Genomic DNA, 40,923 nt, shown 5'->3' on the forward strand with positions numbered 1-40,923 from the left:
TCGGCCCTTGGTAAGGCCTTCGACTTTGCCCGATTTGACAATGCCACCATGAGCTTCGGCTGTGGCATAGCTGCCAAAGAGTTCGGTTGTTTTTTCAACACCGGTAAAGTTGCCATGGCCTTTGATTTTGCTTTTTCCAAAAGTAATGCCGCCCCCATGGGCGCGAATAATCACAGGGAAGTTTTCACCATTATCGCAGCTAATATTGCCCGTTCCTTTGCCCGACTTATAGATGGCTGACCATGAATTAATGTTAAATGCCAATTTACATTGAATTTCAGCTTTTACCTGAATGCTAACGGTGAATGTCCCAACAAAAAACAGAATCAGTGATAATTTTTTCATAAAAGTTCCTCCAGTAAGTTTAAAGAAACACCCTAATCCAAAAAATTCAACCCTAAAAATAATTTTCTAAAATATTCAGAACCACGTCTTTTTAAAAAGTAGGTAGGGCCTATCCTTGTTTGCAAACGCGCACCGTTCGCCCTACCGTCCGCCATCTGTCATTGCGAGCCCAGCAGGGTCCTTCGGCAAGCCTCAGGATAAACTCAGCAATCTCTTCTGTTTAAGCGATGGGATTGCCACGCTCGCCAACGTGGCTCGCTCGCAATGACAACATTTGTATTGCCTTCGTGCGGGCTCTCTCCTGGTGCCCTTAAACAAACTTAGGACGTGCGGTCAAAAAAGAAACCTCTTTTTGATCAAGGGGGATTTTTTTTCTTGACCGGCTTTTTCATAGATGCGCAATGTTTGCCAACAAGGATAGGCCCTACCTACTTTTTAAAAAGACTTCTCCGTAAATATTTGCAGAGATATAAAAAGTTATTTTGAGTTGGGCTAAGGGGTCTATCGAGAACCTGTAGCAGGAGTAAAGCCGTAGGAGGTCAAAAAAATCCTATTATTTTTTTGAATTAGAGGATGACAGAGGAATACTCTAATTCAATAAAAATAAAGGATTTTTTTGGCCGAGTAGGCTTTACGGGTGCGGGTTCTCGATAGACCCCTTAGCCCAACTCAAAATAACTTTTTAGGTGCGGTGATTTGTAAATTAGCTGGCCATTACCATTAAACTTTTAATGACAAGGGCTGTAGCTAGTACGCTAAAGCCTATGATCGTGATGCGTTCAAATTCTTTGGTGTAGGTCTTCCATAAATAAAAGAGGCAAGGGTAGACTAACAATTCCATGGCAAAGGAAGTGAAAATCCCACCTACCATGGGGGCCGCAATGCGCTTAGTGACATCGGCACCCGTTTCGTGAGAGCCTGCCCACATGATGGGTAGTAAACCCATGAACGTTGTACCTACGGTCATGAGTTTGGGGCGAATTCTTTTCACCGCTCCATCGTGAATGATCTTTTTTAATTCGAGTGAGTTTGGGTTTTTGCCGGTTGAAATAAATTTTTTGTAAGCCAGATCTAGGTAGAGCAACATAACGGTTCCGGTTTCGGCATCAACACCGCCTAGGGCGATGATCCCCACCCATACTGCGATACTCAACTTGTAACCCAATAGCCACAAGAGCCCAAAGGCACCCACTAACGAAAAGGGGATAGCCAGCAACACAATACAGGTTTTGATCAGCGAATGATTGCTGGTATAAAGCAATAGAAAGATAATCAGCAGGGTCAGCGGGATGACCATCCAGAGGCGACGTTCAGCGCGTTTCAAATGTTCAAATTGTCCACTAATTTTATAGGTGTAACCTTCGGGTAATAAAGAAGAATTTCTCAAGAAATCATCTAGCTTTTCAGCATAGGCACTCATGTCAACTTCTTCGTCTAAGTCCACAAATACCCACGATGATAAAAGGCCATTTTCGTTACGGATCATGGCCGGGCCCTGCACGATGTTGACATCGGCCACTTCGCTTAAAGGGATGTGAGAGCCATTGCTCGACGTAATCAACGCATTTTTAATTTGTTCAAAGCTCGAACGAAAGTGGGGTTGGTAACGCAAACTTACGGAATAGCGTTCGCGCTTTTCGATGGTGGTGGTGAGAGGTTCGGCACCTAAGACCCCTTCGATCAGAGAGTTGGCCTCTTCTATTGACCCAATCCCATAGGCGCCGAGCCGGTCGCGTTTGAGTTTGATATCAATGTAAAAACCGCCCAGGCTTCGTTCTGCGATGGCAGAGCGGGTGATGGGTTTAAATTCTGGGTTACTGAGTAAAACCCGTTCAATCTCAACGGCGATTTTTTCTAATTCGTTGAGTTCATCCCCATAAATTTTGATTCCAATCGGGGTGCGGATTCCGGTGGTGAGCATATCAATGCGCGTTTTAATGGGAAAAACCCAAGCATTGCTAGTACCGGGGAGTTGGATGGTGTTTTGTAAAGCTTTTACCAATTCTTGCCAATTGCGTGGTTTCATTTCAGGCCAGAAGGGGCGTAAGAAAATTTTCACTCCGTTGGGGGCAAAGTTTGAATACCAACGTTCATGATAAACTTCGGGCCAATCTTCTTGAGGGTGCAATTGAATAACCGTTTCGACCATCGACAAAGGTGCCGGGTCTGTTGGAGTCTCCGCACGGCCAGCCTTTCCAAAGATGGTAGCCACTTCTTTAAATTGTAAAATGAGCTTATCTTGTTGTTGCAGCCACTCTTTGGCCTTTTCAATGGAAATGCCGGGCAGAGTGGTGGGCATGTAAAGCAGGTCGCCTTCGTTAAGTGAAGGCATGAATTCTTTTTTAAGGCCGGGGAATATTTTGTTGAATAAAGGTAAGGGAATGCCTGCATAAAAAGGGATGATGGTTAAGATGATGAGCAAACTTGCAATGGCGATTTTAAAAGGTCTTTTCAAAACCCAATCTAGGGCGGGGGTGTAAATTTTAAAAAGTCGTGCGCTGATGGGGTGATTTTCTTCCGAAGTAATGGTGCCTGTCCAAAAAAAGTTGACAATTTTACTTGCCCTAGGATTTTTTAATTTAAGGGGTTTGGGCAGGTTGAGGAAAAAACGTACCAAGGCAGGGGCCAAGGTGGCCGCTAACACAGCACCGAAAAATAAAGAAAAGGTTTTGGTAAGGGCTAGGGGTTTAAAGAGTTTGCCCTCTTGCCCCTCCAAGACAAAGATGGGTAAAAACGAAACCGCCATAACCAACAAGGCAAAGAAAATCGGGGTGCCCACTTCTTTGACGGCTTGCAGAAGGGCGTCGAGGAGGTTACCTTTTTCACCTTGTTCGCGCCAATGCTCAAGGGCCTTGTGGGCGTTTTCAATCACCACAATCGCCGAGTCAACCAGAGCACCAATGGCAATGGCAATCCCGCCTAAAGACATAATGTTGGAATTGATCCCCCAGTAATACATCGGGATGAACGAAAAAAGCACGGAGATGGGTAAAATAAAAATGGGAATGAGCGAAGAACGAAAATGCCAAAGGAACACTAGAATAACGAGTGCCACCACAATCATTTCATCCCAAAGTTCAGTCTTTAGAGTACGAATCGAATTGCCAATCACCTTCGAGCGATCGTAGGTGATGACAATCTTGCTGCCCTTGGGCAGGCTAGGTTCTACGCTTTTTAAGGTGTCTTTGATTTTTTGAATGAGGGAATAGGCATCGTTTCCATAGCGCATCACCACAATGGCGCTTACGGCCTCGCCTCTGCCATTAAGATCAATGGCACCGCGGCGAATATCAGGAACCTTCACCACCTTGCCGATGTGCTTGATAAGCACGGCATCGCCCGTGGGGTTACTTTTAAGGGGGATATTTTCAATATCTTCGATATTTTTAATATAACCTAAACCACGGATAAAATATTCGCGTTCGCTTAATTCTAAAGTTCTGCCCCCCACATCGCGGTTACTAGCGCGAACCTTATCCATAACTTCATCTAAGTTTAACTTATATTGAGCCAGCGCCATGGGGTTGACTTGAATCTGATATTCTTTAACATACCCGCCAACACTTGCTACTTCTGCAACTCCGGGGATGGCTTTGAGCAAATAACGCAGTTTCCAATCTTGAAAAGAACGCAAATCTTCAATGGAATTTTGCCCCGATTCATCAACGAGCGAATATTGAAAGATCCAGCCCACACCGGTGGCATCAGGGCCCAGGATGGGATTGACGCCTTCGGGTAGTCGATCAGTAATTTGGGTGAGATATTCTAAAACTCGCGATCTAGCCCAATAAATGTCGGTGCCATCGTCAAAAATGACGTAAACAAAACTCATGCCAAACATCGATAGCCCACGGGTTACTTTGACCTTGGGGGCTGACATAAGAGAAGAAACAACCGGGTAGGTGATTTGGTCTTCGATGAGATCGGGCGAGCGGCCCTTCCATTCGGTAAAGATAATCACTTGTGGTTCAGATAAATCCGGGATGGCATCCAAAGGGACTTTGCTAATCGCAAAGATGGCCCAAATAATGCAAAGTGCGACGATGAAAAATATGGTGCCAGGTCTTTTAAAACTAAAATCAATTAATTTTGAAATGAGCATATTTGTCTGTCATTGCGAGGAGTGTAACGACGAAGCAATCTCTTTCTTAGTGTGAGATCGCCACGCCCGTTGGGCTCGCGATGACAGTGTCTTTAATGTTGATGCGAGCTGCCGGTTCCCATTTTAATCTTGCTTTCGGAATCGATTAAAAAGGTTCCGTTGGTGACAATTATTTCGCCAGGTTCTAACCCTGAGATGATTTCGTAAAAACCATTAGCCTCTTGCCCCACTTCAACTTTTTTGGTGATGTAGTGATTCTCGTGTTTGACATAAACCATATTGTGGTCGCCAAAGAACAGCACGGCCTCTTGGGGCACACTCAGCTTTTCCCCCAAAGGGATGAAGATTTTAAATTGCATAAAAGTATTGGATTTTACGTGCAGCGATTCTTTGGCACGAATGAGCACCTTGAGTGATTTGGTTTCAGGGTCGAGCACCGTCGCGATTGATTCAATTTCGCCTTTTTGCAAGAGCTGACCATCTTGATCTAAAATATTAACCGGTAACCCCACCTTGATAGCGTTGAAATCAGATTGATAAATATAGGCTTCAAATAGAGGGGGCTCTTTATCGTTAGGGAGGTGAAGGCCCAAATCGGCTTTACGCTTTTTTCTTAAATTTTTAATCCATTCGTCCGATAAGCCCATGAAGCGAAGCTTGGATTCTACCGATTGAATCAAGGCAGGGTTGCCCAGTTTTAAGGCCTCCAGATATTCATTTTGAGCGACCCAGAGGGAAGGGTCGTGAGCGACCCTTCCATAGGTAAAGATGATTTTGTTTAACGGCCTCACCGTTACGGTATCGGTTTTAATTCCGATGTTTTGCACCAAAACAGGGTCGATTTCGATACCTTCATTCTTCGAAGTATCGCCTTCATGTTGCTGCGTCGGTGCGGATTTCTTTTTGGGTTTTACAGGTACCAGGTCCATGCCACAAATGGGGCATTGGCCAGGGCCTGATTGATGGATCTGCGGGTGCATGGGGCAGGTCCAATATTCTTCGGCCTGCATTTCATGGTCATGTTTTGGCCCTTTGGTGTAGTGTTGATAGGCATAAAAGCCTATCGTGCCCACGAGACCTGCTATGAGCAGTGCTAAAATAATCAACTTATTTTTCGGTTTCATGATTTGTTTCCTTATTCTGACTCACCTATCAGGAACAGGAGTTTAGCTCTGGCCCGGGCGTGATCGACTTCGGCTTGGAGCAGGTCATTTTCATAGCGGAATACTTTTTGCAGATTTAAGAGAATGTCTGTAAACTGCACCGAACCCGCTTGATAAGCCACTTGGGCGTTGTCGACCGCGATCCTCGATTGCGGCAGCAGCCGCCCTGCAACTAAGCTATACACCTTAGCCGCGCGGGTGAGCTCAGCTAGGGTTTCCTCCAATTCATAACGCAAGTCATTTTCAGTTTTGGTTTTTTTGGCTAGGGTTTCTTGGTACTGGCTAGCGGTTTCGCGCACCCGTTTACTTTGCTTGGTACCGGCAAAGATGGGCAAAGGGATTTTAACTGCTGCCTTCATAAAATCTTCACCCATGCCGGGTTCTCGTTCCAACAAGTCAAATTTTCGATAAAAAACACCCACGTCAAAATCGGGATAGTAATCGAGTTTGGCCATGCGATGTTCTTTTTTGGCAGCTTCGACCCATTGCTCATTGGCCTTGAGCACATAAGATTGCTGCAGCATGCGGTTCACCAGTTCAGCGTTGGAATAAGGCAACCTTGCCAGCCCCAGCCGCTTGGGCAAGTTAATGGGCGTGCGCACATCCCGTGCCATCAGGGTGTTGAGTTTGGCCTGCAACATTTGTTTATCTTTTTGCAGGTCGAGAATTTCTTTGCTCAATTCATCCCGTTCGATTTGGGATCTTAACACATCCTGTTGCGTGGAAAGATCGGCCGACAATTTGGTTTGGTCGGTTTGTACGGCAGAGCTGGCCAAACCTTGATTGCGCTGAAAGATACCGATGCTTCGGGTCACCAAGTAGAGTTGATAATAGGTGTCGCGGAGTTGCCAGATAATTTCATTGCGGGCTTGATCCAATTCATAACCATAGCCTTTGGCTTCAAGAGTGCTCTTGGCCTTGGCCGTTGATTTTTTTCCGGGGAAGGGGAATCGTTGTTCAATCCCAGCTTCGATCATGGTCATGGAGTTTTGCGGGGATCCATATTTGGCCAACGGAATGTCTTCGACCATCACCATGAGCATGGGGTCATCCCAACTCCCAGCTTGGGGAATTTTATAATGAGCCGCATCGAGGCGATGCTTGGCCTCTTGCAACATAGGATTTTGTTGCAAGGCCTGCTCAATTAATTTTTTTAAGTTGGGGTCGTCTTCAGCCTTCAGTTGAAAGGAGGCGAGTAAACATAACCCAATCCACAAGAAAATTTTTGGATAACGCATAGAAAATTACCGTTTTAAAATGGTTTGCGAACCACTTTGCACTAGAGCGGTAATGATCTCAATTTAAAAAATGCTGATGTTTTAAGAACAGATGAGGGCCTGGCGGCTGAAAGGCCAACCCGTTGCTTTTAAGCGAGGTTTCAGAAGAATTTAAAAATTCATTGGCGGCTAACATCAATGGGGTAGAAGTAAACAAATCATGATTCACAGTTTCTGGTTTTGTTAACAACAAGCCCACAGTTTTTGCGTCATGCCTACAACAGGTGGGGGTTTCTTTGGCTTGGGTTGGTGCAGAGGCTTGGCGATGGCAATGGGAACTTTCTTTGGCAACTGTTACAGCTCGAGCTTGGGGCGAGCGGCATAGCTCCTGGCATAGGCCCAAGAGGGGTAAGAGTACGACCAAGGCCAAGCCCAATATGATTGACTGTTTAGCTAGTTTTTGCGATCGTAGCCTCATACTTTGTTCATTGTATATACGTATTAAGAGAAATTTCAATCTTAATTTTTTTAGTATATGTCATTGCGAACCCCCTTGGGGTGAAGCAATCCCACCGGTTGGGCAGAAGAGATTGCTTCACCCTGCTGGGTTCGCAATGACAGAGGTAGAGGCTTTTATGCCAGACTCTCCCACTTTTATTGAATCGTTAGCTGCGGATGTACTTAAAGTCCCGCCACCTAAGGCCTTTGTTGAGCAGGCCAACCTAAAATCAAAGCGAGAATTTGAAACCCTCTATGTTCGTTCTTTAATGGAACCGCAGGCCTTTTGGTTAGAACAGGCCAAGCGATTAAACTGGAAAAAATTTCCTAGTCAAAGCCTTCGTTATGATTGGGATGTGGCTAAGGGCAAGCTTTCGCAGCAGTGGTTTGAAGATGGCACCTTGAATGTAGCCTCTAATTGTTTAGATCGTCATCTGCCGGTGCGGGCAAATAAAATTGCCATCTTGTGGCAGGGGGAACGTGACGAAGAGGTGCGCAAAATCACCTACGGTGAATTAACTCAAGCCGTCTGCCAATTGGCGAATGTTTTAACTGCACAAGGTATACAAAAGGGCGATCGAGTTTGTATTTACCTCCCTATGATTCCAGAAGCTGCGATCGCCATGCTCGCTTGCGCGCGGATTGGCGCCATTCATTCCGTGGTCTTTGGGGGATTTTCGGCGCAAGCGCTGCAACATCGCATTCAAGATGCTCAATGCAAATTGTTGATCACGGCCGATGTAGGCTATCGGGGTGGCAAAGAAATTCCCCTTAAAAAAATTGCAGATGAAGCCTTGCGAGGCTGTCCTTCGATCGAAAAGGTGATCGTGGTAAAAAGAGGCATAGGCGAATGTAATTTAAATAGTACGCGTGAGTTGTGGTGGCACGAACTGATAGAAAAAAGTTCAACGAGTCACCAAGCGCTGCCCTTTGAAGCCGAACAACCCTTATTTATTCTTTACACCTCCGGTTCTACGGGCAAGCCTAAAGGCGTGTTGCACACCAGTGCCGGTTATTTGCTGTTTGCCAACTTAACTCACGATTATATTTTTGATCACCATGAAAATGATTTGTTCTGGTGCACGGCCGATGTGGGCTGGGTGACCGGCCATTCTTATTTAGTTTATGGGCCGCTTTCGAATGGGGCGACGGTGCTGATGTTTGAAGGCATTCCCACTTATCCCGATGCGGGTCGGTTTTGGCAGGTGATTCAAAAACATAAGGTGACGGTTTTTTATACCGCGCCCACAGCCATTCGCGCCTTGATGCGTGAAGGCGAGCATTGGCCTGCGCAATACGATTTAAGTTCATTACGTTTGTTAGGTAGCGTGGGGGAACCGATTAATCCCCAGGCCTGGGTTTGGTATCATGAACATATTGGTAAAAAGCGTTGCCCCATTGTCGACACCTGGTGGCAAACCGAAACGGGTGGGATTTTGATCAGCCCGCTTCCCGGCGTGCATACTTTAAAAGCGGGCAGTGCAGGGCACCCGTTCTTTGGCATTGAACCGGTGATTTTGCGCGATGATGGTTTGGAGTGTGAAGCGGGCGAGGGAGGTAAGTTGTGTATTAAAAAACCGTGGCCCGGTATGGCGCGCACCATGTGGGGCGATCATGAACGGTTTATTCAAACTTATTTTACGACTTATAAAAATTTATATTTTACCGGTGATGGTTGTAAAATTGATGAAGATGGCGATTATTGGTTGATGGGACGCATTGATGATGTGGTGAACATTTCTGGCCATCGCTTGGGAACCGCTGAGGTGGAAAGTGCTCTCGTGGGGCATGATTTGGTGGCCGAGGCTGCGGTGGTACCCATGCCGCATCCTATCAAAGGGCAATCCATTTATGCCTTTGTAACACCGGTCGAAGGCCAAACCCCAACCGATGAATTGCGCAAAAAATTGATCCAACATATTCGTAACAGCATTGGCCCCATTGCCGTGCCGGAGGTCATTCAGTTTGCCGATAGCTTACCCAAAACCCGTAGCGGTAAAATCATGCGCCGCATTTTACGAAAAATTGTAGAAGGGGATTTAGAACATTTGGGGGATGTGTCAACTTTGGCCGATCCTACGGTAGTGGAAAAATTAATAAAGGCCAAAGGCCCTTCTTAATTTATAATAGTGCAGCGCAGCCTTCCATGCTGTTGCTTCGTAACTTAGTTTAGGAGTTCCTGGGGGAATGACTTGTTCAAACTTAGGATGTAGGTAAGGAGAATCAGACAAGAAATATTTTACGTCAGTGAAAAGATGAAAATCGAATAAGCTCAATGTTGCATCCCTGACATTAGCTCCAACAAAATCATCAGGCGAATTGATTAACCAAGCCCCTGGGCCCATGTAACGATTTTCAAGAATACTTAAGTAATTCAGCAAAGGATGAACAATATGAAGTTTGTTGGTAAGATCGGTAATGTAAGTATGATCACAGACCGAAGTTTTTAGGTAAGCCCGTGGGATGGGTGCATATTCGTCATTTTTATTCTTGCCAATGGCATAGGTCCACATCAGAGAAAATTGGGGTTGATAAGAGGATAAACCCTCCTTTAGCCAGTAGTATGCAGTAGAGGCTGCGGCAGCGCTTGTGGAATAAGGAAAGGCTCTAATCCAACTGTCGGTTGCATAAGGTGGTGAAGAATTATAAAGTTGAAGTAATTGATTAGCGATTTGAGCGGGGTTGAAACTTTCGCAAGGAGAAGCTTGTGGTGAAGGACCTGTTTCGTGAGGAGGAGTGATTGTGCTAGTTATACTTACCGAAGCTGAGGCCGGAACGGGAGGACTCATTTTTAAACCCCTTCTACCCCCAGCTTTTCTACTCCTCTGATTATCGTCATTTATTGAAGAGAGTTGTGATTTTTTTTAATTGAGTTGTTGCGGCTAAAATCTTACAATAAAGCGTCAATCAAGGGTAGTTGGGTTTAAAATTCCATGCAAGAATTTGAATACCGCAAAATTGGTTTAGAGCAAGATTTAAATTGGGCCATGTGGTGCCACTTGAGTGCGTTGTTGGCCTGTTGGATTCCCATGGCCCAATTTTTGGGACCCTTTATTATTTGGCTCACTCGCCATAAAGATTCACTATTGGTTGACGAACATGGCAAGGCGGCCATGAATTACAATCTTTCTATTATCGTTTATACGATTTTATTTATTTTATTAATTTTCTTTATTCGCAACGATTGGGTGCGGATTATTTTGGGGAGTGTTTATTTGCTTTGGATCTTGGCTTCGCCCATCTTTATCATTATGGCGGCCTGCCGGGCCAAGAAGGGTAAGAGCTTTGTGTATCCCCTTTCCATCGAATTTTTCAAACCCCGGCCTAAATACTAAACCTCCCTACCTCATCAAAGACGTCTTTTAGGGGTAAATTGGGGTTTTTTGTCCCCAAACTCAAGAGATATGCCTGAACGACTCACGAAAAGGTCAATGATTACAAAGTAGTAAATAGTCAAGTTGTGGCATAATTTCTGCACGCTCAAGTTGGACTGGGTAGAATGGTACTAATTGGGGGAATATGGTTTTACCTGTAGGGTTAGCATTACTAGGGGCAGTTCTTTTTGAAGAAGATTGGGTCGACGAGGCATCTCTTCATCAACCTTTCGCTCATGGATCTTCTGATTTTCCTAAGAACATCATCGATGAATTTAAAAAGGTGACCGATGGATTTTCTCATTTGGCATTTCAGGTGCCTTGGTTTGCGAGAGAATTTTTTTCTGTGGCCTCGGTTACGGCGGATTATCTTCTTACGGATGCTTTGTTAGAAGAGGCACTCAATTTGGTTGAAGAGCACCATCTTGATGCAGAAATGGGGATGGTGGTTCGAGAAAGGGTTTTTGAATTATCGGAACAAAATAAAAACAGCAATGAAGAAGTTAAACTTAAGTCAGAACTGTTATTGGGGCAACTGTATTTGTGGATTGAGGTCAATCAACTAAAATTTGCCGAGCCCGATAGGAAGAGGCCTGCTGGCCATGAATATACTCATTCAAAATTAGTCGATGGCGTGCGAGGTAAAATTCTTTTGTCCCTGCGGTTGAAAGATTCAGCGTTATATCACGAAGCCCAGCGTAAATTTTTCATCTTAAAAGAATTGGCCGATCATTTAGAACGCAAGGTTGAGCTGGCCCATGCCCACCGGATGATGGCGGCTTTGCCCGTGAAGCATGGTTTAGAACCTGTGCAAGGAGATTATCATTGCGAAGAAAATTGTGATCGAGCCAAAACACCTTACGCTTATTTAAATGGTGAGGCCTACAGCCAAGTTTATCAGCGGATGACCGTTGGGAGAAAGTCCGATTTTGACAAGGGTTTGCGTGTTTTGTTTGGCAAACATGGGCAGGGTGTTTTGGATGGTGAGTATGCAGGGGGTTGGGAGGATTTTTTAGCGAAGCTGCAAGGGGAGGATTACGAGGGGGTGCTGCGTTTTATTGAAGAAGAAACAGCCATTCTCCAACAGGCCGACTTCAAGACCTTCTTTGAATTTGTGGAGAAGGCTAGTTTAGATCCTGCTACCGAGAGAGTTTTGGATAATCGCAAGGCCATCGATGAATTGAGCCGTGAAATGAAAGCAGGGCAAGGATTATGGGTCTTGCTTAAGACCTTAGAGAAGGATTCACAGCCGAGCCGTGCCGAAAGAGATGCGATTTTAAGTGCCGTGGTTGAGGAATTAAGGGCCGAGAAGACCAAGTTATGGGAGGAGGCAGGGAAACTTGGTTTAAGCCCTCGGGAAGAGGAATATTTAAGAAGGTTGGGGGAAACCCAAGACATCCAACATGCAACCGGGATGATGGAAGAGAGCGCAGAGCGATATAATAACGAAGATCGGGTGGGATCCTATGCTGATGAGGAGGGCAATTGTAGTGATCCAGCAGGTTGTTTGGAACCATCGAGCAAATATTTTCATGAAGTAGGTGATGGATATGCGGTTCAATTAAAAGAACAATGGGAACGGTTTGAAGAAAAATATAAAGGGGTTAGTGATTATGTGGATGTGGCCGATGAGATTCGTGGTTTAATCCTTACGCAGCAGAAGATTCAAATTTTGCATTTGAAGATGCGGGTGACCCGAGAACTAGAGGTAGTGGGTTTAAGCCAAGTAGAGCGTGAGCAGGTGGATGAGCTTTTTGAGAAGCTTAATAAACAAGGGACTGATCTTACGCAAGAAAAGGTTGAGACTTTACTCAAGCCTATCCGCGAACAAATTGAACGCAAGGCCTTAGCCAACGTTATTGAATCCGAACTTCGCGTGACTCAGGCCATGGCTCAAAAATTATTTGCGTCACACCGCGACATTGCAGGTTTTCCAGAGCTAGTGATCAATTATGAAAGGGCCTTAAGGTTATATCAAGGAGATGAGTACGAAAAGGCCCGGGCTTTATTTTTGGAATGTTACCACAGCCCATTGCGGGCCACACTAGGAGAAGAGTTTGCCGAGATTGTTGCCAAGGAAAGGGAAGAAAACGAAGTTAGTTTTTGGATAAGCCTTGCTATCGTGATTGCAGCGACCATGATTGCGACGGTGTTGACGGATGGGGCTGCCACGGTTTGGACATTGAGTGTTACCAGCCGATTTTTACTCAATGGGACCCTTTGGTACTTTAGCCATGAGGCCTTGGGGATGGGATACGCTGTGCTGCAAGGCCGCGAGATTCCTACCAAGGGCTTGATGGAGCATGGGCGTGATTTAGTGCTTACGTTAGGGATGTTTGGTGCGATTGCCCGAGGGATGAAATCTTTTCTTGATTCTGTCAAAGGCCAGTTAGCCGCGCGGTTTTTGCAAAGAACCGGGCGTGAGCTTACTGAGTTAGAATTAGAGGCCGAATTTAAGCAATGGTTAGCAGGTTCAACGCTGTGGAATAAAATTAAGTTTCATGTCCGCATGTTTGGCGCGGAGTTCAAATATTTTACGGGATGGAATTTGTTAGAAGGGAATATTCGCTTAGCTTTGAAAGAAGAGTTTGATCCCTTGGGGGTGTTGATTGAGAATTTAAGCCCCGAGAGTTTAGGGCAGCAGGCTTTGTTTTTATTGGGTTTGAAGGTAGGCAATTTTGCAGCCAAGCCTGTAACAAAATTCGCCAATGCCCAAATCGAAAAAGGTATTTTGGGAGAAGAGACCTATCGGGCCTTAAAGGTTAATGAGGCCGAGGCCGAACAACTTCAAAAAGAATTGATGCAATATTTAGCGGAAGTCGAATTGGGTAAAGCCTCTTTTGAACCCCAAGACCGGGTTAAGTTTTTTGTTCGATATTTAGAGTTATTGACGGAACGTGCCAGGATCATCGGTTCTGTGCGCAATGAGTATCGCCATGAAGGGGCATTAGAAGATGTGGCAGTGGAGAGGGAGCAGACCGAACAATTAGCGGCGGCTGGCCAAGTGAGCATGCAACGAACGGGTGAATTTACCTTTGTGGTGGATGAAAATACGATCAAGCAATTGAGGGTGATGGGTGTTTCATTGACTGAATTAAAACCAGGGGTTTATTCCCTCGAAGTCGATGGAAAAAAGATTTTTCTGGTGGAAAAAGACAAAATTGAGGTTCGTGATCAAACGCCCAAGCCGTCCGATCTCGAACCTGCTTCCACACCATTGTACTCAGCGGCATTGCTAGGGGGATGGGAAATTGTTCAACAGATAGCCCATGACGTATTATTTTATGGTTCTCGAGTTTTACTGGTGGGGTGCTTGGTTTTGATGGTGCACCATCGGCATCAAGCCAAACTAGCGTTCGAACGTGGGGTCAGACGCATTCGACATTGGATGGATTATCGTCATTTTGATGCAAGGGCCTATTTTGACCAATTACCAGACCTGACCCCTTCTCAGCGAGAGCTGCTTGCCGAACTATACCCGAAGGGTTTGGACATCTCACACTTGCGGCAGGGCAGGATAGGTGACTGTCATTTGGTATCTACTTTATATGGTTTTAAACAAACACCACTGGCCCCCTATCTTATCGCGAAGATGATTCGTAAAGTAGACAAGGGTTGGGAAGTTACTTTTCCCGATAGTTTTAACCCGGTCTTTGTATCAGTCAAAGAAATTCGTCGAGGTAAACAAAGGGGACGCGATCGTTTCACGGGGCAATACGAAACATTTCGATTTTCTTCCGGGGCCCTGGGTGATCGCATTTTAGAACGAGCTTTGGGTAAAGTCACCCGACAGAAGCGAGGAGGCCAGGAAGGTGAGACAGCGGCTCTTATGCAAGGGGGGTTTGGTTACGAGGCTTTTGATATTTTATTGGGCCGATTTCACCACCACGAAATGGTCGATAATTACCAGCGAGGGCCTTTTAGCGAAATGTTGGATTTTGGTCGCACCAAGGTAGAAAACGTTCTCTTAGATTTTGCCAAAGACCCAGGGAATCATATTTTATGGGCGGCTACACCGGTTGATTATAAAACACCATGGTATTATTGGGTGCCTAGTGGTCGCCGGGGATTTGAAAAAGTTTATTTTATGGATAAGGCCCGCTATTTTGTGCAGCAACATGCCTATGTGGTGACCCAAGTAGATGCTAAGGATCGTACGGTAACGGTGATCAATCCCCATGATACGGGTAAAGAACATATCATGAGCTTTGATGATTTTTACAAGATTTTCTCTCGGGTAGAGATTGCAAGGTACGATCGGGCGGCTATGCGCACTTACTTGGGCGATGTTTATTTGTTGCAAGGCGGTCAACGGGTTGAAGGGATTGAAGGGCGGCTTCAGCACCGAGTGACTTATCATTATAGCTTGGATGCAACTCAAGGCTTGCGGGTTAGTTTAGACGGGTATGAGGTACAAATATATCGTAAGGGTCGTAAGCTCATTGTGTTGGGCAGTGGATTGCCGGTTTCTTTAAGAGAGGGTATTTCCCCGGGAGGTGAATATGTTTTGGGTCGTTTGGTTTCAGATGAACTTCCTGCTTCTGTTTCGGGGCGTCACCTGAAGATTGCCTTCCATCGCGATGGTAGTACGGTTGCTTTGGAAGATTTAGCTTCTCGCAGCGGCACGCGAGTCTTGAAGGAGACGCGGATTCCTGAGCCTGCCGAGAAGGGATTGTTAGCCTTTACAGGCACGTTGGGTCACCCGCTCAACGGAGATCATTTCCACGCCTATGAGCCCCTAGATATAGGGTATCGTATTCAACTAGGGCGGGAATTTTTAAATGTCATTTTTATGGGTGAACGTTTGGAATTGGTTGATCGTCAAAACAGAAGGGTGGCCAGATTGTCCCCTGGGCAAGAAATTATTGTTGGAAGGGAACACTTTTCGAGTTCAGAAGGGAGAACGGTTTCTGCAAATCATGTCCATATTATTTTTAGTAGGGAAGGTCATTTGCTCATCAAAGACTTAAACTCCAGTAATGGGACGATGGTTTTTTACAATCAATAGCGATCTAACTTGAAGTGATGGATTTGGGGTTTGACAAATAAGTGTAAACGTGGGAATGATCCCCGGTCAATTAAACTATTACGGCCGGTTTCGGCTTTTTATTTTGGAGATAGATTTCATGAATCAAAAATTGTATGTGGGTAATTTACCCTTTCAAGTCACTGAAGACGAATTAAGAAACACCTTTGCCGCTACTGGCGAGGTGGCTAATGTTCAAATTATTACTGATAAGATCTCAGGTCGGTCAAGGGGATTTGCCTTTGTCGAAATGGGAAGTGCCGAAGCCGCGAATGAAGCCATTGGTAAGTTAGATGGAACCAGCTTAGGTGGTCGTAATATTGTGGTCCGTGAAGCCCGCCCGATGAATAAAAATGGTGGTGGCGGTGGTGGTGGCAGACGTGATTTTTCAGGTCGCCCCCGCGGTCCCAGACGCTATTAATCGCTAATATTTAGTTTTGAAAACAGGGATTGGATGGCCTTCTGAGGCCATCCAATCTTTGGAGTTTGCTTGTGAAGCAAGAAGAACTCCTCTCTTTACATCCACTTGATAAAGAATGGTTTGAAAGAACTTTCTCCCAACAGGGTTATCGCTTGATTGCAGGCGTTGATGAAGTTGGCAGAGGGTGCTTGGCCGGGCCTGTGGTGGCAGCGGCGGTGGTATTGCCTATCCCTTGCCCTATTCAAGGGATCGATGATTCTAAAAAACTTTCTTCTGAAAAACGCGAAGCGCTTTTCCCGATCATTCAAAGTTTAAGTTTTGCCTTTGCGATTGTCGAAATTTCCCCCCAAATCATTGATGAGCTGAATATTTTGCATGCTTCACTTGAAGCTATGCGGCAGGCCATTGCTGCTTTAAAAACCCCTCCTGATTTTATTTTGATTGATGGGAATAGGGGCTTAGGTATTAAAACCCCCCAACGTTGTTTGATCAAAGGCGATGGGCGGAGTGTCAATATTGGGGCGGCTAGTATTTTAGCCAAGGTGCATCGTGATCGATTGATGGCGGAATATGAAAAAAATTATCCAGCGTTTCAATTTTCTGTTCATAAAGGTTATGGGACTAAGTTGCATCTTGAGGAATTGAATCGAATGGGACCGTCGCCCATTCATCGCAAAAGTTTTAGGCCTGTAACAGAGGCGTCTTTGGTGGTACGCAATCTTTGAAAAAGTTTTACTGAGGCTGCTGACAAAGCCGGCGCTCCAGCGCATGCGCCTCGGGACAGGGTCCGCGGCGGGCTCCTCTGTCATTGCGAACCCAGCAGGGTGAAGCAATCCCTTCTGTCTAACCGGTGGGATTGCCACGCCCGTTGGGCTCGCAATGACAGAAAGCCCATAACGTCATCCATATGAGGTCGAAGCTTCCGCGATGGCTTTGTCAGCAGCCTCAGTAAAAATTTTTCAAAGATTGCGCCAGTAGCGTCTATAATAGTTTCTGACATTACGTCATCCCGGGCTAGACCCGGGATCCATGTATGACAGTATAAATATATGCAAATAGCATTTTCGATTTTATTGATTTTTATTTATTTGGTTGGGTTTGGGTTGGTTTTGGTGACTTTGCCGGGGACCTGGCTGATTTTTTTAAGCACCGTTGTTTATGCTTTCTTTTTTCCCTTTGATCAGGGGCAGACCCATGCATTATGGGTTTTGGGGATATTATTGGGGTTGGCGTTGTTGGGGGAGTTGGTTGAATTTGTGGTGGGGACTTTTGGGAGCAAAACGGTGAAGGTGAGCAATGGCGCTATTGTGGTGGCGTTTATCGGTGGGTTAGTGGGGGTCATCTTGGGGGCGGCTTTCTTTTTGGTAGGGGCTTTGGTGGGGGTGTTGCTAGGTAGCTTTTTGGGGGCGCTCATTTATGAATGGGTGGTGACGAAAGATTTTCGTGAAGGTTTTGTGGCGGCCTGTGCGGTGTTGGCTACGCGTGTTGTGGCGATCACACTAAAGAGTTCGATAGCTTTGAGTATGGGGGTTTATGCTACTTTTAAGTTGTTTTGAATATAGAACCCATCGTAGTCACGCCTTTTCGAAGCCGGAAGTGCAAAGTCTTGCCGAATCCGGCAGAGGCTCCCTCAACCACGAGCAAAGTGGTTTCGGGTAGCCTCTTCCCGCTTCGGCAAGACTTTGCACTTCCGGCTTCGAAAAGGCTTTTTACAAATAGTTACCAATATTATGAAAAAATCGGTCTTAAATTCGGGATTATTATGGGAGCGGCTGCTTTCTTATTCGGAGGATCCGGAACGATTGCATTTGTGGCCAGAAGATGTGGATGGGTTCTATACCTTAAAGTTGGTGGATCCACAAAAATTACCTAAAGTGAAAATGCAAAAATCGCTAGCTCGTTATCGGAAGGGCGATCATTATGTTATTGAGCCAGAAGCTTTTGAAGAATTTACCAAGCCCTTTAGTTGGGATAAGTTAAAAGATTATTTTGAACCAGCGCGTTTAAAAGAGGGGAATTTTTCTAAAGAGTGGCTTGAGCAATTTTATGAAAATGTTTTGTCTCATCTAACCACTTTAGAAGAAGATGATTGGAAACAAACTTTAAAAGAAATGCAACAGCGAGGTTTTATTAGCCCCCAAGGCATTAAGGTCAATGCTGCATTTAAGGGTTTTATTTTTGATTTGTTAGTCGCTAAGCCTTCGAGTTTGCGTGAATTGGAACTCAAAATTCATTTTCATGCTGATGCATTAAAAGAATATTATGCTGAGCATAATCGTGCCTTGCAAAAAATGAATAAGAGCACTTATGTGCAAGAAGATAAAAATGATGCCCAGCAGTTGAAAAAAATTACCCGCGCTGGAGAACAGACCCACCCCACGGTAGAAGATAAAGAACTCATCGATCTGCTAGATGACCTTACGGAAGAGGAGTAATTTTTTGCTATTGATCTTTAAAATCATTTATTTACGATTGAGGGGTTTGATTCAGAGTAGATTGCTTAACAAGCATCTTTCAGAAGATGCATCGAGCGTGTTTAAAACGCTTCGAAATAAATATCATCGAAGAACCAACTAAAAGATTGAAGAAATAGTGAGGTCGAAAAATTATTGAAATAATAGCGCGTGTGTCATCCCTGCCCCTGCCTGCGCAGGGGTAAACTCCGGCAGGGATCCAGTCATGTGTTTGTTTATTGCCGGATAAACTTCATAAAAGCTTTTCATAGAGATCTTTCCATTTTGGATTCAGTTCTTCTATCAGTCTTAATTTCCAACTTCTTTTCCATTTTTTAAGTTGTTTTTCTCGTGTGATGGCTGCATTCACATCATCAGTTTCCTCAACGTAAACAAGATGATGCACTTTATATCTTTCAGTAAATCCTTTAATCAGATCATTTTTATGTTCATAAACTCTTCTCACTATGTCATTAGTTACACCAATATAGAGCGTTCCATTTCTTCGACTTGCCATAATATAAATAAAATACTTTTTCATCGCGCTCTATTTTCACTTAGTGAAAAAAAAGACTGGATCCCTGCCGGAGTTTACCCCTGCGTAGGCAGGGGCAGGGATGACAGAAAGTGCATTTTTCAACAAACCCATCAAATAATATTTTTGTTCTCCTGTTTACGAAAGAATCCCTTAAGCTATTTTGCGTTGACGGATGGCTTTTTTGCGGCTTACTTCGATTTCTCGCCAAATGAGGTCGATGGTTTTGAGGCCTAAGAGTAGTTTGCCTTCAAAGCCTAAGGCGGCTAGCACTTCGGGGCTGGTGAGGAATAAATTTTTATAAAAAGTGCGATTGGAAATAGGGAAAAGATCGGTAAATCGTTTGGGGACGATTTCGTAAATAGGGTTTTCTTGGGCGTTTTCGCGAAAGATTTCAAAATCGTCTTTTTCTAGGGCGAATAATAAATTGCCTTCTTCTTGTTCGTGAGTGGCGGGTTGATCAAGGGGGAAGATGAGCCTTAAACTTTCGGCAAAGGGCATGAGGTGGTGCAGGTGGTCGCTGATTTCGTCGTGGATGACTTGTAAAAATTCTTTGGGGGAATGCAAAAATTCGGCTTCTAACAAATAAGAAACGTTTAGAAAAATAGGGGCATGGCTTGCAAGTTCGGTGGGTTGAAAGACATTAACATGAAAAAAATTAGACCCGGTGAGGGGTTTGTTGGGATCGGCAATGAAAAGCAGATTTTCTTTCATGCCCTCGGGGAGTTCGTCTCGGTTAATTTCGTAACGAATACTAAAGTGATATTGTTTGGGGGTAATCGAGCGAATTTGTTTGAGCATGGTGTGGGTCCAAAAACTTTTGGGGATAAACGGCTCAATGCTGCGGACCCGGGCATTCCACAATAAATAGCGGCAGCCAATGGTGCCTTCAAAACCGGCTAGGCGAATCCCTTGAATTTTGCGTTTTTCAATTTCTAAGGCTTCGATGTGAACATTGTTTTTAATCACGCCCGAATAAGATTCGATTTTATCTAAAAAGACCTTTTTTAAGCGACCCATGCCACCTTTAACTTCGTAGAGTACACAGTTTTCATTCGAGAGCAGCTTAGAAATAACATAAGTATAAGGGTTGTCAGAATAGGTGCTGGCTAGAAAGCGCAGTTGGGCTTCTAAAAAAGTTTTGATGTCGAGGTTGGCCTTTAAATCTTCTAAATAACTCGAAAGCCGTTCGGTTAAACCGCTATTTTGAATAAATTTTTTAAATTTCCATTTTTCTTGAAAGGTTTTAGGCAAAATTAATTCTTGCAAAGTTTCGGTATCGAGTACCGATTCAAAAAGATCCATGGAACTATAAAATTCTTTAACCAATTTAAAGTCGTACGGAAATTCTCGCTTGAGTTCTCTTTCAAAGAGATCGCGATCAGTGAAGACATCGAGACGATGGTTGGGTAAAACCACTTGGTAAGGGATAGAGAGTTTGCGCACGACGGCTAATTCGTGGTCCATGATCGATAGCCGCCCTAAGATGCTTTTAAACAGCTTGCTGTCGAGGTGGGTGACTAAATTGGGTTGGATATCTTTTTTGGTGGACGCAAGTTCTTTGTCGAAGTTGAGCACAATCACCGACAGCCCGCGCTTGGCCAAAAAGGCGCCGGTGATTAACCCTGCCAAATCCATCCCTACAATGAGTACATCACAATATTTTTCAGACATAATAGCATTTCATATATGGATCCCGGGTCAAGCCCGGGATGACGTCATGCCGGCCCCCGAGCCGGCATCCATTTAAAAGTGATACATTACATTGCCAGTCATTCCAAAATCCATGAGGGCGCTGGAATTACTGTTGCTTTGAATCAGGCCAATCGACCGAAATTGAGCCGATAAACCAACCGATAATCTTTCGGCCACATAGAAGTCGGCCCCTAAGCCTACTTGTGCGCCCATGCCAACGCCACCCGTGCCATCAGCGCGTGAACCTTCGGTCAAAAAGTAAAGACCAATACCGGCTAGGGCATAGGGTTCAATATTGGCTTCTTCGCTCATGAAATAAAATTTTAGATTAACATTCGGTATGCCCAGTAGATATTGACTATCGTCACCGGCATTGGGGCCCTTGCCATCGTGGATGCTAAAATAAAAGTCAGATTCTAAGGCCCAACGTTGATTGAAACGAAAATCAATCGCAATACCGCCGCCGGGGCCAATCTTTAATTGGGGGTTGGCATCGGTAAGAAAAAAATCTCCCACGCCTAGTAACCCAACTGAGCTACCTTCTCGGGCCCAGGATTGGGTGGATAACATTAAACAAGTGAGTGTAAGCAAAGTTAAAGATAATTTTTTCATAGAGACTCCTTTTATTATTAACCGTCCCGTTACAGTATGGATATATGACATAAGATCATGAGCCGAGACAAGGAAGATGAGCAAAAAGCGCGGAGGCGTAGCTGTGGCTACGTCGAGCACTTTTTGTGAAATCTGACGCAGTCGCAGGCCATGAGCTGAAGTCAGATGTCCATACTGTAACGGGACGGTTAATAGTATTCCACTTTGACCTTGCGCCCTTGGAGATGAACCTTGCCTTGGGCGAATTTTTCAATCACTTCAGAATAAAGTTGATGTTCAGAAACTAAAATGCGTTCGCTTAAACTTGCTTCGGTGTCGTTTTGTAGCACAGGGACCACCTGTTGCGCAATGATGGGGCCTGAGTCAGTGCCTGCATCGACAAAGTGCACGGTGCAACCCGCAATTTTAGCGCCGTATTCGATGGTTTGACGTTGGGCGTGCAGGCCTTTAAAAGCGGGCAACAGCGCAGGATGAATGTTAATTACTTTGTTAGGATAGGCTGCTAGAAAAGTTGGAGTGAGTAGTCGCATAAATCCCGCTAAGACGATTAAATCGATGGGGTATTCTTGGAGTTTTGCGATCAGAAGTCTATCAAAATTTTCGCGATTTAGGTTTTGTGCTTCGATAATGTGGGTGGGCACATGATGGGCTTCGGCAATCTTCAAAGCCTTGGCCTTTGGATTATCTGAAATCACACAGCTAGTTTGAGCTGATAAACGACCGGTTTGAATATTTTTTAAAATCGCTTCTAAATTGGAACCTTGCCTAGAGGCGAGGACGGCAATGTGAAAGGTCATAGTATAAAATCGGGTTCATTGGGTTTACGGGATTCGATGGTTCCAATTTCGAAGGCTTGTTCGCCTAAACCTTGTAGCATGCTGATGCAATCTTGGGTGTCTTGGGCGCTGACAATCAAAATCATTCCAATGCCGCAATTAAAAACTCGGATCATTTCGCTTTGTTCGACTCGGCCGTGTTTTTGTAAAAAATCAAAAATGGGTAAGACCGGCCAAGAACCCCAATTGAGATGGGCCTTGCAGGATTCGGGTAAAACTCGAGGGATATTTTCGATCAATCCTCCACCGGTGATGTGGCAAATGCCATACAGGGGGTAGTGGTTTTTCAAGTGGAGGATGGGGTTGACGTAAATGCGAGTGGGTTCTAATAAAATGCGGCCCAAGGGTTCGGTAAACCCAGGATAGGTTTTGTGAACATCGAGCTCTGCGCTGGCAAGAATTTTGCGCACCAATGAAAAACCATTGCTGTGCACCCCGCTGGAGGCAATGCCGATGATCTTGTGGCCAATGGCGATCGAGCTGCCATCGATGATATCTTTGCGATTGACCACGCCCACGGTAAAGCCGGCTAAGTCAAAATCGCCTTCGTGATAGACCCCGGGCATTTCGGCGGTTTCACCACCAATGAGGGCGCAGTTGATGGCCTTGAGCGACTCCGTCATGCCGCGAATGAGTTCTACCGAGCGTTCGGGTTTTAATTTCCCAGTGGCAAAATAATCTAAAAAGAAAAGCGGTTCGGCGCCGGTGCAAAGCACATCATTTACACACATGGCGACCAAGTCTTGGCCTAGGCCACTTAAATAATTGTATTCGATGGCAAGCTTGAGTTTGGTGCCAATGCCATCGGTAGAGGCCACCAAAACCGGTTCTTCATACTTTAATTTATTGATGGAAAAGAGGCCTGCGAAACCCCCGATGCCAGTTAAAACCTCGCGGCGCTGGGTGGTTTTAATGAGGGGTTTGATGGCTTCTACAAAGGCATTACCAGCGTCGATATTGACACCAGCCTCACGGTAAGTGATGGGTTTGTCCATAAATAATTTTAAATAAAAACAATAGGTTATTATTGATTGTCATTGCGAGGAGTCAGCGACGAAGCAATCTCACACAATTAAGAGATTGCTTCGGCCTCGCCTCGCAATGACAGAGTCTTTAACACCGGTTACCGAAAAATTTTTTATCGTTAAGATAAACGGTGACAAGATTCTGACAACCTAGTACAATTTTACCCAGGTAGTTCTTACATAGTTCCTCGGGTCTGGGTTTAAACCGTAACTGTACCAAGTTTCATAAGGCTTTTTTCCGGCTTTTGAAAGCATTTTTCGAGGTATCTTCATGAGTATGGCACAAGACAAGCTTGATCATAGGGTGGCAGAGCTTGAACGCTTGGTGGAAATTCTTTCTCGCGGCAAATATCTTTGGGAAAAAACCTTTGATGCCATTGTTGACCCGGTTTTGGTGGTGAGCGAACATTATAAGATCGACCGAGCTAATCTAGCCCTAGCCGCTAGTAGCGGGCAAGCGGTGCAGACCATCATTGGGAAAAAATGTTACGAGGTCTTTGCGCATCGCACGGGCCCATGCCCCCGGTGCCCCATGCAACGTCAGCAAGGTAAATCAAACCTCGATGCCTTTTCCGATGGCCGTGAATTTTTGGCGTTTAGCTATCCCTTGCCTCCGCACCCCACGAGCCCTGAAAAACATTATGTGGTGCATTACCAAGATGTAACCCGGCTTAAAGAATTAGAAGAACAACTGATTCAGTCAGAAAAATTGGGGGCCATTGGCTTGTTGGCCGGCGGGGTGGCCCATGAAATCAATAATCCTTTGGGGGGTATTTTGGCCTTTGCCCAATTGGCTAAAAAAGAACTTGCTGCGGAAAGCCAGATTTATCAAGACCTAACCGAGATTGAACACAATGCCTTGGCTTGTAAACGTATCATCGAAGATTTACTTGCCTTTGCAAGGCCGGCTTCGAAGCTAGAAAAAAAGGCGGTTTCGCTTTCTAAAGTTATGGAAAAAGTTTTGAGCTTAGTGCGTACGCAGTGGAAAGATTCAAAGATTGAAATTAAAAATGAAATGCCCACCCAGTTACCCAGTGTGTTGGGCAATGAAAATCGCTTAGAACAAGTATTTTTGAATTTGCTCACCAACGCCTGCCAAGCGGTGAATGGCCAGGGTTGGGTGAGAATCTTTGCCGAATCCCTAAAACACGAGGTGATGATTGGGTTTGAAGATAATGGTGCAGGGATTTCATCCGAACATTTGCCTAAAATTTTTGACCCTTATTTTTCTACTAAGGCACGGGGCCAAGGCACTGGCCTAGGGTTATCGATTACTTATCAAATTATTCAGGCGCATAGTGGCAAAATCGAAGTGCAAAGCAAACTTGCTGCGGGGACTTTATTTAAAATTTATTTGCCAAAGTCTATTCGTGCAGTAGGAGGTGGCCGGTGAATTTCCCAGAAATTATTGGGCAATCGCAACCCATGCAAGAAGTCTTTGCGCTCATGCGGAAGGTGATTGAATCCGATAGTACGGTTTTGATTTTGGGTGAGTCGGGCACGGGTAAAGAGATGGTTGCTCGGGCAATCCATGAGCGGGGGAGTCGCTGGGCCTTTCCACTGGTGACGGTGAATTGCGGGGCCATCCCAGAAGGGTTATTAGAATCAGAGTTGTTTGGGCACGCTCGAGGTTCTTTTACCGGAGCCATTGAAAACCATCGTGGAAAATTTGAAGTAGCCAATCACGGCACCTTGTTTTTGGATGAGATTGGCGACATGAGCCCTAAACTACAAGTCAAGTTGCTGCGGGTTTTACAAGAAAGAAAAATTGAAAGTGTGGGGGCTAATAAATTAGTCGAAGTTGATGTGCGGGTGATTGCAGCCACCCATAAAGATTTAGAAAAGGTGGTGCAAACAGGGCATTTTCGTGAAGATTTGTATTATCGCTTGAATGTTATCCCCATACCCGTGCCGCCCTTGCGTGATCGCAAAGCCGACATACCCTTACTCTTAGAATATTTTTTAAAAAAATATGCCCAAGAAAATCAGTTGGCCGAACCCGTGCTCGGCCCTGAAGTCATGGCCTTACTTTATTCCTACACTTGGCCGGGCAATGTGCGGGAGTTGGAAAACTTTGCTGAACGGGTGGTGGTGCTTTATCCCGGGGCTGTGCTGAAGGCTCAAGATATTTTGCAAAAATTTTTAAAAGGGCCCACCAGCGTTATGACATCCGTGCAAATTTCAGATGAAGGGATATCGTTCAAAGAGGTGGTGAGTGATTTTGAAAATGAACTCATTGCCAAAGCTTTGGAAAGAACGGGGGGCAACAAAAACAAGGCCGCTCACTTGTTACATTTAAATCGCACCACGTTAGTGGAAAAAATTAAAAGGCTCAATCGAGGTAACCATGACATCAAGCCCTAGTACTAAAAAAACCACATCCTTGTTAATTGTCGACGATGAAGAATCGATTGTTAAAGTTTTTCAACGGGTGGCTAAAAACGAAAAGTTAAGCTGTGCGGCTTGTAAAAATGGCATTGAGGCCATGGATTATTTGTCGAAACACGAAGTGGAATGTGTGTTGCTCGATATTAATTTGCCCAAATATTCTGGGTTTGAAATTTTAGAATACGTCAAATCAACCCAACTCAATACCGAAGTTATTTTGATTACTGGTTCAGGCAGCGTGGAGAATGCCGTAAAGGCCTTGAAAGCAGGGGCCTATGATTATTTAACCAAACCTTTTGATTCGCTCGATAAAGTCACCTTGACCTTACGCAATGCAATTACCAAATACCGTTTAGTGATGAAGGTTAAATCACTAGAAGAAAATACCGAAGACGTGGATAGTTTTGAAGGGATCATGGGTCGCTCTAAACCTATGCAAGAGATTTATCGAATTATTAAGAATATCTCGATTGCCAACTCCAGCGTGTTGATTCAAGGCGAATCGGGTACCGGCAAAGAATTGGTGGCCAAGGCCATTCATCAAACCAGCAAGCGTAAAAATAATCCCTTTGTGGTAATCAATTGTGCAGCGATCCCCGAGGGTTTGTTAGAGTCAGAACTTTTTGGCCATGCCAAGGGTTCTTTCACCGGGGCCTATTATGACAAAAAAGGGCTTTTTGAAGAAGGTAACCACGGCACCGTATTTTTAGATGAAATTGGAGAAATCCCGCAAAGCATTCAGGTAAAATTGTTGCGGGTGTTGCAGAATGGCGAAATTAAACCCGTAGGCGGCAACGACAATAAACACGTGGATGTGCGGATTATTGCGGCGACCAATAAAGAGTTGTTGGAAATGACCAAGGCGGGGACTTTTCGGGAAGACTTGTATTACCGCTTGAATGTTATTGGCATTAATATGCCCAGCCTCAAAGAGCGGGCCGAAGATATTCCCCTGCTATGCCAGCATTTTTTGAAAAAATATAATGAAAAGACGGGCAAAAATATTACCGGGTTTTCGATTGATAGTATGCAGGCTTTGCAAAGTTACCACTGGGTGGGGAATGTACGGGAGTTAGAAAATACGGTGGAACGCAGTGTGGTGCTAGCTACCGAAGACCAAATTAAAGCCAAAGATCTGCCAGTGAAAATTTTGTCTTCTACTTTTTATATGTTGGATGACAAAGAAGAAGATCTCACCAAGTTTTCTTATCAAGATGCCAAAACGCGGGCCCTGCATATTTTCAATAAAACCTATATTAAAAATATTTTGCACCAAGCCCGGGGGAATATTTCAGTGGCGAGCGATCGGGCGGGGATGGACAGAAGTAATTTTAAAAAGATTGTGAAAAAATACGATATTGATGTGAACGAATTTAGGAAATCGAGCTAAACATGCAACTGCAAATGCCACAAATTTTGTGTTGGGATGGAAAGAATGCTTTTTCAGAAGCGCTTCTGCAACAGTTGAAAATAAAGGGCTTGGTGGTTACCTGTGTGCCGGTTGATGAACTCTTGGCCAAGGTGGTGAAGGGTTCATATGATGGGATGGTGTTAAATTTTGCCGAAGAACCAACCCAAGTGGAATTAGCTTTGATTCAAGAATTAAAAGAAATGGATGATCAAATCCCTATCTTTGTGTTGACACCCACAGCCCCGGTGGCAACGGCAGTTGAATTTATGAAGCAAGGCATTACCGATTTTTTGATCTTGCCTACCGGTGTAGAAACTTTGGGCGATCGTTTGCTTCACCAAGCCCATCGCTATCGCTTGACTAGGCGAGTTTATCAGATGGAGCCTAAGTTACAGCCCGTGGGCAATTTCATGGGTATTGTGGGACAAAGTGAATCGATGTTGCAATTATTTGAGACTGTCGAAACCGTTGCTAAAACCAAGGCTACGGTTTTGGTTTTAGGTGAATCGGGGGTGGGCAAAGAATTGGTGGCCGCAGCCATTCACCATCTCTCGACCCGCAACACTCATCGCTTTATCGATATTAATTGTGGGGCCATTCCGCATGAGTTGTTAGAAAACGAATTGTTTGGTCATGAGCGGGGGGCTTACACGGGGGCCGAGCGGCGTTACATTGGTAGCTTTGAACGGGCGCAAGGCGGCACACTTTTTCTAGATGAAATTTGTGAAATGGATCTGGCCTTGCAAGCCAAGATATTACGCGTGTTGCAAGAAAAGCATTTTTTTCGTGTGGGGGGCAATGAAGAAGTCGAAGTGGATGTGCGGGTGATTGCGGCCACCAATCGCAATATTGAACAAGAGGTGAAGGCCGGGCGCTTTAGAGAAGATTTGTATTACCGTTTGAATGTGATTCCCATGAATGTGCCGCCGTTGCGCGAACGGCGGGCGGATATTCCCTTATTAGCCAAACATTTTTTGATTCGTTATGCGCGGGAGCAAGAAAAGATTATGCATGAAATTCATCATGAGGCGATTGAAGCATTGGTGAGTTATGATTGGCCTGGTAATGTGCGAGAGTTGGAGAACACCATTCAACGGGTGGTGGCATTATATAATGACAGCACGGTGAAGTTAAAGCATCTACCGCTGGAGATTCGTAAAAAACGTAAAGTTGTAGAGATCAAAAGTTCAGAGACAAAAATTAGCCCGCTCGAAGAAGTTGAGAAGGCGGCCATTGCGGAGGCGTTGCGGCATTTAGAGGGCAACATGGTCATGGCGGCCAAACTGCTCAATATTGGGCAGGCCACCCTTTATCGCAAAGTGCGCAAATACGGAATCGAGCGCTAACTCTCCCTCCATGTCATTGCGAGCCCAACGGGCGTGGCAATCTTCCTTTCTTAGCCACGTCTTTTCGAGGTAGGGAGAGGCCAAGTGAGAGCCCGCGCCCGGTCGGCCTACTCAGGCTAAAAAATTTTTTGTTTTTAATTGAATTAGAGTATTCCTCTGTCATCCTCTAATTCAAAAAAAACAATAAAATTTTTTAGCCTTCGTACGTCCGACCTTTAGCGCTAAAAGGCTCTCCCTTGACCTCTCTCTACCTCGAAAAGACTTCTCTGCAAATATTTGAGAGATATGAGGTGCGGGGATTTGCTTATTTATTGATTGCGTAAGGGTGAGGGGCTGGGTATGGGTCATTATTGTATGCCGGCTAAAATTTCTCATCTTTATGCGGTGATCATGGCAGGGGGGAGCGGGACCCGGCTCTGGCCTTTGTCGCGTAAAAATCATCCCAAACAATTTATGCGGATGGGGCAAGAGGGGTCTTTGTTTGAAGGGACCTTACAAAGATTGGCTGGATTAGTAGAGCCTAAGCAGGTTTGGGTGGTGTGTGGCGAGGTGCATGCCAAGGTGATTCGTGAAGAAATACCTCAAGTAACACCTGAACAAATCTTGGTTGAACCTGAAGGTAAAAATACGGCACCGGCCCTGGCCTTGGCAGCCAAAGTCTTGGCCGATCGCGACCCTGAAGCCATGATGCTGGTGATGCCGGCGGATCATTACATTCCCATGCATGAAAATAAAAAATTTACTGCCTCTATTTTAAGGGCGGTGGAATTGATAGGCCAACGGGATGGGTTGGTGACCTTTGGGTTAAAGCCGGCCTTTCCGGCGACCGGTTATGGTTATATTGAACGGGATCGGCCCTTGGGCGTGGTGGGGACTTATCAAGTAAAAAAGTTTCATGAGAAACCCAATGCTAGTTTGGCGGCCCTCTATATTAGGCAGGGGCGTTATTTGTGGAACAGTGGGATTTTTCTTTTTAGAGCCACAACTTTTTTAGAAGAGCTAAGCTTGCATAGCCCTAGTTTGGGTGAACTATTTAGTCAATTGGATACAAAACAGGAGTTTTATGGCCAATTATCGGCGCTTTATGCCAAGGCTGAAAATATTTCGGTAGATTATGCGGTGTTTGAAAAATCTAAACGAGTAGGGGTGGTAGAAGTTGATTTTGCCTGGAGCGATGTAGGGGCCCTCGATAGTTTGGGAGATTTTTTAGTTAAGGATGAAGCGGGCAATGCGACGAGTGGTGAAGTGGTGGTGTTGGAGAGTCGTAACAATATCCTTTGGTCGCAAACTCGCCTAATTGCCGCGCTGGGGGTGGAGAGCCTGGTGGTGGTGGAAACGCCCGATGCTATTTTGATAGTACCCAAAGATCGGGTTCAAGACGTTAAAAAAATGGTGGAACATTTAACGGCACAAAAGAAGCCGCAAGTTTAATATGGAAATAACGCAAAGTCAGATGGGTGATTATTGTGTGATTAGGCTGTGCGGCAATATTGATGCGGCTCACACGCCTAAGCTTAAAAAATTTTTCAAACAAACTCAAAATGCGCCATCCCAAAAGGTCATTTTAGATATGGCCGAGGTTGAATTTGTCGATTCTACAGGGTTGGGGGCCTTTATTTCTTTTTTTAGAAATTTAAAAGAAAACAACGGTGTTTTTAAACTGGCTTCGCTTTCTGACCAAGTGCGCACTATTTTTGAAATTACCCGGCTTTATCGAGTGTTTGAAATTTATGATAGCCTTGAAGCGGCTTTAAATTCATGAGTGAAGCTGATGTCGTGTATGGATCCTCAGGTCTTAGCCCGGGATGACGCAATGCCGTCATGCCGGACTTGATCCGGCATCCATTCATTCATTGTGAGGAGGAACGACGAAGCAATCTTTTGATATCAGCGTTACTTCTACTGCGAAAATTGCTTCGCAAATTAAAAAAGTTTTGCGATGGATCGGTGCGCAGCGCGGGTATCAACATTTATCCCCCTTGATTAGCCAAGATCTGAGAATAGCCTTACAAGAAAGCCTCGCCAATGCCTTTCAGCACGGCTGTTGTCATCAGCAACGCCCCGCCCAAGTTAAAATTGGGTTAACTGCTAAAAAAATTATTTTAGAGGTTTTTGATGCTGGGCCGCCTTATTTGCTGCGGCCCAAAACAACTATGGCTTTGATCGAACATGGGCGGGGGTTGGGTTTGATTTTGCAAGCGATGGATCGTTGTGAGTTAAAACGAAGGGGTCAGGTCAATACTTTAATCATGGTCAAAAGTTTGGTGCCGAAAAAGAACATTGATTTATTTGTGGAACTGATTGAACGGCTTAATCAGAGGTTGCGAGAGCGCCGTGCCGTAGCGGATTTATATCAATTTTTTCTCGAGTTTATTGGTTATGCTTTCAATGTTAATCGGGCAAGTCTTATGATTCTTGAGGCCAAGAGCCAGCAACTTCAAATGGTAGCCAGCCTAGGTTACAAGCCGAACCTGATGCAAAAAATTGTGGTTAAGCCAGGGCAAGGGATTGCAGGGCGAGTATTTTCAAAAGGGAAAGCAGAATTGATGCGACATGCTCCCAATCCTCGTTACCAATCTGAGGCGTCACTTTCAGTGCCCATCGTAGCTTCACCCTTGAAGATTGGGGAAGAGACTTTAGGGGTAGTCAATATAACCGACCGTCGCGGAGGCATGCCACTTAAATCAGAAGATATTAAGTGGTTATATGCCATGGCAAGTCAGTTGGCGGCGGTAATTAAGATAAGGGAATTATTAAAATGACAATGTTGGGTTAAGAATGAAATGAATGGATCCCGGGTCTAGCCCGGGATGACGTAATGCCGTCATGCCGGACATTGATCCGACACCCATATATGACATACAACTGTGAATTATTTATTAAAACAATTGATGGAATACGGAACTACCGAGTACCAACAATACCAGCCGGGGTTGGGGCGGATGCGGGAGATGTTGAAGCGGTTGGGGTATCCGAAGCGGGGTATCGAATTTATTTTAGTGGGGGGGACCAATGGCAAGGGGTCGGTGGCGCGGATTTTACATGGGTTGTTGTGGGCACAGGGGCTGCAGGTTGGGCTTTATACTTCGCCGCATTTGGTGCGATTTAATGAACGCATCGTGGTGGGTAATCGGGAAGTCACGAATGCAACACTTGAAAAAGTGCTGAGATATTTTCAGAAAAAAAAGATTACAGGCAGGCCCACTTTTTTTGAACTTACCACCTTGCTTGCTTTGGAGGTGTTTCGGCGGGCTAGGGTTAAAATTGCTATTTTAGAAGTGGGGTTGGGGGGGCGGTTTGATGCCACCAATGTTGTGGACCCCGGCTTGTCGGTTTTGGTGAGTGTGGGGCATGATCATCAAGAAATTTTGGGCCGTGGGTTGGAGAAGATTGCTTTGGAGAAGATTGGGATATTTCGGCCAGGGAAGCTAGCCCTTGTTGGTAAGGTGCCAGGTCATGTTAAGCGGCTCATTCAAGATAAAGCTAAGCAGAGTAAATTATGCTTTCTACCTAAAATAGAAAGTAACTTTTTAGAATCGGGCAGAGACTCTCTCAACCCCAGCAAAGGGGTTTCGAGTAGCCTCTTCCCGCTTCTAAAAAGTTACTTTCCAAATAGTCACATTCAAAGGCATAATTTAGCCTTAGCATTGAGGGCGCTGTGGTTTTGGCAAAGAGGGAAATATTTTCCTGCGCAGAATATTCTAGAAGAAGCTTTGCGGCGGATTGAATTGCCGGGGCGGATGGAGGTGCGGGGGAATATTGTCTTGGATGGGGCGCATAATTTAGAGGCGGCTCAGGCGCTGGTAAAATTTTTAAAAAAGCTGTCATTGCGACCCCGGACTTTGATCCGGGGGAAGCAATCTCAAACGGAGAGATTGCTTCGTCACAAAGCTCCTCGCAATGACAAGTACATTTTTTTGGTTGGGATGGCGACGAGTAAAGATCGAAAAAAGTTTATCAATGTCATTAGGCCATTGGCCAAGAAAATTATTTTTACGGAATTTTTGCACCCACGAGCGGTGAAGCTGGAAACATGGCGAAGGGAATTTAAAATTCGTGGAGCTGAATATTTTAGGCATCCAAAATCCGCGTATCAGCGCTTATTAAATTGCCGCGGCAAAAATATTGGCGTGGTGACGGGGTCGTTTTATTTGGTGGGGATCTTAAGGAGCCGTACCGAAATAAGATGAACATTTTAGCATCTCATCTTGGGGTCATCTTTGCCCGATCTTCAATCGCAAAATCCTCAAGCTAGCTTTTGCTAGCCCTCCGGTTTTGCTCATTCAGATCGGCCAAATCTGACCCCAATCTGAGTGCTAAAAGTCCACCTTATTTCGGTGCGGCTCCTAAGGGATTCTTGTGATTTTAGAAATTTGGTCAAACCCTTGATCAAAACTTAAAATAGTGTTGATTTTATTTCTTTTCATAACAGCTATATGAATGGCATCTCGGGCAGAGATATTGGCGTGAGACAATAGATAATCTTTTGCTGTTTCAATGTCTAATCGCGTAATATCAAAAATATGATCGGTTAATTCTAACAGAACATCATAGGCTTTTTGAATGGCGTCTTTTTTTTGAATGGCCGTGTAGCGATGGAGTATCTCTTGAAATACTTCGGTACTGGTAACGAGTTTTTGATTTTCTTGGGTGAGACGTTCTAGGGTAATAATTGTCAAGGTCTTATTAGGGTGGTCAGCTCCAATCAAATACATGGGGATATTAGAATCAAGATAGATCATTTTATAAATAGCCTTGAGAGATTTCTTGATTCATTTGTTCAATAGATGCTGTGGGGTATTGATATTTGCTAAATTTGCGAATGATAGCCAGCTTTTTTTCTGGGCTTTTGGATGAAAATTTATTTATTTCTGAACGTAAGGTTTGCCTGGCCCACTCCCCAAGACTTAAACGCAAACTTTTAGCTAAGTTCTTTAAGGTTTTATATTCTTTAGGTTTTAATAGAATTTGTAATCTTGTATTCATGAAGTGAGTATATCATACTCACTCATTGAGTCAATTATTTGTCATTCCCCTTAGCATCATTTAAGAAAATTTGTTTTAAGGCCTGGGATTCGGCTAAAATCTCGGCGATCAAAAGTAACTACTGAAAAATCGAGTGCTAAAGCACAGGCTCCAATTAACAGGTCATGGGTATCGATGTTTACAGCGGATTTTTTTAAGTTGGCCCAGAGTTCGGCATAAATACGGGCCATCTTTAAATCGAAGGGATAAATGGGGATCTTTTCAAGAATGGTTTCGACAAAGGCTGAGCGCTTATATTTTGTTTTTGCATCTTTTGCACGGTGGATGCCATGGAGTAGTTCGGCTGCTGATATGACACTTAAACCAATAGGTTCTTCTTTTAAGTTTAGAAAAAAATCTTGCAGTGTTTTTTGGGTACGTTCTGTTTGAATGAGAACGCAGGTGTCGATTAAATAGCCCATGGGTTATGTGGAGATTTTAGGCCTTTTTTTGCTTTTTTAAGGTCACGTTGAAAACTTTTGGCCTCTTGATCTTTTAAATGGGGGAGTGATTTTAGCAGTTCTAAAAAATCGCTTACCTTAAATTCAGGGGAAGCGGTTAAGGGCTCTAGGCTGGCAACCGTTTTATTACCCTTGACGAGTAGATAACGGTTTTTTTTGTAATAAACACAATTGACCAATTCCGAAAAAGTTCTAACCGCCTTGGTGACAGAAATCTTAAAATCAGTATTTTGCATGAAGTACATATTATATGATTATGAGCAAAAGTCAATGAATTTTGGTGAAGAGAGAAAGGGTTAGTTTTGTTTTAAATCTGAAGGGCCATTAGGGGGGACAAATTTGGAGCTTTGAATTTGGACCGGGGCGCGCGTTTTACCATTACCATTACCATTGCCATTGTGAGGAGCGGGTAAGACAAGAGTTTGGGTTGCAGGTTCCCAATGCCCGAATAAAACAAGTTGTTGAGCTGTAAGAGCGTCGTTGGGTGGTTTTATTGTGTCAACTCGAAGGAGGCGCTTGCCCGACGGATCGATGGTGACCCAAACGGCAGTTTGGCTTGTGGTGCCTAAGGCAGAATTGCGATCGGGGCTTGCGACGATGGTGCTGCCATTGATGGCCACAGCATGGGCCAACGCTTGCGTCCAGAGGCCATTGGGGTGTGGCGCTGCGCTAGCGGCAAGGGCCGCAGCTCGGGAGCTGTGTGTTGTGAAGGCCCTGCGGGCATCGGGGCTCATGCGATCTAAAGTGCTTGGATCAATGGGGGGGATGCCAGACGAACCATCAAGTCCGGGCATAGTAGGGGCATTGGTTGCTGCAGCGGCTCGAGCGGTTAATGAAACTGTAGGTGTTGGTGCGTCGGGCGGAGGTGGTTCAATGGGTAGTGGCGGTGGGGTTGGGTTGGACGGAGGAGTTGCGGGTGGTGGTTCGACTGGCTGGTAAACGCGTTCGCCAATTTCGGGGAAACGTTCGGAGACTTCGAACAAAAATCCCAAGTCAGTTAATGGTTTGGTGCGACACCATTTGGCCACTCCTGCCCAATCGCGTTGACGCAACATCGTCACACCAGGGCCTAGCACTTTTTTAAGTTCTTCCCATTGAGCGCGGGCCTGGACATCATTGTTGAAGGCTCGTTGGCGAACTTCAGCCATCATAGCAAGATAATTCTGTTGAATGGTCTGATGATTGGCATCTGTGATGCCATTAATGCGTTCGGTTTTATTGCCCTCAACGGTACGTGGGTCAAAGACATCGACGCGCAAGTTCGTGGTGTAATGGGTGCCCGCCAACAAACCACGCCAACCGCGAGGCATGATGGGTTCGGTGCCCATGCCGGTTAAATTAATAATGATGGGTTCAGGGCTAAGGCCTTCGGCTAAGTGGGCGGCGCCCTTCTTAGCGGGGCCAATGCCGCGAGAGCGGGTGCCGGACAAATAGAACAAGGCGGCGGTTTTGTATTTGAGCATGTCTTCGCCCGCTTTTTTCATTTGGGCGGCAGCGGCATCGCGTTTGCCAATATATCTTCGGAAGGCGGCTACGTAGCCTTCGGAGTTTTGAATCATGTCAATGAATGTTGGGACGGGGCCATCCACGCCAGCGCGGGCCCAGGCCTCAGCAAATGCGGCTTGGTTGACAAATTCACCTAAGTTGTGTGCGGCATCACCCTCTAAGGCGTGATTCATGCGACGAATATCCAGAAAATCTTCAGGTTTAGGATTAATATCACCCATTTCTTCTAAAACTTTTTTGTAAGCATCGCGGTTTGTGGTTGGATCGATTGCTGCAAGGCGAGCCTCAAGTGCGGCAATTCTGCGTTGCCGTTCGCTAGCCTCGATGGCTTTCCAAGCTTTTGCATATTCTGGTTTTAAGAAACTCTTTTCGGGTTTTTTGGGATTCCACAACGGTGGCTGATTGGGCCGATCCAGTTCAATATGACGGCCCCATGAAAAATGCGGGATGAGGGCACCACCGGTTTGCCAGCCCACTTCTTTCTTAAATCCAAAACGGATTTCGGGCAACATGGCTACATCCCAAGGAATATCCAGCCAACTTTCGTGGTTAGAAAGCACGAGCAGCGGCCGACCTTCGCGCAGGGCTTGCACGCGTGCGGTTTCAAGGTTGGCGACGGCTTCGGGTTGAAGTGTGGGGATATAGCCTGTGGCAGCCATGACGTGGCGGCCGGCTTGTTGGATCCACCAGTGATAAATGGGGGTCTTGCCATCGGTGAAATAATTAATGAGGCCACAGGTCCAGCCGATAGGCACGGCCCAAACAATAAACGTGCCGAGGGTGTAAACCGTGCGGATGGGGTCGAGCCGGGGGTTATGCAGATTGACGGCGCCGAAGGTGAGAACCTTAACTGCGACCGCTACTACAGCTTCAACGGGATCAAGCATGGTATGCCGGGCGTAAAGGCCGGTGGCTAGCGAGTTGGCGTCGGCGCGGGTCTTTTCGCGGATGCGTTCGGCTTCGAGTAATTTTGGGTCACGTAATGGGGCATAGTCACTGCGTTCAGCGGCTGCTCGGAAGGCCATTTCTACTGCATCAGGTTCGGTGATGGGGGTTTCAAGATAGGCATTTACAAGGCGTAAGGCCGCCACATAATCGCCAGGGGCTGGGGTTTCGCCGCGGGCCAGCGCACGTTCAACGCGTTCGGCAGCGGAGATGCGATTCATACGGAGTTGCAGGAGAGGGGTCATTTGTGGGTTGGTTCTGGCTTCACTGGCAAAGGCATCGGCTTGTTGATCGACGGTGCGCATGGCCGCCACTTGGGCATAAGGCAAGGCGGCTCGGAGCAAGGCGCGTTCGTAGCGTTCGACCCGTCGTTCGGTGCGATAAATGGCTTGTTGGTCGGGGTGGTTGTTGGCCTTCATCGTGGCAAGTTCGGCCCGAGCTTCGGTAAGCTTTGCTGCGACGTGGTTGGCAAAGGCCTGACGTTTGGCGAGATCACGGGTAAAAACTGTAGGGTCATTTTCAAAAGTGCGGGCTTCGGCAGCAAGCATAGGGTCGCGGGGTAGGCCTTTGGGGATTTGACGATAATCTCTCAAGGCACGGTCAATTCTGGGGACTGCGGCGGCATAATGTTGCGGATGATTGCCGTTGTACCACCAATACCAGCGTTGCGTGTTGTTGCGCAGCACGGGGTCGGCAGTGAAACCAGCGGGCAGGTAAGTGCCGGCGGTGTGGGTGTGGGCATGGGTGAATTTAAAGCTATTGGGTTTGCCGGGTTTTACCGTGCTGGCATGCACATTGCTTTGGGCCTCCACCCCATAAGTTCGGCCACTCAAGGCTTGCGCAGTGCGGGTGATCAGCCAGTCGCGACCGGTAGAGCGCACGGTGGCGGGAATGGGGACAATTGGTTCGCTATTAAATCCTAAGGTGCCATAAAGTGCCATGGTGAGCTGAGGGAAGTTGAGGGTGGTTTGTGGGCCAATCCGGTTGCTTGCCCAATCACCATAGGTCAAGGCATAGCCTCCTTGGGTGACGGCCCGCTCAACAGTATGAACTTCGTAGCCGACTCGAGTCGTCATTAAATCAATGAGGTAGCCTAGTGGTTTTAAGATAATCTTTTTGAACCCACTGCTATTTTCAATGAGGGTGCCTAAATCGGTTTTGGCTTGGATGCGTGAAAAACTTAACACGTTGGCATAAGGGCCTTGCAGGGCGGTAGCGGAGTTGAGCCCCTCACCAAAGAAGTTCACCCAACTTTCATGATGATTTCCAAAGTGGAAGGGTTGATACGCATAGGCCGCTGCTTCGCGGGGGTTTGCATGATGGGTTTGTCGGGTGAACAAAGAAGTGGCGGCGTATTCGCCTGCATTCATGGTGGTTCGGTCGTGAACTCGACGGGTGGCTCCCCAAATATCGGCCCATTTAGAACGAAGCCCCATCTGAGTGACCGCCCAGCCAAAGGCCGCCCATTCGGTTAACCCGACGGGGCCATCCACTTTACGGGCATAACCTTCAAACATGACAGTCGCTGCGGGTAGATCTTGACCGGCAATTTTCCCCAGCAAGGGGTTGAGTTGGCGGAAGGCAATATTCAGACATGCTTCTACTTGCCGGGTGAGCGATAGGGAATTTTTGTGCCCAGCCAAATATCGGAAGGCCCGATCTGCAAGTCCTTTGATTTCAAAATCCAGATCATTCAATAAATTTTCGATTTCTTTTTTGTGGCGTTCGGCCCGTTTTTTTACTGCTGCATCGGGTGATTGAGCGAAGTGGTCAAAGAAGCCTTGGGCTCGCTGCCGTTGAAATTGTAAATCAGCAATGACGAGGTCCAATTCTTCTTTGTCTTGGGTTTTCATCAATGCATTAATCGTAGCTTGGTTAGCTTTCACCTCATCGGCAAAGCGATCTGCCTCTCGGTTTTGTGCGGCATAGATGGGAAGACGAGCATTGGCCATTGCGGCAAAGGGATCAAGCGAACGAGTTTTCAGGCCCTGGTTTACGTGGGCGATCAGGAGGGGAGTCAGCCTGGTGCCGCCAACGGCTAAGAGTTCTTTGACCGCTCGCTCATACTGCCCTTGCACCCGATGCCACTGCCCACGAAACAGAAAACTAATACCTTGGATCATGTTTCCTAAGCCTTGCACCCTTTGAACATCGCGCAGTGTCTTCCCCGTGTCGACCACGGCTTGTGCTAAGCCTTGTAAATCTTTAGGCAGGGAGGCTATGGTGCCAGGGCTAGCGAGCGCATCCACTAACATGGGATTTTCTAACTCTTGAGCTGCTACCAAAACCTTTTGATGCAGGGCCATTTCTGCGGTCATGGTTTGGGCGGTGCGGGGATCTGCCAAAAAGTTGGCCATGGCCTCTTGCAAGGGAATTTGGCGGAGGTGATAGTCAAGGGCTATTTCTAAATGAATTAAATCTCGTTGGACTTCGCAAAGGGCAAGCTTGTTGGCGGCGGCATTGGGGGCACCATCTTGAATGTTAGCCAGGGCAAGTGCGACATCTGCTTTTTGATCTCGAACATATTCAAGCCCAGAGTTATGAAGGTCACGCCACGAGGCCAATCGGGCTTGATTCCAATTGGGGGCTTGCGCTGCTTCGTCTAGTGCTAAAACGATTTCATCTAAGCGGGTTGAGATGCCTTCTGCCAGAGCGCTGGTGGCTTGATCTACACGTTGCCCTTTGGCTTCGGTACGCAAGGCCTTTTGTTGTCTTTTGGTTGCATCGAGATCGGCATATTGTCTCCCAATCCCTTCTTCAGCGGTACGTTTCGCTTCATAGTAACGTCGGCTGGCTTCCACTAGCGCTTGGGCTCCCTGCGCGCTTTGCAGGGCAGGGGTGCTTTCTACAATGCCGGCCAGCAATTCGGGGGTAATCTTGGCTGCTTCTAAAACTAGTTCATCTCCGTGGGTGGGGGAATAGCCAGCGGCTCGCATGGCTCTGGGATCGGCTGTCCCTGCTACAATTTGTTCACGGATCCGACGGTGCAACTCAATCTCGGCAATCATGTCAATTTCGCCGTGGGTCGTTTCTTCTCCCAATAATTGTCGACCCCGTGCCCAGTAGGCCTCGACCGCCTGGCTTTCCGCCTCGCGGTTGACGGGCTTGACTCGGCCTAATAATTGCCCTCGTCGTTCATTAAGTCGGGCCCTGGCCTCCACTCCCCGTTGGGTTAAGGTGGTGAAACCTTCTTGCAGGGGGTTGAGGGGTTCGCCTTCAGTGGCGGTTTTACCTACCCCTGGGAATCGAAGCCCGGCCATGGCTCGGCGGAAATAGGGGAGGGTACGGTTACCCATGCCAGCTGCGACGGCTTCAATTTGTGCTTCTTCGGGTGAGGTGATGAGATCGGCCTTGGGTGCAGTGGGAACCGGACGAAAATTTTTACCTAAATTTTTTCCGGGCAAGGGGGCCCAGGCTCGCCAATTTCCAACGCGACCTTCATAATGGTGATCGACCGGCCCGCGCGGTTGTTCGCCGGGGCTACCTGCGCCGCTTGCACCAGGGGCGGCTGTTCTAAGGCTTAGGCCGGCAAGTCGTGGATCGGCGCCATTGGCCATTGCCATGGCGAATTGTGGCCCCGTGGCCAGGTCTGCTGGGAGATTGCCCAAAAAGTCCGGCAAATTACGCCCCGCATGTTGGTAAATGCGGGTGAGCTGCGGATTTTGTGTGATGCCACGATACAGCCGTTCTTTGAAAACTTGCCCCGCCTCCAATCGATGCACTGTCGGTACCGCCGCTCTTCCCAAATATCCTGCCACACCCAACTCCGCCGTCGTGGCCGTTGCATGCACGGTGGTACTAAACCATGACCTCCCACTCGGGTCGGTTGCTTTATCCAATACCGTTAACGACGCTATCGGTACCGCATGCCGCGCGATCCCTTCCGTCACCTTCAAATATTCCAAATGTCTCGTCGCTAATCCCGCGGCACTCATCCCATGAATTGCTTCTCGACCCGCCAACCCCATTCCAACCCCAGCCCTCACACCTCCAAATATCACCGCATTATGCGCCCAAGTCTTCCAATAACGGTCCCAGTTTATTTCCCCATGCTGGCTCATTTCCATCCAGCCCGTCACATACGTCACTTCGGCCGCTGTTGCAGTCGTTGCCGATAATAACTCCCAAGCCCTCGCTTGATTCACTCCTTCCACTAACCCTATCCCTTTGCCCATCATCCAGACCTTGACGAACCGCGATAACAAGCCCCCTGTGATCAGCATCCCCATCATATTCAGGCTACCCAACCTGCCTTGTAACCCACGGGCGGCATGTACCACTTCAGCTACTTTATATTTTCCCTCTCCTTGCATCACACTCAAGGCAACGTTGGCATCATCAACCACCTTGCCCTTGGCTAAACCCATCGGCCCACCACTTAAGGCTTGATAAATCACCAAGGCACCGGCTTCGTGGCCTTCGCTCAAGTTATAGCTCGAAGCTAAAGCCAAAAGTTGTTGGCTTAAGATTTCTAGATGACTGGCGGAAGCGATTTGACAGAGTTGGGTTAAGAAACCGTGACCACCCAAGCTTTTAGCA

At 46.2% G+C, this 40,923-nt stretch carries 31 protein-coding genes (1 of these 31 cut by a window edge); 15 read left to right on the plus strand and 16 right to left on the minus strand.

Annotated features, from left to right (window positions below):
* The 5 genes from HYU97_04725 to HYU97_04745 form a co-directional block, all read right to left on the minus strand.
* Positions 1-345, minus strand: partial view of a hypothetical protein gene (locus HYU97_04725; protein ID MBI2336047.1) — the 5' portion only. 84 nt of this gene lie to the left of the window's left edge; only the first 345 of its 429 coding nucleotides appear in the window; its start codon is at positions 343-345; the stop codon falls past the left edge of the window.
* A 703-nt stretch (positions 346-1,048) separates the two neighbouring features.
* Positions 1,049-4,447 carry an efflux RND transporter permease subunit gene (locus HYU97_04730; GenBank protein MBI2336048.1) on the minus strand — a complete coding sequence of 1,133 codons (3,399 nt, stop codon included), beginning with the start codon at positions 4,445-4,447 and terminating at the stop codon, positions 1,049-1,051.
* Between the two features lie 92 nt (positions 4,448-4,539).
* Positions 4,540-5,571, minus strand: coding sequence for a hypothetical protein (locus tag HYU97_04735; GenBank protein MBI2336049.1), 1,032 nt, complete (start codon positions 5,569-5,571; stop codon positions 4,540-4,542).
* An 11-nt stretch (positions 5,572-5,582) separates the two neighbouring features.
* Positions 5,583-6,848, minus strand: coding sequence for a TolC family protein (locus HYU97_04740; protein ID MBI2336050.1), 1,266 nt, complete (start codon positions 6,846-6,848; stop codon positions 5,583-5,585).
* 58 nt (positions 6,849-6,906) lie between these two features.
* Complete coding sequence (locus tag HYU97_04745) at positions 6,907-7,305, minus strand: hypothetical protein (GenBank protein MBI2336051.1); 399 nt, start codon at positions 7,303-7,305, stop codon at positions 6,907-6,909.
* A 157-nt stretch (positions 7,306-7,462) separates the two neighbouring features.
* Between HYU97_04745 and acs the strand changes: the two genes are divergently transcribed.
* Positions 7,463-9,445: an acetate--CoA ligase gene (acs, locus tag HYU97_04750; GenBank protein MBI2336052.1), complete on the plus strand. Its 1,983-nt coding sequence runs from the start codon at positions 7,463-7,465 to the stop codon at positions 9,443-9,445.
* Here the strand turns inward: acs and HYU97_04755 are convergent.
* Positions 9,419-10,114, minus strand: a complete 696-nt coding sequence (locus tag HYU97_04755; GenBank protein ID MBI2336053.1) for a hypothetical protein — start codon at positions 10,112-10,114, stop codon at positions 9,419-9,421. The genes acs and HYU97_04755 overlap by 27 nt on opposite strands.
* 144 nt (positions 10,115-10,258) lie before the next feature.
* Here HYU97_04755 and HYU97_04760 point away from each other — a divergent pair, with 144 nt between their 5' ends.
* From HYU97_04760 to HYU97_04785, 6 genes are all read left to right on the plus strand, one after another.
* Positions 10,259-10,660, plus strand: coding sequence for a DUF4870 domain-containing protein (locus HYU97_04760; protein MBI2336054.1), 402 nt, complete (start codon positions 10,259-10,261; stop codon positions 10,658-10,660).
* Between the two features lie 184 nt (positions 10,661-10,844).
* Entirely contained in the window at positions 10,845-15,707 is a 4,863-nt protein-coding gene (locus tag HYU97_04765; protein MBI2336055.1) for a hypothetical protein, read from the plus strand.
* A gap of 118 nt (positions 15,708-15,825) precedes the next feature.
* Positions 15,826-16,146 carry an RNA-binding protein gene (locus HYU97_04770; protein MBI2336056.1) on the plus strand — a complete coding sequence of 107 codons (321 nt, stop codon included), beginning with the start codon at positions 15,826-15,828 and terminating at the stop codon, positions 16,144-16,146.
* Positions 16,147-16,187: 41 nt separating this feature from the next.
* Positions 16,188-16,871: a ribonuclease HII gene (locus HYU97_04775; protein ID MBI2336057.1), complete on the plus strand. Its 684-nt coding sequence runs from the start codon at positions 16,188-16,190 to the stop codon at positions 16,869-16,871.
* A 324-nt stretch (positions 16,872-17,195) separates the two neighbouring features.
* Positions 17,196-17,702 carry a DUF456 domain-containing protein gene (locus HYU97_04780; protein MBI2336058.1) on the plus strand — a complete coding sequence of 169 codons (507 nt, stop codon included), beginning with the start codon at positions 17,196-17,198 and terminating at the stop codon, positions 17,700-17,702.
* A gap of 174 nt (positions 17,703-17,876) precedes the next feature.
* Entirely contained in the window at positions 17,877-18,581 is a 705-nt protein-coding gene (locus HYU97_04785; GenBank protein ID MBI2336059.1) for a hypothetical protein, read from the plus strand.
* A 271-nt stretch (positions 18,582-18,852) separates the two neighbouring features.
* Here the strand turns inward: HYU97_04785 and HYU97_04790 are convergent, their stop codons facing one another.
* From HYU97_04790 to HYU97_04810, 5 genes are all read right to left on the minus strand, one after another.
* On the minus strand, positions 18,853-19,140 hold the full coding sequence (locus HYU97_04790) for a GIY-YIG nuclease family protein (GenBank protein MBI2336060.1): 288 nt from the start codon (positions 19,138-19,140) through the stop codon (positions 18,853-18,855).
* A gap of 147 nt (positions 19,141-19,287) precedes the next feature.
* The gene (locus tag HYU97_04795; protein MBI2336061.1) at positions 19,288-20,808 is read right to left on the minus strand and encodes a hypothetical protein; all 1,521 of its coding nucleotides are present in this window, start codon (positions 20,806-20,808) and stop codon (positions 19,288-19,290) included.
* Between the two features lie 72 nt (positions 20,809-20,880).
* Positions 20,881-21,441, minus strand: coding sequence for an outer membrane beta-barrel protein (locus HYU97_04800; protein MBI2336062.1), 561 nt, complete (start codon positions 21,439-21,441; stop codon positions 20,881-20,883).
* A gap of 188 nt (positions 21,442-21,629) precedes the next feature.
* Complete coding sequence (locus tag HYU97_04805; GenBank protein MBI2336063.1) at positions 21,630-22,238, minus strand: phosphoribosylglycinamide formyltransferase; 609 nt, start codon at positions 22,236-22,238, stop codon at positions 21,630-21,632.
* Complete coding sequence (locus HYU97_04810) at positions 22,235-23,272, minus strand: phosphoribosylformylglycinamidine cyclo-ligase (GenBank protein MBI2336064.1); 1,038 nt, start codon at positions 23,270-23,272, stop codon at positions 22,235-22,237. Before HYU97_04810 ends, HYU97_04805 begins: the two co-directional genes overlap by 4 nt.
* 307 nt (positions 23,273-23,579) lie before the next feature.
* Between HYU97_04810 and HYU97_04815 the strand changes: the two genes are divergently transcribed.
* The 8 genes from HYU97_04815 (at position 23,580) to HYU97_04850 (ending at position 32,637) form a co-directional block, all read left to right on the plus strand.
* The gene (locus tag HYU97_04815; GenBank protein MBI2336065.1) at positions 23,580-24,695 is read left to right on the plus strand and encodes a PAS domain-containing protein; all 1,116 of its coding nucleotides are present in this window, start codon (positions 23,580-23,582) and stop codon (positions 24,693-24,695) included.
* Positions 24,692-25,666: a sigma-54-dependent Fis family transcriptional regulator gene (locus HYU97_04820; GenBank protein MBI2336066.1), complete on the plus strand. Its 975-nt coding sequence runs from the start codon at positions 24,692-24,694 to the stop codon at positions 25,664-25,666. Before HYU97_04815 ends, HYU97_04820 begins: the two co-directional genes overlap by 4 nt.
* Entirely contained in the window at positions 25,650-27,080 is a 1,431-nt protein-coding gene (locus HYU97_04825; protein MBI2336067.1) for a sigma-54-dependent Fis family transcriptional regulator, read from the plus strand. Before HYU97_04820 ends, HYU97_04825 begins: the two co-directional genes overlap by 17 nt.
* Positions 27,081-27,082: 2 nt before the next feature.
* Positions 27,083-28,447 carry a sigma-54-dependent Fis family transcriptional regulator gene (locus HYU97_04830; protein MBI2336068.1) on the plus strand — a complete coding sequence of 455 codons (1,365 nt, stop codon included), beginning with the start codon at positions 27,083-27,085 and terminating at the stop codon, positions 28,445-28,447.
* Positions 28,448-28,786: 339 nt separating this feature from the next.
* Positions 28,787-29,878, plus strand: a complete 1,092-nt coding sequence (locus HYU97_04835; GenBank protein MBI2336069.1) for a mannose-1-phosphate guanylyltransferase — start codon at positions 28,787-28,789, stop codon at positions 29,876-29,878.
* A 1-nt stretch (position 29,879) separates the two neighbouring features.
* On the plus strand, positions 29,880-30,209 hold the full coding sequence (locus HYU97_04840; GenBank protein ID MBI2336070.1) for an STAS domain-containing protein: 330 nt from the start codon (positions 29,880-29,882) through the stop codon (positions 30,207-30,209).
* Positions 30,210-30,381: 172 nt separating this feature from the next.
* Positions 30,382-31,209: an ATP-binding protein gene (locus HYU97_04845; GenBank protein MBI2336071.1), complete on the plus strand. Its 828-nt coding sequence runs from the start codon at positions 30,382-30,384 to the stop codon at positions 31,207-31,209.
* Between the two features lie 105 nt (positions 31,210-31,314).
* Complete coding sequence (locus tag HYU97_04850) at positions 31,315-32,637, plus strand: hypothetical protein (GenBank protein MBI2336072.1); 1,323 nt, start codon at positions 31,315-31,317, stop codon at positions 32,635-32,637.
* 156 nt (positions 32,638-32,793) lie between these two features.
* Here HYU97_04850 and HYU97_04855 read toward each other — a convergent pair whose 3' ends face one another.
* From HYU97_04855 to HYU97_04875, 5 genes are all read right to left on the minus strand, one after another.
* Entirely contained in the window at positions 32,794-33,189 is a 396-nt protein-coding gene (locus HYU97_04855; GenBank protein MBI2336073.1) for a type II toxin-antitoxin system VapC family toxin, read from the minus strand.
* 1 nt (position 33,190) lies between these two features.
* Positions 33,191-33,433 (minus strand): hypothetical protein, encoded by a 243-nt coding sequence (locus HYU97_04860; protein MBI2336074.1) that lies wholly within the window; start codon positions 33,431-33,433, stop codon positions 33,191-33,193.
* 56 nt (positions 33,434-33,489) lie between these two features.
* The gene (locus HYU97_04865; protein MBI2336075.1) at positions 33,490-33,894 is read right to left on the minus strand and encodes a PIN domain-containing protein; all 405 of its coding nucleotides are present in this window, start codon (positions 33,892-33,894) and stop codon (positions 33,490-33,492) included.
* A complete protein-coding gene (locus tag HYU97_04870) occupies positions 33,882-34,169 on the minus strand; it encodes a hypothetical protein (protein ID MBI2336076.1) in 288 nt (95 codons plus the stop codon). Before HYU97_04870 ends, HYU97_04865 begins: the two co-directional genes overlap by 13 nt.
* Positions 34,170-34,229: 60 nt before the next feature.
* Positions 34,230-40,923: hypothetical protein (locus HYU97_04875; GenBank protein MBI2336077.1), on the minus strand; the 6,694-nt coding region annotated here is incomplete at its 5' end.

The organism is Deltaproteobacteria bacterium, from assembly GCA_016183235.1.
GTDB lineage: Bacteria > UBA10199 > UBA10199 > DSSB01 > JACPFA01 > JACPFA01.

Excerpts from the sequence above, each read along its gene's own strand:
- HYU97_04730 (MBI2336048.1), bottom strand. The coding sequence starts at position 4,447 with ATGCTCATTTCAAAATTAATTGATTTTAGTTTTAAAAGACCTGGCACC.
- HYU97_04735 (MBI2336049.1), bottom strand. The coding sequence starts at position 5,571 with ATGAAACCGAAAAATAAGTTGATTATTTTAGCACTGCTCATAGCAGGT.
- HYU97_04740 (MBI2336050.1), bottom strand. The coding sequence starts at position 6,848 with ATGCGTTATCCAAAAATTTTCTTGTGGATTGGGTTATGTTTACTCGCC.
- HYU97_04745 (MBI2336051.1), bottom strand. The coding sequence starts at position 7,305 with ATGAGGCTACGATCGCAAAAACTAGCTAAACAGTCAATCATATTGGGC.
- acs (MBI2336052.1), top strand. The coding sequence starts at position 7,463 with ATGCCAGACTCTCCCACTTTTATTGAATCGTTAGCTGCGGATGTACTT.
- HYU97_04755 (MBI2336053.1), bottom strand. The coding sequence starts at position 10,114 with ATGAGTCCTCCCGTTCCGGCCTCAGCTTCGGTAAGTATAACTAGCACA.
- HYU97_04760 (MBI2336054.1), top strand. The coding sequence starts at position 10,259 with ATGCAAGAATTTGAATACCGCAAAATTGGTTTAGAGCAAGATTTAAAT.
- HYU97_04765 (MBI2336055.1), top strand. The coding sequence starts at position 10,845 with ATGGTTTTACCTGTAGGGTTAGCATTACTAGGGGCAGTTCTTTTTGAA.
- HYU97_04770 (MBI2336056.1), top strand. The coding sequence starts at position 15,826 with ATGAATCAAAAATTGTATGTGGGTAATTTACCCTTTCAAGTCACTGAA.
- HYU97_04780 (MBI2336058.1), top strand. The coding sequence starts at position 17,196 with ATGCAAATAGCATTTTCGATTTTATTGATTTTTATTTATTTGGTTGGG.
- HYU97_04785 (MBI2336059.1), top strand. The coding sequence starts at position 17,877 with ATGAAAAAATCGGTCTTAAATTCGGGATTATTATGGGAGCGGCTGCTT.
- HYU97_04790 (MBI2336060.1), bottom strand. The coding sequence starts at position 19,140 with ATGAAAAAGTATTTTATTTATATTATGGCAAGTCGAAGAAATGGAACG.
- HYU97_04795 (MBI2336061.1), bottom strand. The coding sequence starts at position 20,808 with ATGTCTGAAAAATATTGTGATGTACTCATTGTAGGGATGGATTTGGCA.
- HYU97_04800 (MBI2336062.1), bottom strand. The coding sequence starts at position 21,441 with ATGAAAAAATTATCTTTAACTTTGCTTACACTCACTTGTTTAATGTTA.
- HYU97_04805 (MBI2336063.1), bottom strand. The coding sequence starts at position 22,238 with ATGACCTTTCACATTGCCGTCCTCGCCTCTAGGCAAGGTTCCAATTTA.
- HYU97_04810 (MBI2336064.1), bottom strand. The coding sequence starts at position 23,272 with ATGGACAAACCCATCACTTACCGTGAGGCTGGTGTCAATATCGACGCT.
- HYU97_04815 (MBI2336065.1), top strand. The coding sequence starts at position 23,580 with ATGGCACAAGACAAGCTTGATCATAGGGTGGCAGAGCTTGAACGCTTG.
- HYU97_04825 (MBI2336067.1), top strand. The coding sequence starts at position 25,650 with ATGACATCAAGCCCTAGTACTAAAAAAACCACATCCTTGTTAATTGTC.
- HYU97_04830 (MBI2336068.1), top strand. The coding sequence starts at position 27,083 with ATGCAACTGCAAATGCCACAAATTTTGTGTTGGGATGGAAAGAATGCT.
- HYU97_04835 (MBI2336069.1), top strand. The coding sequence starts at position 28,787 with ATGGGTCATTATTGTATGCCGGCTAAAATTTCTCATCTTTATGCGGTG.
- HYU97_04840 (MBI2336070.1), top strand. The coding sequence starts at position 29,880 with ATGGAAATAACGCAAAGTCAGATGGGTGATTATTGTGTGATTAGGCTG.
- HYU97_04855 (MBI2336073.1), bottom strand. The coding sequence starts at position 33,189 with ATGATCTATCTTGATTCTAATATCCCCATGTATTTGATTGGAGCTGAC.
- HYU97_04860 (MBI2336074.1), bottom strand. The coding sequence starts at position 33,433 with ATGAATACAAGATTACAAATTCTATTAAAACCTAAAGAATATAAAACC.
- HYU97_04865 (MBI2336075.1), bottom strand. The coding sequence starts at position 33,894 with ATGGGCTATTTAATCGACACCTGCGTTCTCATTCAAACAGAACGTACC.
- HYU97_04870 (MBI2336076.1), bottom strand. The coding sequence starts at position 34,169 with ATGCAAAATACTGATTTTAAGATTTCTGTCACCAAGGCGGTTAGAACT.